Here is a 57,671-nt window from a genome sequence, read left to right as displayed (position 1 = left end):
AATGACAGTAAAACCAATAATGGCGATGCGGTTATAAGGCAGTACTAAACTTGATGACACTTGATATGCGCCGCTGAGCCATGCCACGTTACTGACTTCAACGTTCTGAGCACCGAAAATCATCCGTACTAATTGCATCAAAATCAGGCTAACCCCAAAGGTCGCCAATAATGTCTCTAGCTCACGACCATATAATGGGCGAATCACGATACGTTCAATAATCATGCCGATGACAGCGCTGACTAAAAATGCAGCTGGAATAGCAGCAAGCAAATACCAACCTGCCATATTCGGTATATAAGCTTGAAAGAAATTTTGAACCATATAAGTGGTATACGCGCCAATCATAATCAGTTCGCCGTGTGCCATATTAATCACGCCAAGCAAACCAAAGGTAATGGCAAGACCAAGCGCGGCGAGCAGTAAAATACTGGCGGTACTCATACCGGTGAAAATATGACCCGTCCATGTGCTTATCTCAATACGGCGTGACACACTAGACTCAGCATCGATAAGTGCCGCTTTGAGCGAGGCGTCTAAGCTATCAGCCGCGAGGGCAGACTCGATATCGACTAATACTTGTGGGCTATCACTATCAGCAAGTAGCTTTACGGCTGCGATTTGAGTGGGTAGGTCGCCGTTTTTGAAATCTATACGAGCCTGTAGGGCGGTTAGCGCTTTTTTGACTTTAGCACTGTCTTCATTTGCCGCTGCTGCCGTAATAATGGCTGGATCTACTTGGTCAATATTATTCGCTAAAATATCGACGGCTTGTAGTCGCTGAGCGGGCTTGTCAGAATCTAGCTTTACCTTAGCCTGTCCAAAAATGAGCGCTGAGCGTAGCGCATTGGTTAAGGTGATTTGTGATAAATCACTAGGCCAGTCAGCTGTCTCTTCTTTATTAGGATAGGTAAATAGCTGATCATCTTTATTAAGCAAATAAGTTTGCCCACCGTTACCTTGATATAGTTCATCATTTGCAATGAACTCAACCAAGCTATCTAGACTCTCAACCGATCCAGGCCAGTCACTTAACATGGTTTGGCGCTTACTAAAATCGCCAGCTACAAATTGTTGAATGGCATCGCCTGAGTTTATAGCTGTTGTCGAGGTATCGGAGATGATGGCTTGAGTAGAAGTGGATATGTTCTCAGGCGTGACCAGTGATGGCTCACTATGAGTAGTATTCATATCATGGTCATGTGGTTGACCGTCATGGTCAGCATGCGCAGAGGTGGTGAAAATTGTTATAAATAATGCAGTCAGAGCAAGTAGCCGCATAGGTATAGATATTGAAAAAATCGCAGCGTGCCTCATTAACCCGCTCGTTGATGCTTGCTGATCATTACCATTCTTAGATGATATTTGCCCTGCAAAGGGGCATAAAATGTGACGCTGCATGTGCGGCTCCCTGTTTTCCACGGTCAACGAATTCTTGGCTCTACTGCTTAGCGTACTAAGCAATAGAGATATGGATAAGGCATTTAGGTATATAGCGTGTTGAAAATAAATGTGGAGAGTGGGCGTTGATTAACGCGGTATCATCACCAATTTATTTAGGGAATAGCCTATTTAGGAATGTACTCGCTCCATGGCTGCGCTTGAATAACCTCTGGGGTTTTAAAAATCGTATCAAACTGTCCGTCGGCACGAATTTGACCAATCATCACAGGCTTCCATAAATGATGGTTTGTGTCATCCATTTTTAATGTGTAACCAGAAGGCGCATCGAACGTCTGACCAGCCATACTAATACGTACTTTATCAACATCAGTGGTGCCTGCTTTTTCAACAGCTTGCTTCCACATATTGATACCGACATAGGTAGCTTCCATTGGATCATTGGTCACGACTTTTTCAGCGTTCGGTAGTTTTTGGTCTAATGCATATTGCTTATAGCGTTTGGTAAATTCACTGTTAGTTGGGTTTTTGATTGACATAAAGTAGTTCCATGCCGCCAAATGACCTTGCAATAGGCTGGTGTCGATACCGCGCAATTCTTCTTCACCGACTGAGAATGCCATGACTGGAATATCTGACGCTTTGATGCCTTGGTTGGCAAGCTCACGATAGAACGGAACGTTTGAATCGCCGTTGATGGTAGAAATTACTGCTGTTTTCTTGCCCGTTGAGAATTTTTTGACATTAGATACGATGGTTTGATAATTGCTGAAACCAAATGGTGTGTATTCTTCCATGATGTCTGCATCAGCCACGCCTTTTGATTTCAAAAATGCCTTTAAAATCTGATTGGTGGTACGTGGATAGACGTAATCAGTGCCTAGCAATACGAATCGCTCTGCACCGCCGCCTTCTTCACTCATCAAGTATTCTACTGCTGGAATAGCTTGCTGATTTGGCGCCGCACCCGTGTAAAAGATATTTTCTGACTGCTCTTGTCCTTCGTACTGCACTGGATAGAACATCAGGCCATTTAACTCTTCAACTACTGGCAGTACTGATTTGCGTGATACCGATGTCCAACCACCAAAAATAACATCCACTTTATCTTGAGTTAATAACTGACGTGCTTTTTCAGCAAATAATGGCCAATCAGAGGCAGGGTCAACGACTACAGGTTCTAGCTGCTTACCCAGTACGCCGCCATTGGCATTGATTTCATCAATGGTCATTAATGCGGTATCTTTTAGAGAGGTTTCGGAGATGGCCATGGTGCCAGACAATGAGTGCAATATACCCACTTTGATGGTCTCGCCATCAGCAGCAGGCTCAGTCGTTGTTTCTGTGGTGGTTTCAGCTGTTGTCTCTGTCGATGTTGCGGTTTCTGCAGGTTTTTGACAGGCAGCGAGACTCAAACTACTAATGACGGCTATCGCCAATAATGAAACGCGTGATTTGATTTTGCTGTGAATATTCGACTCAACAAACTGAGGGTTGGCTAAAATTGGTAACGAAAACATGGACATCTCCTAAGTAAATACAAAAGATAAAATACTGTTACTTAACAGTAATTAATAATTCAAGTTCCGTGCCAAGTTAAAAAGGCCATTATTCGGGAAATAACAGCACAATAACTAAAAATGGTAGCGTTTTTTCATTAATCTAGTGCATAGACTTTGATAATTTGCACCATAAAAGGGAATAGATAGAGAAACTGTGCAGAATGTAAGAATATGACGTTAGCTCTAACAGAGACGTTTGTTGCTAAAAAGTCTCAAAAACGCTACGGTTATATCTTTGAAAGATATTATTTTTGATAGAAATTGTCTTGTGTACTTATATGATGGCAAGTCTGATAGTAAAAGTACGCTGCTGCCATAATGGATTTTACTTCTAAGGAATGATGTATGAATGCACATGTAATACAGGCGTCTGTTTCAACAGACCATGGCAGCGCATTACCGCCGCTTAATAAAATGACTAGATGTTTGGTTTTGCCGCTTATGTTTGGTGGTAGTGCCGTATTGGGATTGTCTTCGGCGCAAGCGGCCACGAGCAACGTTGAACAAGTTACTATTTATCAAGGGTTGGCAAGCGTGACACGGGCGTTGCCCATCATAGGTAACGGTGAGCAAACCGTTGTATTTTCGTGCTTGTCACCTCAAATGGACAAAGAGAGCTTGAGTGTACAAGCGGTGGGTAACGTCAACGTCGGTGAAATCAGTATTGAAGAATTGACTGGAGAGCAAGCAGCGCAATGCCAATATCAAGGTGATGCTAAGGTGCAGACGCAGCAAAGTACTTTAGCCAATATCAATGCTGAGTTAGAGGCCGCACGCTTAGCAAAAGCATACTTGCAGAATTTGACCAAAGCCACGCAGGTCAATACGGATAGTACAATTGCCAATAATGCGCGCGACATAGAGACTCAAGCGACTAGTATTAACCAAAGAATTTTAGAGATTCAACAGCGTCAGGCGCGTGCTCAAGATGCACTTAATCATCTTATGTCAGGCAGCGCGATATCAACCTTTAATAATGTGACACAGGTGAGTGTACGCACGGCCAGTCGCTCGCCAAGTAGCGTTAAGTTGCACTACCAAGTGCGCGGCGCAGGTTGGGAGCCTGCGTATCAAGCCCGCCTAAATACGACTAGTGAGCAGTTAAGTATCACCGCCTCTGCGATTATCGCTCAGCAGACGGGTGAGAATTGGACCAATGTACCTGTGACACTCAGTACCGTTAATCCCAATCAGAGTACGACAGGGCAACTGCCGTATGTGCAGCGTCTGTCATTATATGAAGAGAATCAAGATGCGAATGTTAGGCGTGAGTCACCTATGATGGATGCTGCTCCTGTGATGATGGCAGAAGCGGCTTACATCAAAAGATCAGGAGTCAGTATGGCACCGCTACCGAATTTCAGCGTCAGTAGTCAAAATAAAAACGGCATCATTGAGTATCGCTTACCGCAGCTGGTTAGTATTCCAAGTGATGGCAGACGGGTGCGTACAGTGATTGGAGAGCAATCTGGTAGCAGTAAGCTATGGATTCGCAGCACACCAAGCGTCGAGACGGCCGCCTATTGGTATGCATCAGCGCCATTTCTAACACCAGATTGGGTTGATGGGTCATTACAGCTATACCGTGATGACAACTATGTAGGTCAATCACGTTATAGTTACCAAATGCTAAAAGAGCAAGGCATCGGTTTTGGTAGTGATCCAAATATGCTTGTGAAAGAGTTGACCAATGAAGACAAGCAAGGTGAGAAAGGTGTGCTAAACCGTACGCAAACCATAACAACCACCAACGCCTATCAGTTTACCAATCAGCATAATCGCAGTGTACGCTTGCAGGTACTAGGCAGTGAGCCTATCAGTCGCGATGACAGTCTGAAGGTTACGGTCACTCATACGCCGCCTGTAACCGAACGAGATTGGAATGACAATCAAGGCATAGTGGCATGGGAGTTTGACTTACCAAGCAAGCAGTCACAAGTGATACGCTCGACGTCTCAGGTTAGCTATCCTGCTAATAAGCTGTTAGCTGGCAATCGATAAATGCTACTTGATTAGTAAGTAAAACCTCAAATGATGCTCTTTATTTTTGCTAAAAAGCATTGGTATAACAGATTATTATAAAAGGAATACTATGTGTATCGTCGCCATTGCTTGGCAGTTGTTTGATGAGCTGCCATTGGTATTATTGTCCAATCGTGATGAGTTTCTGGAGCGTCCAACTGAGTCGCTACATCAATGGTCTGATCAACCTATTTATGCTGGACGTGATAAGCAAAGCGGTGGCACGTGGTTAGGCATTCATCAAGAAAAAAAGACAGGTTTTTTTGAGCAGAATGGTCGTTGGGCTGCGGTACTAAACTTTCGTGATGGCGTGCAGGCAGGAACAGACGAACGTTCGCGCGGTGCGCTCGTGACTGACTTTTTGACAAGTATTATTAGCCCGATGGATTTTGCCCGAAATATTACTTTGCAAGATTACGCTGGATTCAATCTTATTATTGGTGATACAGCACAAGCCGTCATTGTCAATAATCGCGGTCATGCGCCAACGCCATTGTATGCAGGTTTGCATGTGCTCTCTAACGGTCAGCCAGAGGACAGTTGGTTTAAGACAGAACGTTTACGTGGCAGGCTGCGTCAAGAAGTATTGCCACTGATTGCTGAGGACAGCTCGCCTGAGTACTGGCAAGAGGCAGCTCTCGATGTATTATCTGATAATACGCCCGCACCAGCAAATAAGCTGCCTGATACTGGCGTGGCGTTTGAGGTGGAGCAGATGCTGTCTTCTGTTTATATTGAACCAGTGGCTTTTGGCAATACAGAAAACAATGTACCCACTTATGGGACTCGTACCCAAAGTATTTTGACGTTGCGCAAAGAGGGCGCTACGGGCGAAAAATTCACGGCCAATATTACCAGTCGAGAGTTTGATCATCACTCAAAGTAACTGAAAACAATAGCTGGAAACCAATAAAAAACACCCTCGGTAATGGCTAAAATTCTAGCAATTACCGAGGGTGTTTTTTATTACATTATAAATTGAGCGATTTATTACACTATCAAATGATTTTCTTGCTCAGGGATAATCAGTTCTTGCTTTAAGGGGAGTTCGCGTACCAGTTCTTGCAAGGCACGGCGGTAAACTCCTCGTTTAAAATGAATCACTTGTCCGAGTGGATACCAGTAACTGACCCATTGCCAATGGTCAAATTCCGGCTTCCCTTCATCGAAGCGGATATGTTGAGTATTTGCCTCATCTAAGCGCAGCAAAAACCATTTTTGTTTTTGCCCAATACACAAAGGGTGTTGTCCATGCCGCACATAGCGTTTTGGCAGACGATAACGCAACCAATCTTGCGTCACTGCCAACAAGTCTACATGACGCGGATGTAGGCCGACCTCTTCCCAGAGCTCGCGATACATCGCATCCATCGGCGTCTCTCCGCGGTCGATACCGCCTTGCGGAAACTGCCAAGCGTTGTGACCAATACGTTTTGCCCACAGAACCTGCCCTTGTGTATTTGCCAAGATGATGCCGACATTGGCGCGAAAGCCGTCTGCATCTATCATGACTAAACCTTTTTAATTTATTTAAAATAGCTTATTTCAATCTAAAACCATGACAATAATCATAATTATTATAAGGTGATTGTTGTCGATATTCGGTCAAAATAAGATTCATTACCGTTATTAAACCAAGAAACAAGCAAAATGTGTAACAGTATTTTGCTATAAAATGTTTCACGAGTTTAGCTGTTTAAAATCAAGTAGTTATAAATAGACTTTTGTAAGTCTATTTAAAGGGTATTACGGCAAGGGTAAGTTTCAGTAATGACGGTAATATAAGTGTATTGGGATTAATTTACGACTTAAAAAATATCGTTGTCAATAAACCATGCAGTAAAGCAGCTAGACTAGCTACACATGACTAAGGTCATGGCAATAGCCAACGACAGTTAACGACAATGGGGATATAAAATCTCGCTTTGGCTTATGCTACACTAGCAACGTGATATAACTACCCATACAGTATTAAGGCAACGGGTATTATTAAAAATAAAAAGCAGAGAACCTGCTAATTGAAATCTAATAATTGAAATAAGGAAAAGGCAAAATGTCAGAGTCAAAAGCAAGTGTTACGTGGCAAGAAAACAAAGCATTTATGGGCGTGTCACCGTCAGGACATAATGTACAAATCGATGCAGACAAAGAAAAAGGCGCCAGTCCAATGGAGCTGATTTTATTAGGGCTTGGTGGTTGTGCTAGCTATGATGTGGTAGAGATTTTACAAAAATCACGCCAAGCAGTGACAGATGTACGTTGTGAGCTAACCGCCCAGCGCGCTGAAACCGTACCAGCGGTATATACCGATATTCATATGCATTTCGTGGTGATGGGTCAAGATGTCAAAGAAAAACAAGTCGAAAAAGCCATCCATTTATCAGCAGAAAAATACTGCTCAGCCAGTAGAATGTTGGTACAGGGCGGCGTGAACGTCACTCATGATTTTGAAGTTATAGCAGGGTAGAGGCGAATATATTAATGAATGCACTTTTGGAGTTGGTCTCTAATACCGCAGCATCTGCCATTTCGGCAATGGTGGTGGCAAGCTTACTACCATGGTTAGTATCAATCGTTGCAAAAGCGTCTGGCGGTTTTAAGCTCAGAAATAATGCGCATCCTCGCGATTTTTTTCAGCATGGGACAGGGGTTGTAGCACGTGCTAATGCGGCACAGCAAAACAGTTATGAGACGTTGCCTATATTTTTGGCGGCTGTCTTAACAGCGATGCTATTCTTCGTTCCGCAGGCGATTATCAATGTATTGGCTTGGCTATATGTGCTGATTCGTATTGGTTTTTGTGTGGCTTATATCACCAATTTGTCGGCTTTTCGCTCGATACTTTGGGCGTTATCGATGGCTTGTTCTTTGATGCTGTTCTATTTAGCGATTCGAGTGAGTGTATAACACTTGAGAGTTAATTTTTATAGGGTCTAGGGCGTATCATCAATCAGCACATTAATACATTTAGTGGTCTTAAAATGGCTAAATTTTGCTAAACATCGTCAGTAATTTTGTCAATATGTTCATATTAACGGCAATTTCTTCCTTGTTTATCTATAATTTTTCTCATTTTAAGCCTCACAATCTAATTGATGACACGCCCTAGATCAACCAAATATGAGTAGGTGATTATTGTTGTATGCTAGATTGTAGCGCACTGATAATCACTGCTTTATTTTTTTCTCGTTTGATACTTTCCCATAATACCTGCGCCTCAGCATAGCCTTTGGTGAGCATCGCGAGCCATTGCTTATAACGACCGACCAATATCACTTCAGTTTTAGCCCGACCTTCCAAGAACTTTATCTGATGGGTGACCATCGCTTTCCACGACAACGTTGCCGCACTTAGCATGGCATCATCTGAACCGCAATCCACACGAGCAACTAAATCTGGACGGGTAACCGCACCGCGACCTAACATTAAATGTTCTGTAGCAGCTTGCGTCATGCAGTTCTGTGCATGTTCTGAATTCCATATTTCACCGTTGGCAATGACTGGAATATCGAGCGCGTTAAAACTTTGAATCTTATCCCAATAGGCGGGTGGCTTATAGCCTTGGGTTTTGGTCCGTGCATGAATGGTCAACCAATCAGTACCACTGTCGTTAATCGCGCCACGAATATCATCCATTCTACTGGTATCGGTATATCCCAAACGAATCTTGGCCGAGACTGGAATGTCAGCAGGTACCGCTTTCCGCACTGCACTGATAATCTGATACATGGTTTCAGGTTCATCCAATAATACGGAACCACCACGATGGCTGTTTACTGTCTTGGCAGGGCAACCAAAATTGATGTCAATAGCAGGTGCACCAAGCTCGGCAGCATAAGCAGCATTGTCTGCCATAAGTTGCGCTTCGCTGCCTAAAAGTTGCAAATGAATTGGTGTGCCACAGGTAGTCTTGGCATCATGACGCAATTCTGGAACGTATTTATAAAACACATGCGCGGGTAAAACGTGCTGAGTCACACGAATAAACTCGCTCACCGACCAATCATAGGGACGACCTAAATCTGCCGCAATCTGCGTGAGAATTTGCCGCATCAACGGATCGGTTAGCCCTTCCATTGGTGCAAGGAGGCGGACAGGATTGGCAAATAACTGACGGATGGTGTTTTGACGTGCTTGAAGTTGCTGACTATTATTCATGCTTATTGTTCACTGCTAAAGGTCGTTATAAAAAAGATAGAATGAAGCTTGAGGTTGGCAGAGATGGAGGATAATTAAGTCTTACCAAAAATCACTTTTTTACCTGTCTGCAATCCTGATATTAGATCTTTAATATTATGAATGTCTAAGTTGGTCTGGGCACGCGTACAGGCGACATAGAGTAAACGCAATTCTTCTGGGCTTATCTTGACGGCGTTGGTGGTGACATCATAATAAAAATCATCGTCCAACTGCACCCTTCCCCATTCGAGCCCTTTGGCTTTGTGAGCAGTTGAGATGACATAGTCAGCATTTTCGATACTGGTCAAGCTATTGACCGCTTGGCTCAGGACATTGGTGCCATGGTCATCGACCAACTTCACCAGAGTTTTGAGATCGCTGCCTTCATTGGTTTCGGCGTATTCTTGTACATCGCCCCAATTATAAAAATATGCCAGCTCGGGCACACCATAAGCAGACTTGCCATTTTTTAAGTTTTCGGCGGCCTGACAGAATTTGAGCATGCGATCTGTATCGGCTTGCAGCGCCACTCTATGACCGAGTTTAAGTCCAGTCAATAATTGCGACATCGCAGCGGCATTTGTACGGCATAGAATGGCATCTTTTTTACTGTGTACCATGCCTTTTTCGGTAGAGGATTGTTTATTAGGATTGCCCTTGAGCGGCACGTCTTCTTGCAATGCCTTCAACAATGTATTGGCAACTTCGGCAATTGGCTCGCCAAAGCGAAAAGACTGCGTCAATAAGGTTTGCGGCAGCGGCAGTTTTTTCATTGCATTGACCGCACCGCGCCACTCGTAAATCTGCTGATGCGCATCGCCTACATAGATGACCTGTCTCGGTTGTTGAGTCAAAATCCCCATCATCAATGGATCTGCATCTTGTGCTTCATCAAATAAGATAAAATCCGCTGGAATGCTTGGCTTAGACAGTGCCCAAAGCTTCAGATAAATATCATGCCCGATGCCAGCAGGATGACGCGCATCAATCGACTGTAACCAACGATGCTCTACGGCAGGGTAGAGCATCTCACGCAATTGCTCTGCATCTGACTCATCGAGCCAACTTGGAAACAATATATGTCTGGGTGCAGGGTAGCTGGCATGCGTACTACAAAAATTGCTCACGGCGTCACTGACGAAGCGCGATAATCGAGCTGGCGTGAGCGTAATATATTTGTTTATGCCATCCATTTGCCGACGCACTTGGACGGGTTGCAAGCCCAAATCATCGCCAAGCCGCTTGGGTGAAAAGCGCGGCAAGGATAGTTTGGCCGTGATATCACGTGCGACATGACGATAGGCAAGTGAGTGAAAAGTACGACATTCCACATGTGGTGGAAACTTTGAACGAGCATCATTGGCAATCGTTTTGTTAAAGGCTAAATATAAGCCGCGTCCGCGCAGGCGCTCACCGATTAGCTTTAATGTCGTGGTTTTACCAGCACCCGCATAAGCCACCACTTTGAATGACTTGTGATCCATCGCCATATTGAGCGCATTTAATTGCTCGTCAGTGGGATCGCTCATATAAGCTGGCATAGATGCGGACATAACAAAGTTACCTAAAAGAGTAAAACATGGTCAAAAATGATGGGGGTAAAAAAAGCCACTGCATAGACAATGGCTGATTAGTGATAATATAGTCAAAAGATGTATCGACGATTACTTGAGGCTGAAGTAACCATATTAACAGATTAGCGCGTTGGCCTGTTTTGAATTAACTGGTAAGTTCATTCTTTGTGCGAGGCCGTATTAGCAGCTAGAGCAGCGCTAGGCTCTTCTTTGATTAAGATTTTGGCTAAAAACAAACCAAGCTCAAACAACAACCACATCGGAATGGCAAGCATAAGCATCGATACCCCATCGGGCGGTGTGACAACTGCTGCCACGGCAAAACAGCCGACAATGATATAGCGGCGTTTGTCTTCTAAGCTCTGAATGGAGACAATGCCAGTCAATATCAATAGCAAAGTGACGACTGGAATCTCAAAGGTCAGTCCAAATACCATAAACAGTTTGAGTGCAAAGCTTAGATAACTGTCAATATCTGTCATTGGTAGGACGTTTTGCGGGGCAAACATGATAAAGAACTTTAGCACCCCTTTGAGTACGATAAAGTAAGCAAACGCCACACCAGAATAAAATAAAAATATAGAGGATAGCAGTACAGGAATAGCAATTTTCTTTTCTTTTTTATATAAGCCTGGTGCGACAAATGACCAAATTTGATACAAAATATAAGGCATGGCAAAGAATGCAGCGACAAAGACAGTCAGACGTATCGGAGCCATAAAATTGGAGGTGATGTCTGTCGCAATCATGGTTGAATTGGCTGGCAGTTGTGCAACCAGTGGGTCAGACAACAAGTTATATAGCTCGCGCGAATAGCCTACCAAAGCCAAAAATATGACCAGTACCGCAACACATATTTTGATCAAGTGTCTACGTAACTCAATCAAATGCTCTGTAATGGGCATGTCAGCTACAGCGCTTAACGCATCTGTAGACTCATTTTTATCCATTGTATCGGTAGTTGCTTCTTTATCTGAACTAGCGGCTTTTTCTTGACGGCTTTTTTTGCGTTTGAATAATCCCATCAATCAGACTCCTGTTTATTGTCAGAAGTTTGGGTACTTACAGGACTATTTAATAAAACATCAGCTTTATAATTTGGTAAGTAGGGAGGCATAGGCAGACGGCGAGCTTTGTCATACGCACCAAGACGGAACCACATATTTTCCCAAGGTTTGGTCGTGATGTTTTGAACCACTTGATGAGTATTATCTAGGGGTGTCCTACCTGTGGGAAAGCCGTGCAAACTGTCGTCTGCTTCTAATGGCTGCTTAGTATCTGCTAGTGTCGTATCTTGCCCATAGGCGTAATCGAATTCTTTAGGCGTGCCTGACTGACTTTTTTGTTCACTACTATTTTGCTCACCATTATTTTCATCAGCTCTGCCATGTGTAGCCTTACCGACAGTATCATGTGCTGCATTGAATTGTTGGTTTTGAGCATTTTCAAACTCTTTCATATTGCCACGCATTTCTGCTAGCTCGCGTTTCATATCCGACTCAGTTTGACGAATTTTGGCCAGCTCTTTTTGCATTTGCTGGCGTGTTTCAGCCAAATCTAATTCAGCCTCTATTTCAGACTGTAAGGTAGAAACCGTGCGGCGAATTTTGGCATACCATTGCCCAGCCGTCCGTGCTGCCTGAGGCAGTTTTTCTGGACCTAGGACTATCAAGGCGATTATGCCAAAAAGGAGTAATTCGGAAAACCCAATATCAAACATAATGGTTGAGTGTCACTATCTAGGAACTACAGGCTGGCGAAGTGCTATAGGCATTATACGTTGTGCTTATCGTCAGTTGGGGCTGCGTTGATATCGCTATTATTGACGTTGTCAGTAGCTGAGCGCTCTGTGGTACGGGTATTGTTATCATGATCAAGGACGGCGTGCTTTTTAGCATGCTCTGTATTTTCGTCTTTGACCGCTTCTTTAAAGCCCTTAACTGCGCCGCCTAAATCTTTGCCAGCATTTCTCAGTTTAGAGGTGCCAAATACGACGACCACCACAACCAATAGTATCAGCCAATGCGTAATAGAAAAACTGCCCATAAAGCTATCCTTATGTCTTGGTTTTCAGTCTATATATGAATACTTTACGTTTATAGCTTTGCATTTATTACATAGCAATATAGTAAAAAAAAGTATCGACATATAATGCGACGTTAAAAGAGCTATATTATAACCTGCAGTTGTGACAAAAGGGTGAAATCGCAAAATATTCAAACAGAGTAGCTGATTATTTTACGATTTCACAAGCTGTCTTCATTAGACTGATTTTACAACATCACAAGTTATCGTGACGCCTTTTCATCGATGCCCGAGAGTCCAAAGCGACGTCCTAGCTCGTTTAATACAGCGTCCGACTCAATATCGAACCATGCCAGTCCAACCAACGTATGAAACCAGACATCAGCTACTTCATAAATGAGCTCATGACGTGCCTCATCATATTGCGCTTTGTCTATGTTTTCGTCGCAATGGGCAAAGTCTTTGGCAGCGATGATGCTTTCAGTACTTTCTTCACCGACTTTTTCTAATATTTTATTCAACCCTTTGGCGTATAGGCTTGCCACATAAGAGCTATCAGCATCTGCTTGCTTACGCTCAGCCAATACATTATCAAGCTGCTGCAAAATAGATGCACTTTCTGTTTGGCTCTCATTATTCGCGACTGTGCCAACTGCATTAGCTTCATTATCTTGATGAGGAGCACTCGTTGCATCTGAATGGTAGATATCAGCAGGATCTTTTAGCACCTTATCAACGGTTTCCCACTCAGGCGTTTGTCCAGATAAATCTAAACGCTGATAAAAACAAGACTCTCGGCCAGTGTGGCAAGCAATACCGCCAGCTTGGGTGACGTTCAGTACAATCACATCTGCATCACAGTCCAAGCGAATATCGTGGACAGTTTGAGTATGACCTGACGACTCGCCTTTGTGCCACAGCTTATTGCGTGAGCGCGAAAAATAAACCGCCGTCTGCGTTTGTGCAGTCAGTTGGAGCGCTTCCGCATTCATCCATGCCATCATCAAAATACGCCCAGACTTATGGTCTTGAGCAATTGCAGGAATCAAACCATCATCATTAAATTTTATGGCAGCCAGCCAAGCAGGTAAAGTCATAATATATCTGTCATCTTATAAGTATGAAGTAAGGAATGGTCAATGCATCAAGCGTACTCACTCTCTTGACATGGTGAGCGAAGAAGCTGCTTAAGCAAAGACAGTATTTTAAGAAAAACAATGTTAAAGATTAACTAAGTGTGGGTATAGCGCTTCTTTTAAAGTGTTATTGAGCGCAGTCACTTTATTTAGCCGGAAGTCGTAACTGAGAAAATGCAGTCGTGCTTTAGCCACTGTTTCACCCGTATGCATACGCGTGACTTTTATCACCATATTTCCGCCGTCATCATACAACGGCTCGACGCCTATCTCAAACAGGAGTTGGTCACGCAATCGTACACGACTATCAATGTTTAACTGTAACTCATCAATAATTAAGCCTTGATAGTCGGTATTGATCTCTTTAATACCTTTGGAGTGCAAGAATCGCGCGCGTGCTTCAGTCACCAATGCTGTCAATGACTCGAGTGTCAGATGCTGGCCTATATCTACTTCAGTATGACGTACACGCATGACTGTTTCAAAGACAAATAAATCGTTATCAAAATCCAACTCTTTTCTTGACACATTATTTCCTAGTTTGACGGCAGGCGATGAGTTCTGCTGATCTTGATATAGATTGGTAACATCGTAACGATGACGACCGCATGATATATGGCTAATAAGTGTGATAAGCAGTCTTGTATTATTAGCGCCCAAACTATACCAATATCCACTCTCTACTTAAGCACAGCTTAAGCTGACATTCAATCTATTTGCAGAGGATTTTCCTGTTTTATTGGTGTTTTTATGAGAAAGGCTAGCAGTCGGTTCATACTCGTTATCTACTATGATGGTTTACTGGGGCAAGATTAAAACTTTCCTTGGCAAAACAGCGTGCTATCTGCTAAAATACGGCCTCCCACCTCGAGGCAAATAGAGGTTTAGTGGTTGTTTTTAAAGCCACTATTCGTATGTACTATTTGACGACCAGGTTCTATCAAAGACAAAGAGGCAAATCATCATGAAAGTTAAGATGAAAACCAGAAGCGGTGCAGCTAAACGCTTCAAAAAAACAGCAAACGGCTTCAAGCGTAAGCAAGCAAACAAAAGCCATATCTTGACCAAGAAATCAGCTAAGCGTATTCGCCAGTTGCGCGGTCTTAAGATGGTGGACAAGTCTGACGAAGCAGCAGTTCGTCGTATGTGCCCATACATCTAATAGCCTATCGTCATATACATTTAATCAAGCGCTATTCAATTAATAGCCACTTAATTAAAAATATTTGACCTTGCAATCTGATAACGATGTCTACTATTTGATGACATCGTGATTCGTTTAATAATGATTAAAAATATCTTGGAGTAATTTATGGCCCGTGTAAAACGTGGTGTACAGGCGAATCGTCGTCACAAAAAAATCCTAAAACGCGCAAAAGGCTACTACGGTGCCCGTTCACGTGTTTATCGTGTAGCGGTACAAGCAGTGACCAAAGCTGGTCAATATGCTTATCGTGACCGTCGCAACAAAAAACGTACCTTCCGTCGTCTTTGGATTGCACGTATCAATGCTGGTGCACGCTTAAACGGTTTGAGCTATAGCCGCTTTATCAATGGCATGAAAAAAGCTAACATCGCAATCGATCGTCGCGTACTTGCTGACATCGCTATGCATGATGCAGCGACTTTCACTGCATTGGTTGAAAAAGCAAAAGCGGAACTAGCATAAATATTAGCCTATTTAAATAAATAGAACTAATATTGATTAATAGTACGATATTAATAAAAGCTACCGCTGGTCGGTGGCTTTTTTTATATTAAAATATTTTAGAGCTGACTGTATTTGCACTATCCGAATTCAGAAAAATTTCGTTTGATGTGCAATTAAATTTTTCGTTGTCTAAATATTCAAGCCATTCATATTATTAGCCTTTATTTTAAAATGAATGGGTAAATGGTTTGCAATATTTGGTCAAACCCCTACAATTACCAATCACTATTATTAATAGTCCGTTTAAATCAGGAATAATGCGTCTTATGACTACCCCTGCTGCTATCAACGATTTGTCGGCGCTACCGACCTTATCCTCAGAGCTCAGTGAGCTGAATGAAGCTCAACTGACTGAGTTTGCGAGTGCTGCTGAAGCATTGGTTTTACAGATTACTGATGCGCGTGAGTTGCAAGATTTGCGTGTACAATTGACAGGTAAAAAGAGCCCATTAACTGGCTGGTCAAAGCAAATGGGCAAACTCAGTGCTGATGACAAAAAAACCTACGGTGGCTGGTTACATCAAGTTCGTAGCCGTATTCAGCAAGCATTGACTGACCAGCAACAACAGTTGGAAGTGGCCGCATTAAATGCCAAGCTTGAAGCAGAAAGTATCGATATTACGTTGCCTGCTCGCGGTGGTCAAAAAGGTCATTTGCATCCAGTAACGATGATTACTCAGCGCATGCAGCAGTATTTTATTCAAGCAGGCTTCAATGTCGCGACTGGCCCTGAAGTTGAGAGTGATTATTATAATTTTGAAGCACTCAATATTCCGTCGCACCATCCAGCACGTGCGATGCATGATACCTTCTATTTTGATGCGCATTACCTACTGCGTACGCATACCAGTCCTGTTCAGATCCGCACGATGGAAAAGAACGAACCACCCATTCGCATTATTTGTCCAGGTCGCGTCTATCGCAATGATTCAGATCAAACCCACTCACCGATGTTTCATCAGTTAGAAGGGCTTATGGTTACTGAGTCGAGCACCTTTGCTGAGCTAAAAGGCTTGATTAGTGAGTTTTTAGAAGCATTTTTTGCCAAAGAACTGACCGTTCGTTTCCGCCCATCATTTTTCCCGTTTACTGAGCCTTCTGCAGAAGTAGATATCTTAGATGATAATGGCAAGTGGCTTGAGGTCATGGGCTGCGGTATGGTACATCCACAAGTACTAACCAACTGCGGCATTGATGCTGAAAAGTATACTGGCTTTGCATTTGGCATGGGTATCGAGCGCTTTGCGATGCTGTATTACGGTATTGACGATTTACGTCTGTTTTTCCAAAATGACGTGCGCTTCTTAAAGCAATTTGGCTAGAGTTTTCCTTATTCATATATAGTCAGTTCAAGATAATTTAGATTCAAGGAAGGTGAGTGAAAGTGCTACAAATTGTAGACTGAGCGCGCCTGACGCTGTATCTAGTTTATATAGGATTTACTATAGCAAGTTAATTCGCCAAGCTTTACTCCAACACTTTATTATAAAATTCTGATCCGAGATATTTATGAAAATTAGCGAACAGTGGCTACGTCAATGGGTGAATCCCACGAATACCAGCGAACAGTTGGCCGAACAGTTAACGATGGCAGGACTAGAGATTGATGATCGCTATGCGGTTGCTCGTGCTTTTAGTGGTGTGGTCATCGGAGAAGTCGTCAGCGTTGAGCAACATCCAGACGCTGATAAACTGCGAGTCACGCAGGTAAATATTGGTGAAGCTGAGCTGCTACAAATTGTATGCGGCGCACCTAATGTCACCGTTGGTATGAAAGCACCTGTTGCCACCGTTGGGGCAGTACTCCCAAGCGATGACAAGAAAGGCTTCAAAATTAAAAACGGTAACCTACGCGGCGTGGCCTCTAACGGTATGCTTTGCGGTGCTTCCGAAATTGATTTAACAGATAGCATAGACGGTTTGCTTGAATTACCTGCAGATGCGCCGATCGGTATAGATATCCGTGAATATCTAGGCTTAGACAATCAGATATTGGATATCTCTATCACACCAAACCGTGGTGATTGCTTTAGTGTACGTGGTATTGCACGTGAAATATCAGTCATCAACGACTTACCAATGCAAATGCCAACCATCGCTGAAAACATCACCATTACTGAAAATGGTGCAACGCCAAGCGTTACAGTAAATGCAGTTGAAGCATGTCCACGCTACTTATTACAATCGATTAGCAATATTGATCGTAGTATTGAGACACCAAAGTGGATGCAAGATGCCCTCGTTCAATCAGGACTACGCTCACACAACTTCTTGGTTGATGTGACCAACTATGTATTGATGGAGTTGGGTCAGCCGCTACATGCTTTTGATGCAGATACCATCGTTGGTGATATCGTTGTTCGTTTGGCAGAGCCTGCAGAAACCATTACTTTACTCAATGAGCAGACGGTTACTCTAACGGGTGATGAGCTCGTGATTGCCGATGATAAAGGCGCATTGGCACTTGCTGGTATTATGGGTGGCCAGCGTAGTAGCGTTACGGATAGTACGACCAATATTGTTGTAGAAAGTGCTTTCTTTGGTCAGCTTGCTATCGCCGCTCGCGCACGTCGCTTTGGTTTACATACTGATGCGTCGCAACGTTTTGAGCGTGGGGTGGATTTTGAGTTACCAGAGCTCGCATTGGCACGCGCTTGTGATTTGATTATTAGCGTCACTGGTGGCCAAGCGGGCCCTATCGTAAAAGCTGAGAGTAGTGAGCATTTACCAGCACGTGCGCCAATTACTTTGCCAATCGCGAAAGTACGTGATGTTATTGGGATCGATATTGATTCAACAGAGATGGTGCGTATCTTAACTCAATTGGGTTTTGACGTAGAGCAGCAAACAGATGCTTTAGTCTGTAAGCCGCCATCTTATCGTTTTGATATGAGTATTAAAGAAGACTTGATCGAAGAGATTGCCCGTATTTATGGTTATGACAATATCCCAAGCATCTTGCCACATTTGCAAGTCAGCATGGATTATGATGATACCGCAGACTTGACTCATGAGATGAAGCTGGCGTTGGTTGATACCGGTTATATGGAAGCTATTAGCTTTAGCTTTAGTGATGCAAAAATAGAAGCGTTACTTGATGATGAAGCGCTAGGAGAGGTATTAGCACTGGCTAATCCTATCTCTAGTGATTTAGCCGTTATGCGCCGTACCTTACTGTCAAGTCTATTGCCATGTGTGCAATATAACTTGAACCGTCAACAGCCACGTGTACGTTTCTTTGAAACAGGTCTTAGCTTTGTCGGCCAGAGTATCAGCGAATTAGTACAGACCCCAAGTATTGCTTTGGTCGCAGTCGGTAATGTGTGGGATGAGCAAGCCTATCAAAATCGTGCTTTAGACTTTTATGACCTCAAACATGATATCGAGCAGTTATTACCTGCGCAAATAGAGGGTGCTCGTATCCGTTATGAGCGCAGTGGACTAAACTTTTTACATCCTGGCCAAAGCGCTAAATTATATATTGATGATCAGTACGTTGGTTGGCTTGGTCAATTGCATCCTAATACCGCAAAACAGTTAGACCTACCAGCTACTTGGGTTGCGCAGTTGTCACTTGCACCCTTATTAGATGTCGCTCGTGAGCAGCATGCCATCAGCACGCCTAGCAAGTTCCCACAAGTACGCCGCGATATTGCCATCCTAGTCGATAGCGATATTAGTTTGCAGACACTAGAAACCACGATTCGTGCTGCTGCAGGTGAGCTATTGACGGATCTTTGGTTATTTGATGTTTATCAAGGCGATAAAGTACCGACGGGTCAGCGCTCACTGGCATTTGCACTAGTATGGCAAGACAGCAGCCAGACTTTGTCTGATGACGTGATAAAAACGGCTACTGATAAGGTTGTGCAAGCGCTAACAGCACAGCACTCTGCGCAGTTACGCGATAGCTAATATTTAATATAGACAATAAACAATGCTCTGTAGCTTTTCTACTTATAAGGCTACGGGGCATTGCTATTAATAGAAAGCCCTAAAATACGTTAAGTAGTTATTAATAAAGGACTTTCATGCGCTTTTTATTAAAAAAACGTCCAAAAACCTTTATAATAGCTAACATTAACCCTCATACCGCTAAACCATGATATTCGACATCACGACATAGCATAGGAGTTGTACTGTGAGCACCTTAACCAAATCTGACATGATCGAGCACTTGATGAGTCACCTTAACCTAACACGCCAAGAAGGTCGCTGTTTGGTTGAGAACTTTTTTGATGAGTTGTCAGAGAGTTTGATTGATGGCAAAGAGGTCAAGCTTTCAGGCTTTGGCAATTTTGAGCTTAAAGATAAAAACAGCCGACCAGGCCGTAATCCAAAAACAGGGGAGCCCGTTGCGGTATCAGCACGCCGTGTGGTTACCTTTAAAACAGGACAGAAATTTCGCCAACAGGTTGATGAGCGTCTATTTGATGCCTAATCTAGATGGTTGTATTGATGATGACGGCTTAAGTTTTGGTATTTAGGTCGTCGATTGATACTCACTATATAGTCTAGGTGTGCAAGCTAAGCATGTTGATATGCTTAAACGATGTATGAATAGCAATATCAGTAAACATTACAGTATTAGTTTGTTATGTATCATAAATAACAGGCACAAAAAAAGAGAGCTAAAGCTCTCTTTTTTTACTACAGTATATTCATCGTATAAACGATAAAATTACTGAGCAGCTGGCTCTTCAACAACAACTTCGTCAGCAGCGTCAACAGCTGGAGTTTCGCTAGCTACATCCATGCTAGTAGTTGCTTCGCCGTCTACAGGAACTTCAGCGTCCATTTCGTCAGTAGCAGTTGCAGCTTGAGCATCAGCGATGTCAGCTTCAGCGCCAGCAACAGCAGCGTCAGCATCAGCAGTTACTTCGCCTTCAGCAGCAGCTTCGTCTAGTTCTGCAGAAGCGTCTTGCACTTCTTCTTGCGCGTCAGATAAATCTTCAGCAGCGTTTTCTTTGCTGCTGTCACAGGCAGTTAGGCCCATAGTTGCAGTCATGATACCAGCTAGAGCAAGTAATTTAAGTTTCATAGTGTTTTCTCCGGAAAAATGAAATGATCAATAGCAGCAACATGGGTTGAAATCCGAGATTTCTCAGTATTCAACGACTTCCAGTTACAGCTACTCAGCTTGCACGCATTCTATATGTTTTCTATCTAAATGGAAATAGTCCGTACAATTAAGTAACAATAAAATTGTAAGTTTAATTTTACTTCGTATATTGATTATAATTTTTAATACCCTTCGTGATATCAAAAAAAACATAATCAATGACATCAGATTGTTTTTAAAGAAGTTTTTTTAGTATTAACTTCTAATTTAACTTGCAATAATTTACTGCTTTCACGATGATTAATCAGTAAATAAATGTAACGTTTGATGTAATGTGAGTAAACTAAAGAGGTGTTATCTATCGAAAGGCCTATACAGCCTATTATTTTTAATATAATAAGTTAAAGTATCAAGATAAAAAGCAGTATTGGATGTAACATTACATGAATAACTATCAATACGAGCAGCAGTACCTATCGTATGTTTGAGGAGTAGAATTATGAAATGGCAAGGTCGACGTGGTAGTTCGAACGTACGCACCAGCAGTGGTGGTGGAAAGATGGTTGGTGGTGGTATCGGTGGTATTATCATTGCTGGTATCTTATGGCTAGTATTTGGGGTAAATCCAATGACAGCTTTGCAGACAGGTCAAGCCGTTACAGGCGGTGGAAGTAGTGATGCCTCTACTGAAGCTGCAACCAGTACGGATCGGGATACGCAGTTTGTAAAAGTGGTATTGGCTGATACAGAAGAGGTCTGGCATCAAATATTCAATGAAGCAGGTAGTACCTATAAAGAGCCTTCATTGATTTTGTTTAATGGTCAAGTGAGTTCAGCTTGCGGTAGCGCTAGCGCTGCGACAGGTCCGTTTTATTGCCCAGCAGATCAGACTGTTTATTTAGATAAATCATTTTTTGTAGAAATGAGTCAAAACCTTGGTATCACAGGTGATAAACAAGGCTCTGGTGATGAAGGCAACGAAGGCAAGGCGGGTGATTTTGCTCAGGCCTATGTCATCGCGCATGAAGTGGGTCACCATGTGCAGACGCTGCTGGGTATTAGCCAACAAGTCAATGAGGCCCGTCAGCAAGTGACACAAGCAGAATCTAATAAGCTGTCAGTATTGCAAGAGTTACAGGCGGACTGCTTTGCAGGGGTTTGGGCACAGCGTAACCAAGAGCGTGTGCAGTTCTTGGAAGCGGGCGATATCGATGAAGCCATCAATGCAGCCAGTCAAATCGGTGATGATCGTTTAGCGAAGGCCAGTGGCGGAGCAGTTGTACCTGATAACTTTACTCATGGTACCAGTCAGCAGCGCGTGCAATGGTTTACTCGTGGTTTAGAGAGTGGTAGCGTACAGTCTTGTGATACGTTTAGCGGAGCGCTATAAGTGTATTAGGTATCACTATAAGCGTATCGTAGATCATGATAAGCGGATTTACTTTCAACTTATGAGTTAGAAACAAAAAAGCCTACAATTGATTGCAGGCTTTTTTGTTTCAGCTAAGATTCTATCAAGGTAATATTAATATTCAGCCTTGATAAGATCAATTAACGAGTTTGGTCAAGAATATAAGCACCAGCACCACCTACAGCAGCACCACCAAGTGCGCCACGAGCGATATCTTTGCTGTCGCCGTTACTTTTAAGAACAGCACCTGCAGCAGCGCCCACAGCAGCACCTTTAGCAGTGTTGCTCAAGCCACTGCTATATCCGTTAGTTGCACAGCCGCCCATGATAAGAGCAGAGCTAGTAAGGGCAGTCATCGCAATAGTTTTAGCAAATTTCATAATATCACCTGTTAAGTTATCAAGTTGGTTGATCATAATCAAAACACGATATTTGCATTGTCCAAGTATTTTGGTACTGATATAAAGTATCAAGATACTTGGGCAATAGTCTCAAGATAACCTATTGTGTTACCGCAAGACATATCGTGGTCTGTATTAATAAAGACTGCATTGAATGTATCAAAAATTGATACTGCTGTCGATTTGTGTAGCAGAGTATGCCTATACTAACTCAACTAATAATTTTTGCGCGTAGTAAAAGCGCTATTCTTTGCAAATATCCTGTAAAGGATGTTTCTCCACTGTGTCCTTGATGAATATTTTTCTAGAAGTTATTGCACTTGCATAGATAGTAGGTAGGTAGTAGGTCGGTTGAGACTGCTGATTGCAGTCTTCAGTCTTAAAAATAGAAAAGACCGCTCGAAAGCGGTCTTTTTTATTTAAGCTAAATGTTTGCCTATTATACTAAAGCAACTCAGCGCTAGCATTAGTTTTGTGATTTACGCTTCATTTGGTCAAAGAATTCATCATTGGTCTTCGCTTCTTTTAGGCGATCCAACAAGAACTCCGTTGCTTGTACGCCATCCATCGGCTGTAGTAACTTACGTAAAATCCAAACTTTGCGCAATTTATCTTCATCAAGCAGGCGCTCTTCGCGGCGAGTACCAGATTTTTTGATATTAATCGCAGGGAAGACACGTTTTTCAGCCAAATCACGCTCAAGCGTAATCTCTTGGTTACCTGTACCTTTGAATTCTTCAAAGATAACGCTATCCATCTTACTACCAGTATCGATAAGAGCACTGGCAATAATTGTCAAGCTGCCACCTTCTTCGACGTTACGTGCAGCACCAAAGAAGCGTTTTGGACGCTCTAGCGCATTGGCATCCAGACCACCTGTCAACACTTTGCCTGACGATGGTATGACCGTGTTATACGCACGCGCTAGACGGGTAATTGAGTCAAGTAAGATAACCACATCTTGCTTATGCTCGACCAAACGCTTGGCTTTTTCGATGACCATTTCGGCCACTTGAACATGGCGCTGTGGTGGCTCATCAAAAGTAGAGGCAACCACTTCGCCGCGTACCGTACGTACCATCTCAGTGACTTCTTCTGGGCGCTCATCGATCAATAGTACGATGAGATAACACTCAGGATTATTACGGGTAATTGACTGCGCGATAGTTTGTAGCAGCATCGTTTTACCAGCTTTTGGCGGTGCAACGATAATAGAGCGCTGACCTTTACCGATCGGTGCGATTAGGTCGATGATACGACCCGTCAAATCTTCGGTGGTACCATTACCCAGCTCGAGCTTTAATTGTTCAGTTGGGAATAGTGGGGTTAAGTTCTCAAAGATAAGCTTATGACGTGAGCGATCTGGCGTATCAAAGTTGATTTCGCCGACCTTTAGTAGCGCAAAATAACGCTCAGAATCTTTTGGTGGACGAATCGTACCAGCGATACTGTCACCCGTCTTTAGGCTAAAGCGGCGAATTTGGCTAGGGCTGACGTAGATATCATCAGGACCCGCTAAATAAGAGCCTTCTGATGAGCGTAAAAAGCCAAAACCATCAGGAAGAACCTCAAGAACGCCGTCACCATAAATGGCTTCACCGTTACGGGCATGGGTTTTGAGGATAGCAAAGATGATGTCTTGTTTACGGCTACGTGCCATATTATCAAGACCCATTTCTTTTGCGATAGCCAATAGCTCAGCGATTGATTTTTTCTTTAATTCAGTAAGATTCATAGATAGGTCATTAGCAAGTGATCAGATGAGAGATGCCATTAGCAGCACAAGTCACGACATTGATTAAAACAACGATAATATGGCGATAGAGGGTGCGTGCACAGAGCTAGGATTTATGTAGTTTGGGTATTACGTGTCAGCTTATGTACGAATTGCAGTCGTTTGGTGCAAGGTAATAAGAAATAAATATAAAGAAGGCTACATAAGAGTCTGCGTCAAAAACTCAATATCAGTAATTGTGTTTAGTCATTTCGTTCAGCAATGGTGTTTATAACGACGATTGTGTTTTTGTTGATAAACACGAGGAGAATAGCGATAAGACACTTATGAAAACAATTAGTTTTCTGTTGTCAGCAGACTATACGGTCTTCACAATGGCATTGTCAATAAATTTTGCCAAAAAAGTCATATAATCGAGTCTTTTGCATAAAAAATAAGCAAAAAAGCCACTATCTTAGTCAGATAATGGCTTCTTCTATTACATTGCAGTTTTTGACATATGCTTGGCTAGCACAAGCTTATAGATGCTTGTCTAGTACTTTTGCCAATTCAGCTTTTGGCTGTAGACCCATGACTGAATCAACTTTTTCGCCACCTTTGAATACAAATAGGGTTGGGATGTTGCGAATACCGAAACGGCTAGCCGCTTGTGGGTTGCTATCAACATCTACCTTAACAATTTTGATTTTGCCTTGGTAGTCAGCAGCTAAATCTTCTAAAATAGGAGCGATGGCTTTACAAGGACCACACCAAGCGGCCCAAAAGTCTACCAATACTGGTACGTCTGACTCTAGTACGTCTTTATCAAAGTCGGCATCGGTGGTGTGGAAAATAAGATCTGACATAGTTTTCTCTCTTGTTTTATTATTTCTATCGTCATACATTACAGAATATCTTGGTTAGATAGTAGCGTGATGAGTGACCAAAGAATCGTTTAGAAGTGGTGAAAATGTGCCATTATATTAACATGTTTGCTCAAACTTGACAGATGCAGGCTGGTTAAATTGTTTAACAATTGCGATTAGCACAATAAATCGACACACAATCATATAGATTATATTTTGCTTGCCAGTTAATTCTGCCATTTGTATTTTTGATTGAATGATTGCCACTATTTAACATGTCTGACGTATCTCCTTTATACTTGAAATCGCTATCAGTCTCACATTTCAGTCCATAAATAAGTCTGTTTTTTACCTTTACGCCCTAATATAAGTAGCCCATTTTTATGCTTTTTACTGATGAAGAAGTCAACGCTCTTAATGCTCAAGAAAATGCCCGTCCGCTTGAGTTTTTTCAAGCATTTGCACGAGATATTACTGTCTATGAAGACGATGATATTTGGATAGTGGATAAACCTGTAGGGCTATTAAGTGTTAATGGTAAAACGCTGAATGTGAGCTTGCTGGCAAGGCTTGAGCGCGTTAATCCAGCAGTTAAGTTGATTCATCGTCTGGATATGGACACCTCAGGCTTGCTCATTTTTGCAAAAAATGCGGCAGCACAGACCCATATCAGTAAGCAGTTTATTGAACGTTTGCCACAGAAAAAGTATCAAGCCCGTGTCTTTGGACAGTGGGAAAGTGTTGGCGCAACTGGCAAGATATCAGTGCCAGTACGCTACGAGCCTGCGACCAAACCACGCCACATCGTCGACCACGATTGGTCAAAGCATGCGTTAACTATGTATGAAATATTGGCTCATGAAGAGTGTAATGGTCATGCAGTGACACGAGTGATGCTAAAGCCGGTTACCGGTCGTAGCCATCAACTACGTGTCCATATGGTGCATGTTGATCACGTGATGATTGGCGACCCTATTTATGCTGAAGGGACTGCGTTAGAGATTGCTCCAAGGCTCAATCTGCATGCACAACACTTACGTCTAAAGCATCCCGTATTGGGTGCATGGATGGACTGGGAAAGCCCAAGCCCTTTTTAACCAAGTTTTTTAGATAAATCATGCAAAAACAAGGACGGTATTATGCTTGATATCATAGCAGCAAAGCAGGCGGCAAAGCGGGCAGTGAAGAGACGCTTTCAATCTAAAAAGGCGCGCTTAGACACGCCAGTAGATTATGAAGTGCTTATCATCGGCGCAGGAATTGCTGGTATAGGTATGGCTTGTCGATTGCAGCAGCAAAAACACAAAGGGCTGTTTGGTCATAAAAGCCCAAATCAATGTAAACGTCAAACATCAAAACAGCAGCAGAAAAGCTCGCAGCGGTTTGCGATTTTAGAAAAGCGTACAGATTTGGGTGGTACATGGGATTTATTTACTTACCCCGGCATTCGCTCCGACTCTGATGCATTGACGTTTGGCTACAGTTTTAGGCCGTGGTTGAACCACAGGATTTTGGCAAAAGGTGGGGACATTAAGCGTTATATTGCTGATACGGCGCAGGAGTTTGGTATCACTGAGCATATTCGTTATCAGCATGAGGTACAGCAGCTTTCTTGGTCAAGTAGCAGCCAACGATGGACAGCCATGGTAAAAAACCACGTTAGCGGTGAAGTGTTTACTCTAACAGCCAAGTTCGTCGTCGGTGCCACTGGTTATTACGATTATGAGCAAGGTTATAAGCCTCATTTTGATCAAGAAGAAACGTTTGAAGGCCGTATAGTCCATCCGCAGCATTGGCATAATGTGGACTATCAAGATAAAAAGGTAGTCATCATCGGGAGCGGTGCGACGGCGATGACGTTGCTGCCAGCGTTAGTAGATGAGGAAGCTGAGCAATGCGCACAACACGTCACTATGCTGCAGCGTTCACCCACTTATGTGGCGAGCGTGCCAGGCGATGATTATGCACTGGATTGGCTGTCAGGCAAGTTTTCACCTTTATCAAAAGAGCAGGCCTATACGGTATTACGTACCCGCAATGTCTTAATACAACAAGGTACTTACCGAGCGGCTATAGTTGCCCCTAAATTTATGAAAGCGCTATTAAAGCGCGGCGTCAAAACAGAACTAAAAGGCAGTGATGTCGATGTGGCGCATTTTGTACCCGATTATAATCCTTGGGACCAACGGATATGCGCAGTACCAGACAGTGATTTATTTAAAGCATTACAGGGTAAGCGCGCAGTAGTAGTGACTGACCAAATAAGCCATTTCACGAAGACAGGTATTATGCTTAACTCTGGCAACCATCTCGATGCAGATATCATCGTGACAGCGACAGGGCTAAAGATACAAATGCTGGGTGGTGCAAAAGTATATATCGATGGACAGGCAGTAGATATCGGTACACGCATGACTTATAAAGCAGTCATGGTTGAAAATGTGCCCAATATGGCAGTGCTGTTCGGTTATACCAATGCTTCATGGACGCTAAAGATTGATTTAGCCTGTCAGTATGTGATGCGACTACTTGGCTATATGGATAAGCATGGTTATCAAGCGGTATTAGCAACAGCGCAGAGTGAGCATGGCACTGCCCATAGCCAACCAGAGACTGTGATGGGCGCGCTATCATCAGGATATGTTAAGCGCGCTCAACACGAGCTACCCAAGCAAGGAGATATCTATCCTTGGCGGGTCACAAACAACTATCTCAGCGACCGAATAGTGCTCAAATACCGTAAGATAAAAGATGATTGGCTACGATTCAGTCGTTAGCTTTGATGAGTGGCTGTCCTTTAATGCGTACTGATAAAATCCGCGACTTGTTTGCTTAGCATCTGCCACAGCGTCTCTTGCGCGCTTTTACTGCCCCAAGCGTTATGCGGGCTAAAGATAACACGCGGATGATTCTTTAAGCTCAATAGCGGATCATTATTAGCAATAGGTTCTTGTTCAAACACATCACTGGCATAACCAATGATTTGCTCGTCATTAATTGCATCAGTCAGCGCTTGGCTATCGACGATACCACCACGAGCGACATTGACGATGAGCGGCTGTTTGGTCATTTTTGCTAAAGTATCTGCATTAATAAGGTGCTGAGTTTGCGCATTTAATGGGCAATGCAAGCTTAGAACATCGGACTGAGCAAGTACGTCTTCAAAGGCCGTATAGTCATCATTACGTGGCGTACGTCCTTGTTGCTCCGCCCACAATACATTCATACCAAAGGCACGAGCGATTTCGGTGACGCGTTTACCGATAGTGCCAACCCCAATAATACCTAACGTTTTATCTTCCAAATCTATCAGCGGAATATCAAGCAGGCAAAAATCCCCCTTTGCTTGCCACGTACCATCAGAGACTTTTTGATGATAATGAATGCCTGCGCGCATTGCATTTAGCATGAGCATAAATGTGTGTTCGGGCACGCTTTTGACCGCATAACCAGCGACGTTATAAAGAGTAATACCATGCTTTTTACAGGCTTCTTGGTCAACGTTATTCATACCCGTAGCAGTCAGTTGAATGAGTTTAAGCTTGGGCAGCTTGCTTATTACTTCAGCGTTAATCTGAACTTTATTAGTAATGATAATATCGGCGTCTTTACAGCGCTCTAAAATAACGGCAGTATCTTTTGGAGTGTCGTTATAAGTGACGTAGTCGCTGATGCCTGTTGGGGCAGGTAAGTCGATGCCCTCAGAAAAAGTGCCTTTGTCTAAAAAAACCGCTTGCATGGTTATTCCTTATCGAATGTGTATTTTAAAGTTTGTTTTAATGATTATCGAGATAATGTAGCATGTTGTTGAATGGTTTTTAATGATGAGTCGTTATCTTATTGTTTTATATGACCAACTTATGCTTAGCATTGACATAATCTTGCATGAATCTGCTCTTGAAAAGTCAACTTAACGCACTCATCTACCCGCTAACGTTATATAATGGTCGGCTAAACGGCTGGCTTGATTAATGTTGTGGCACTTTGTTTATGTCTTTTTGACATTTTACGGTGTGAACAACCTTATTTAGCGGTTGTTAGCCGCCATTGCTGTTTTCTAAGCTATCTATCTAATTTCTTACTACCTGACTGAGTACAAAAGACATCGCCCTATGACTATCTCTATCGCTTCATTGCACAGTACTGAATTCGCCGTTGGTCAACGTTATTTATCTGATACGGAGTCTGAGCTTGGCTTGGGTGTGGTCATCGATGTTGACGACCGATGTGTGCATATCTTATTCCCGCAAAGCGAAGAGACGCGCGTCTATGCCAAAAACTCTGCGCCACTATCGCGCGTGGTGTTCAAAGCTGGTGACAGCATTTATGACCAAGACGGCAAATGCTATACGGTCAATGCTGTCGATGAAGTGATGGGCGTGCTCAAATATAGTGTCGATGAACACGAGCGCGGCATCATGGAGACTCGTCTCGCTGCCAACATCACGCTTGCCAAGCCGCTTGAGCGCCTGCTAGCTGGACGCATTGAACGTGGTGATTGGTATGAGCTGCGTCAAGATATCTTGCGTATGCAATCAGCGTTGGCTGGTCATCCACTCAAAGGTTTGATGGGTGCGCGAGTCGATATCATTGAGCATCAACTCTATATCGCTCACGAAGTTGGTAAACGTATTGCACCGCGTGTCTTACTCGCTGACGAAGTTGGCCTAGGTAAAACTATTGAAGCTGGATTGATTATTCATCAGCAGCTATTGACTGGCAAGGCTGAGCGCGTGCTCATTCTTGTTCCAGATAGTCTGCAATACCAATGGATGATTGAGCTGCGCCGCCGTTTTAATCTAAACTTTGCCTTGTTTGACTTGGTACGTACGGCAGCGATTAAAGAGCATGATCCTGAACAGAACGTCTTTGCGACCGAGCAGTGTATCATCGCTGGTATGGATCTATTGCTTGACCATCCTGACTTGTATGACCAAGCGATGGACGCAGGGTTTGATTTATTGGTCGTCGATGAGGCGCATCATCTGCATTGGGATGAAGCACAAGGCGGCAACGATAAATATGACTTGATTGCTGACTTTGCAGAAGAGACGGCAGGCGTCATGCTATTGACAGCGACACCTGAGCAGCTTGGTGCACAGAGTCATTTTGCTCGTTTGCGCTTGCTCGATCCGGATCGTTTCGATGATTTAGATGAGTTTATCGATGGTCAAGCCGCTTTTGCTGAGACGGCAACGGTTGCTGGTGTATTGATAGAAGACAAGCCATTGAGTGAAGGGCAAATCGCTGCGTTAAGTAGCTTGCTTACGCTCGGTGCTGATGAGTTGGCAGGGATTAATGACGATGAAAAACTGCGTACCTATGCACTTAACGAGCTGCTAGATCGTCATGGTACTGGTCGTATCTTGTTCCGTAATACCCGTGAGAGTGTCAAAGGGTTTTATGGTCGTAGTAGTCAGCCTTATCCGCTGCCATTACCTGATGCATGGGTAAACAGCTATCAAACCACGGGTAAGTTGCGTGAGCAGCTATGGGGCGAAGAGAACCAACCTGATGGTGGCTGGCTAGAAGATGACCCACGTGTGTCTTGGTTGGTTGATATCCTGCGCGGCGAACTTAAACATCAAAAAGTACTGTTGATTGCCCGTAGTGGCGCGACAGTAGAGAGCTTGGAAGCGGTATTGCGTCTGCATGCAGGCATTAAAACAGCTATCTTTACCGAGCAGATGACGCTACTTGAGCGTGACCAAGCGGCAGCATTCTTCGCAGACAGTGAAGGCGCACAAATATTACTATGCTCAGAGATTGGTTCAGAAGGCCGTAACTTCCAGTTTGCCAGTCAGTTGATATTGTGGGATTTGCCTGCGAATCCAGATACTTTAGAGCAGCGTATTGGTCGCCTAGATCGTATCGGTCAGACGCAACAAATCATGCTGCATGTGCCTTATGTACAGGGCACGGCGCAAGAGCGTCTGTATCAGTGGTATAACGATGCGCTCAATATGTTCAATCAGATTTCACCGACAGCGCAGAGCGTGCAAGAGCAGTACATTCAAGATCTAAAGCCAATGCTTGAAGGTGCAGATACGGCCGAAAACAAGGTTACTCTACAAGGTGTTATCGCAGAAGCGCTACAGACACGATTGGGACTAGAAGCACAGCTACAAGCTGGTCGCGATCGTCTGCTAGAGTATAACTCGTGCCGTCCACGTGTCGCTGGGCGTATCGCTGACGCCATGCGTGACTTTGATAGTCACAACCTATTGCCACAATTCATTGAGCGTTTCTTTGCTTCGGCCAATATCGATCATAATATTCAGCGTGATGGCTCATGGGTTATCGCACCGATTGATAGCACTGAAATTAGTGACTATATCGATGGTTTGCCACTTGGTGACGAAGACGGCATGACGTTGACGTTTGAGCGTGACCAAGCGCTACAGCGTGAAGATATCGAATTCATCACTCATGAGCATCCATTGATGCGTGCTATCTATGAGCTGGCGAGTACCAGTACCTTTGGCAATACCACAGTTGCAATGCTCAAAAGTGCTGCCGTACCACAAGGCATGGTACTGTTAGAAGTGAATTTCCGTGTAGAAGCGATAGCACCAAAACTGCTGAATTTACCAGCGACATTGACCACGCAAAATATCCGTGTCTTTATCAGTGAGCAGGGCAGTGATTTGTCAGCACGTATCAGCGCTGAGATGATCATGCCGCACATTGAGCGTTTGGATAAAAACCGTGCACGCCAAGTGATTAAAGTACGTGGTGATGTGATTGAGCAGCGTTATTATGAAGCTGAAGACATCGCGCGTCAGCAGTTGGCTGAGATTGGTGAGCAAGCAAGCGCGCGCTTTAGCCAGCAGTGGTCGCGTGAAATCAAACGTCTACAACATCTACAAACCATCAACCCTAACGTGCGCCCTACAGAGATTGAGCGTTTAGAGCAACTAAAAGCGCAAGGCGAGCAAGCACTAAGCAACTTGTCATTAGTACCTGATTCTATCCGTGTGCTAGTAGCTGTGAAGCCATAAGTTTAAAATAAACATAAAGAACGAGGCGTTATAAAGTGCCTCGTTTTTACTGTTTGAGTTAAATAAACGAATGGATACTCGCGAGTGGGCTGTCAGTCGCTAGCCAAAGCCACTGATATTGGTTAAGATGTTTATCGCTTTCTATTTATAATAAATACTAGTGCTGCTATGGCCGTATTTTCGTTCTAAAATTTCTCTTGTTTACATTCAGCAAGTGATTTCATATTATTTTAACTTCAAGTACAAATACAAAGGACCTGTCGATATAGCCTATTGATATCGTGAGGTGCTGTGCGTTTTTGATGAAAATAAGGAAACATATTGTCATGCCCGATTATTTGCAACTGATTGATGAGTTACTGGCTACTGTGGCACTTATCGAAGTTACCCCCGATGTCTTTGAGGGTAAGAGCCATGACTATGTGGGCAGTCGTATTTTTGGTGGGCAAGTACTGGCACAAGCCATCATGGCGGCAGCACATACGCTCGAACAAGACAAACCTTGTCATTCATTGCATGGGTACTTTTTGCGCGGCGGGGATATCAACCAGCCAGTGATTTATCAGGTGCGTCGATTGCGCGATGGTCGTAGTCTGTCTGCACGTGAAGTGACCGCGATTCAGTACAAAGAAGTACGCGGGAAGCCACCTGTTGAGCAAGTGATATTTTCGATGATTGCCTCGTTTTCACCGATGGAGGAGGGGCTTGAATATCAAGAAGATATGCCGGTCTATCCGCCACCAGAGGATCTGCTGACTGAGCAAGATTTAAAAGAAGAAAATGTTGGCAAAGTACCCGAAGCACTAAAATCAAGGTTTATGCGTCGCCGTCATGTAGAGATTAAACCGGTCAAACCACGTAACCCAATCAGCCCAGAACCCATGAAGCCTAAGCAGGCAAACTGGCTACGTATTCGTGAATTGGGCAATCAGCCAGTGGCGATTCAGCAAGCACTATTGGCATTCTCGTCTGACTTTTACTTGGTTGGCACAGGGCTTATGTCGCATGGCGTCAGCTTTATGACCAGTGGTCTACAAGCGGCGAGTATCGATCATTCAATGCATTTTCACCGTGATTTTGATTTGAACGACTGGATGCTGTACGACATGTGGAGTGACACTACATCCAATGCGAAAGGCCTAAACCACGGCCAGTTTTGGCAAGATGGTAAGCTGGTTGCCACGGTGCAACAAGAAGGCCTGATGCGCTTACGTGTGCCGAAGTCTTAGCCTGCTATATTTTAGTTATAATCATAAAAAAAGCGATTCACTATCAACAGTGAATCGCTTTTTTTATGGCATGCGAGATGGTTGTTTAATCAGCTGGTTTGAGCACGATAGGTGTGGAGATATAGCTTATAAGATTACTCTAAAATCTTAACCATCGCTCGTGGTAATCCAAGCGTTGCCTGAGCATCATCAGCGTTCAACCAGTTGATATTAATGTCGGCAGCCTGTAACGCTTTGGTTATTTCGGCGGTTTGCTTAGCATTTAGAGTTACTGATTGCGGGGTCAAATACCAGTGGAAGTGCGTCAGTGAATGTTTGATTGGCGCATCATCAAGCAAGGTCTTGCTGATAGGCGCTGCTACTAATTTATTCTTTATCAGCCACTCATTGATAATCTGCTCAGCAGTGGTAAATTCTGCCTCATATACTTTTTCATTGCTACGTACGTCATTTGGCACATCTGACGGTTTATCATCGCTAGCGTTTGCTTTTTTCGCAATGCTGCCACTCGCTTTACCCTCAATTTTCTTTACGAACTGCAAAGGTAAGCTCCAGAGTCCACCCCAAATACCATTATCAGGGCGCTGTAGCCATAAAATATCGCCACTATTATCTTTAATCAATAACGCATTACTAAACTTACTGGGTTTGGGCTGCTTTTTTGCCTTGACCGGATAATCAGTCTCGCGCCCTTGCGCATGGGCTAGGCAGTCCTCCTTTAATGGACATAATAGACAGGCAGGTTTGCTACGGGTACATAATGTCGCACCCATATCCATCATCGCTTGCGCAAATAGTCCTGAGTTCTCTGTAGGTGTCAGGCGCTCTGCCAATGCCCACAGCTCTTTAGTCGTAGCAGACTTGGTGATATCACCATCAATCGCTGCCCAACGCGTGATTACTCGTTTGACGTTACCATCGCAGATGACGCCATAATGGTGCAAGCCCATTGCCATGATTGCGCCAGCAGTCGACGGCCCGACCCCTGAAATCGCTTCCCATCCTGCTAATGTCTGCGGAAACTCGCCCGTTTCATCGATGACTTCAACCAACTGCTTAGCGCCTTTATGCAAATTACGCGCGCGCGCATAGTAGCCAAGTCCCGCCCAATGCTCTGCTACGGTATCCCAGTCCGCTGCGGCCAAATCCGGTACGGTAGGAAACGAAGTCATAAAACGCGCAAAGTAGGGAAGGACAGTGGTCACCTGCGTTTGCTGGAGCATGACTTCGGACAACCAAACAATATAAGGATTGGGCGTATCGGTCTGGTGCTGTTGCCAAGGTAAGTCATGGCGACCGTTCTCAGCAAACCAATCAAGTAGGCGTGGGGCGAAGGAGTTTAGAGAGCTTGTAGAGTGGCTGGCTGTGTTATCTGATAATGTGAGGTCTGAGTTGGCAGTTAGCTGGGTCATAGGCTCTATTATTTAGTTTTCTAAAGGTAATCAATTATACCTGATATACGTATTTGCTACGACCTAGCTTTGACGTAATGCTATTAAATAATGTAATAAAAATAACTACTTAACGATGTCAAAAAGTAAGAGGTTATTGATTGTGTGATCAACATAATCATAGATATAGCTATCTTCCGATATATAACTAGAAAAACGGTCTTTTTCTGACTCTAAATTAAATTTATTTAGAATTTGCTCTAGTATAAATTCGCCCTGGCTACCTGTTCGATGATCTTCTCTAGGAATATAAATATTGCTATTACTATTTAACTTATTAAATACCATCAAAATTAAACTTCTTACATAGTTCTGTTCTACGATAAGACGGTTTTCAGGTAAAACTAAGCGAGTACACTGCATAAAATCGAAAAAATCTTTGCTAACAATACCTCTGTTTGAGATTTGATTCAGTAGCTGTTTATTCATCATATAAACAAATGATAGGAAGACCATCAAAATCTGCTCAACAATCGGTGACTTACTTTGCTCTTCATTTTCAAAAATGGTTAGCGTTTCTATACAACGAACAGTCTGTTCAATTTTACGAAGTGATAATCTCCCTACATCAAGAAAGGTTGGAATCTCGTAGATAAATTCGTTGTCTTTAAATTCTTGTCGGATGACTTTGCTGGCTTGTACTACCGTTCTAAAGTAAGTGACATTATTTTCGACTGATCTACCCTCAGTATCTTTGGCAGCAGTTGGTAAATTGATCTGATACTTAAAAAATTTATATAAATAATCATGAGAATTGGTTTCGCTACCATAGCTGTGTTTAATGGTTGCTTTTAATTGCTCCGCATTGGTAATCAAGATAATCTGCACGTTTTCAACGTCAAAAACGTGTTTAATAGTCTCTAACATCATCACTGCAAAATCTGGACGGCAGCGGTCTAGCTCGTCAATCAGTAAAATAACAGGATTGTCTGTTGCAACATTATTCAATGCATTTTTTAGGGTGTTTAGGCTTCTATCAGCCTCAGCTTGGTCTTCAATAAGAGATTCTAAAGAAAGGTCTATTAACTCTTTTGAACCTTCTTCTATGTTTTCCAGACCCTTAGAAAAATCTTCAGGTACATCCGCAGCGTAGCGCCCAAAAGCAAAGCCTAATCCTGCCTTCAAACCTATACCACCAATCAAGCGTAAATAAGGAAGAGCATTTTTTATCAACTTTTTTCGCTGATAGCTTTTTTTAGGGTAAAAACTTACGATCTCTGAAATTAAAGTCAATAACGGCTCGTTGGCATGATCAGCTTGAAAGGCGTTTACGTAACCAACTTTATAATTATTGGAATCATCGTTTTCAATTAGATTTTTAAGTTTGAAGCAAAACTCGGTTTTACCTGTACCCCATTTACCGTCGATGATAAGTGGTGAAACATCAATATCTGAATCTAATAACTTAATGATTTTTTCAGCGATAGGCTTACGTATGAACTCATCTCTACTACCGAAAGTAAAATCTTTCATTAGGCTGTAATCTGTCATTAAGCACTCTCTATATTTATAATTTTGATATACGATACTGATGTTATACAGATAATACAGACATAAAAAAAGCCCATAAGGGCTTTTATATAGGTAGTAGCTTTTTGAATGAGCTTTTAAACAAATTTATTTACGATTCTTCCGTGTTTTCAAACGACGTAAGCGTTTTTCTTCTTCTTTGGCCTTTTTCTTTTCTTCAGCTGTGACACGCTGTTTAGCGACCACTATTTCTTCAGCTTCCGTCATGGCCGGTGTCTCAAGCGTAATACGTCCAAGTTTCGCACTACGTAGCTCGTTAACTAGAATCTCAGACATGCGGTACGTATCGACTTGATTGCCCGAACGTACACAGCCGCGATTGCGTCCAGCGACTTCAAAAAACTGCCAATCGGTCTTTGGTAGTTCTTCAATTTTATAACGGGTTTTTAGCAGCTCAGGATAAGCATGCATTAAGTACTCCGCGGTGTAACTAGCGACATCAGCGAAGTCAAACGCCGTATCACGAATACCGCCAGTCGCTGCTAGACGATAGCCAGAGTTTTCGTTTTCAACTTTTGGCCATAGCATACCAGGCGTGTCATAGAGCATGATGTCATCGTCCAGCTTAATCAGCTGCTGCGATTTGGTCACGGCAGGTTCATCACCAGTTCTTGCGACAGCGCGCCCTGCTAAGGTGTTAATCAACGTTGATTTGCCAACGTTTGGAATACCCATAATCATGGCTTTGATTTGACGACCCGTACCGACTTTATTAGGAACAAGTTGTTTACATATGGCGATGATGCGTTTTACATCGTTGGCCTTCTCGGTATCGCAAGCAATGGCTCTGACACCGCTTTGTTGCTCGAGATAATCCATCCATATTTGGGTCAACTCTGGATCGGCAAGATCAGCTTTGTTCAGGATTTTGATGACTGGTTTTTCACCGCGTAGTGCCGCGACCATTGGGTTTTCACTACTATAAGGGATACGCGCATCGATGACCTCGATGACCAAATCCATCTGCGGCATGATTTCTTTGATTTCGTTACGGGCTTTGTTCATATGCCCAGGGAACCACTGAATACTTGCTCTCTTATCCATCTGCTTTCATAACCTTTTATAAAAAATGCTAAAAGTAAAACTATCAACGTTTACTTTCTAATGGTGCTCAGTTTACTACAGAACCACATTGCTCACGCCACAATTTCACTTAACCCTCATGTGAGGTCGTGATCAGGTTATGGTTACGTCTTGTCCGTGATCTCATCTTGTGTGGGTGGTAGTGGTGCCAAATAACCAATGAGTAGAATCAAACTACCCGCGCCAAGGAAGGATATCACCCGCCAAATCGCTTCAGTCTGTGACAAATCGACTAAGACCAGTTTGAGGACGACGACGCCTAACAGCCCAATGCCCATAAACCACAGCGCACGTTGCCAGTAGCGGCTAGCGATGATAGTGGCGACCAAGGCAAGGAGTGTCCACAACATGGTTAGTCCAGTCTGCACTTGCTCACTTTGCCAAGCACCTGCATACCATAATGGTGTGTCAATAAAGGCATGAAGCGTTCTGATGAGGATGCTAGATATCAGCCAAAAGCCAACAAGTCCTAAAATAATCAGTAAATTATGAGCGGTAAATACTTTCTGAATATTCTTTTGGATGACTGCGTTTTCTTGGTTTGGCTGTTCGTTATTATACTGCTGATTCAGGTAATAAACACCAAAGCCAACCAATAGCGCTAGCCCTGAGGTCATGTCATATAAATTCAGTATTGGGAAGTAGGATATACCCCAGATCACACCATCATATGACCAGTTGGTAATGATGACCCAACTTAAAGCAATCGGCGCAAAGATAGCGGCACAGCTCAATAACGCCTGCTGCCAATCAAACCAGTACAGCAATCCAGACGTTGAAGTTTCACTGATTGATGGGTCTGTCTGACGATAGTCACCATAACGATAACCACACCACAATCCTGCTAGTATTAAAATGGTTGGTATTAAAATAGCCATCACGCCAGCGGAGGCGGGCAGACCATAATGTGCCGCCGCTGCGATGACTAAGACACCAGCACCGAGCCAACTCGTACCATCATAGCGTGATAGACTGGCATCGTCGTGCCAGACCTTTAACCACAGTTGTCCAATAGTGAGCCAACCAACGAGTAAACTGGCAAACACGAGCCATTCTGCTGATGACCATAATAGATTTAGCTCAAACTTCTGCGGTAACTGTAGTACTAGCATGAGGTAAAACAATAATAGCAACCCATGACTCAGCTGTTGGGCTTCTGCCCATGGCTGATAGCGGTTGATACTCCAATAGATAGCAAGACTCACCAGTGCCGCCAATGCAATCGTCATCGTATCGAGCTGCCAAATATCAAACCAATGACTCAAATCAAGTACTAGGACTTGCAGCATCCATATCACAGCCGTCAAGGTCAGACACCATATCACTCTAGGACTGCGCCAAACGAGGCCAAACACTTTACTTTGGCTATTGACCGAAGTCAGCCACTGCTGCGCGGCGTGGTCACTGATACCCAATGCACTGGCGTATGTCGTGATTGAGTCTGGTGTGGTATTTTTTTCTTTAGCATGTGTTAAATGACTGTCTGGACGGGTATTTAAGTTGGCAACCAAGCGGTCGTTTAATATGGCTGGCGAGTTGCTGGCACGTAAGATAAATACGGTGGCTAGATAAGCAATCGCTGAAATACTCAATGCTAAAATCGGATAATCATTGTTAGAGAATACGATGGTAGCCATCAACATGACGACACTAATGAGCTGTAATAGCATACCGAATAATACCGACCATGCGCGCAGTGAGCGTCGTCCAAACCACGCCAAAGCCAATCCTTGTACTGACCAGCCAAAGGCAATCCACTCTGCATCGAGTGCCAACGGAATCACTAAGGCCAAAAATCCAAACCCTAACGCTAGCATGCCTTCAGTGATTAATGCATATCGCTGGCTGCGCTGGATAAATAGCCAGCCTAAGCCAAGATAAACCGCGCCTAAAACGGCACTGACAATAGTCAAAGCATGAGGAATATCTTCTAATAAAGCAGAAAATAAGCCAAAGGCCAGTAGCGGTACTGAAAACAGTAAGCCGGTATCAATAGGGAATAAATACGTGCTATTGCGTACATGGACTTCATTTAAATGCTCTATATTATCTGCGCTATCGGTATGGCCGAGGTCTTTTTCATTGAGCGTGTTATAGGCAATGATTTGTTGCGCATAGCGAATCACGACAAAGAGATACAACATTAAATGTAGGGCAACCAGCAACATCAATGACCAGCGCTGTGTCTCAATGATGGTGGTTAAGTTCTCACTTATGCCCCAGTAGTAGGCCAAGCCAAAGGTTACCGTCACACCGAATAAGTTCAATATTTTCCATGGTCGATAATGAGCGATGACGGCAATCGTGACGTTCAATAATAGATAATAGCTGAACAAGGCCACCAAGCTGCCAGTATCATCACTGGTCAAAATAGGCGCAAAGAAACCACCAGATAATGACAGTAAGGCTAAAGGAAAAGCGTTCTGACGGACGGCGAGCGCAATGGTGATAGCGGACAATAACCCAAGTCCGATAAAGCTCGGTAAACTCGGAATGATTTCATAAACGCTGTATGCAAAAAAGGTGCTTAAATATGCAATGGCTAAACCTGCGCCTTGTAAAGTAATACCATAAGAAAAGCGTTTGGCGGTTAATTTCAGCCCCAATCCCGCCAATCCTAACCCTACGCCACCGATTGCCATCAGCTTGAAGGCAATCGGAATCTCAATATAATCACTCAGTAAGCGCAGTAATAGTACGACGCCCACCAGTAGTACCAATACACCGACCCGCACCACTAAATTGCCACCAAAAAACCAGTTTTTAACAGAGTGGAATAGCGAGGTGACGATAGGTAGCGAGCGCTCATCCGGTTGAATAGATGTGATGGGCGTTTTGTTTTTGATTAAATTTGGGTTTTCTACAAGTTTATTATTAGAAGTGTTGGATACAGGGGTTACTGTCAGGTCTGAGGTAGAAGAAACCGTTGGCGGTAATGATGGCCACGTAGATGTCGGGGTATCGGTTGCTGATTCTTTTGTATTAACGGATGTATTTTCAGTAATATGCTCTGAAATAGTATCGTCGTTAGTATAAAAGTTCTTGTTAGCTAAGTGACGGTTACTATCTTTTTGCTGCTCAAGCTCGGCTTGTAGCTTGGTGACATCACGGTGCAGTTGTCCAATATGCCGATTTATCCTGACATATAGGGCGACCACCACAATTAATAGTGCGGTAAAAGCCATCCAGCCTAATTGGGCTATTAATAGATAGAACATCCTCATTACTCAATACAGCTTATAATGCAGTGATAATGACGCTATTTTCCTAGAAGTACAACACTGTCCTTGCGACTTATAGTCAAAGAACGACTAAACTGCTACTGCGTTACCCTCCTTAAATTTACTACTTGTACAATTTGCAGTCGGCTGTCTTGTATCTGTTTTAGACTTTTTTGACCATATTTGAAAAGTAACTTATGAAAAGCTATTCAAAAAGAAGGGCCGCTTAAATATTAAGCGGCCCTTCTTTTTCTTTTATTTGCTATTTAAGCTTTACGATATACAGAGAGCATTTAGGCTTCTCTGCTGTTGCAACTTATGCCAAGTTAGCTTTCATAAACTCAAGCATGTTTTCCCAGCTCTGCTTTGCAGCGGCTTCATTGTAGCCAAGATCCACTTCATTTTTGGCAGCACGCTCATCAGCATGCGGGTTGGTAAACCCATGCTTAGCATTGTCATAGACATCGATAGTGTAGTCAACATCGGCGGCATCTAGCTCTGATTTTAGACCTTCGATGGCATCCATTGAGACCATTGAGTCATCGCGGCCATGGGCGACCAATACTTTGGCAGTGAAGTTTTTGTCTGCTGGTTGTTTTGGTGATGGGTTACCATGGAACGTGGCAACTGCTTTTAACGGCATACCTTCGCGTGCCATGTCCAATACAATTTTTCCGCCGAAGCAATAGCCAATCGCTGCTAAGTTGTCACCATCAACGGCTAGTTGGTCACTGAAGTCATTAAGAATTAGACGGCAGCGTGCCATCAGCATGTCTTGATCAGCAAGTACTTGCTCCATCCACATATTGGCTTGCGCTGCATCGGTGGTCAATTTACCTTCGCCATAGACATCCATTGCTACTGCTGCATAACCTGCTTCTGCCAAGCGCTCGACCACTGATTTTGGATGCTCGACCACGCCCCACCATTCTGGTGCGACTAAAATACCTGGCACTGAGTTATCGTCTGATGCGTTTTCTGGCAATGCGACATAGCTAATAAGTTCGATGCCATTTTCGGTCGTGCTGATTAATTCAAATGTTTTAATTGACATATTATTGTCCTTTTTTATGTTGTGAGTTTTATTTATTTGTCATTGTAATAGTTCGTTTTTCTAACTTGTACTACCTTAACGCCCATAATCAGCAAAAACAGCTATAATAGTGTAACGCTCTTTATCAAAATGCTACTGCGACGCTATGACTATAAATTTGTTGAACAAATCCGCTGATAATTTACCTGATATTGCTGTTTCGCAGGTGCAATCAGAACCAAAACCAATCGTGAGCCTGTTTTCTGACAGCGAATCAAATGAAGCGTCTGAGACATTGCGCCCACAGTTTTGGGAACGTTTTAAGCTAGATGAATTGAACCATAGCGAATGGGAAGCGTTATGTGATGGTTGTGGCAGTTGCTGTTTAATTAAGTACATCGATGAAGATGAGAATGGCGATGTGGACGAAGAGCTGGTCGAGTACACCGATGTCACTTGTCAGCTGATGGATTGTGCGACGGGATACTGTGGTCACTATGCGACACGTCAAGAGCATGTCCCTGACTGTATTCAATTGACCATGGACAACCTGCCGCAAATGATGTGGCTACCATCGCACTGTGCCTATAAACGTTTGTACAAAGGACAAAGCTTACCAAGCTGGCATTTATTATTGACTCAAGATGCGGTGGTCACACAACAACAAATGCGCGCTGTTAATGTCGGTGTGGCAGGGCGCTGTGTCTCCGAGACGGGCATGTCTGATGAAGAAATGGAAGATCGTGTGGTTCATTGGGTAAACCCTTAGCCAACCTTCGTCAACCCTGTATAAATGCCAGATTATTTTTAGTCAGAAGCCTGAGCCGCAGATTTGGCTTTGGCTTCCGCGCTATCTTGTGAATCAGCCAGTGGCGGGATAGGGATGTCTTGACGAATCTGCTCGGAGAAATCACTGCCATTGATGCCAGACGCTAGGTTCACTTTATTATCAAACCCTTTAACCTTTGGGTTGATATGGGTATGCTCGTACCACGTATCCATTGACCACGGCTGACCATGGCTTTCTGGGTCGGCATCTAACATGCCGACATTATATAGATAGTTCGGTAGCCAGCCAGAGACCCAAATGCGGTAATCCCATGGCAGACGATCGCCACTGACGATACGCGCCATATAAAAAATAATATTGGTACAGTTACTGACCAGCGTATTGTACCAAGCAGGCTTTGCATTCAGCTCATCGGCAGCCGTCAAGTAAGACTCAAATAGTGATTTGACCTCGTGTTGCTGCAAGTTGCTAACAGGAAATAGATAAACTTGCTCGCCGCGCGCGTTACTACGTGTGTAGATAATATCGCGCTCTTCTGCCGCTATCAGGCTGAGCTCATAACGTCTAAAAAACCCAGCGAGGGCAGAAAATGACTCACCCTTTTCTTTACGAATCTCAAATGAAAAGGAGAGTGGTCGATCATCTTCGAAGCGAAAGCTGACTAAGGTATGGGCAATCAGTGGCCCCATCCAATAAGAGTTGATGACATCGACACCAGAGAGCTTGGACATATCGATCATACGAGTATCCCAATGCGCGGTGGCATCCTCGGCAGTATGCCAGTCAAAGTTGCGAATATTGGTCAGGGTAATCAAATCAGGGTTGGTTGCATCACGCTCATAAGAGACACGCTGGCTGACTTCACTCATCCAGTCATGCTCTTGCTGCGGTTCAATAGAAAAAAACCAACCAACGCCACAAAACCAAATCGCAGCATATAAAGCCGTTAACCACTTAGTTCTGGTTTTGCCGCTGGTTTTTGCTTGACTCGTCAAGGGTTGGCTATCTGGTTGCTTAGCACCTTTTGGCCAATAGCGGCTTTTGAGCAATGCTGTCAGTACACCAACAATCATGATCCCCGCTAACCAAGTGATCGCTGAACGCTCGCCAAATTGATACCAAATGGCAAGCAGTAACCAAATGGCTGATAGTAATAAAGTGATGATGATTAGACACTGTACAATATAATGTCGCCACGTAGGCTTTGATGAAGTGTCATTCACAGAGTTATTTTTCACAGAGTTGCTTTCTACGTTATGGTTATTTACGTTGCTGTTATCTACATTAGGATCATCTAGGCCGCTATGATTTACGCTACCAAGAGCCAAGTCATTATCTGAACGACGATGATTTGAGCGCGGCGAAAGCAGGCGAGAAAAAACAGAACGTAGCGACATAGCGTTTTTCCTAATGAATTGAGGCTTTGACCATAGCAAAATTCATAACACACTGACAATACAATTTGAGTGAATTTGTCGTTGAATGTCGGTGAGTCATAAGATAAAGTGAAGCTAATTTGTCGTGGTTTGTTTATGATTTAATAAGCAATTAATGATACGCGACCTATTTTGTTTACAGTTTTTATCCCCATCTACGTCTTACCTGTTGTTTGTTCTTACTTTGATTTTTATTAACTAAATTTTTATTAACTAAAGAGGTTAAATCACACCACCATGTCTGACGACACTCCCAGCCCGAGTAGTTGGTCGATGCGCGGCTTAAAACGCTGGCTATCGACCGCCCCTGAAACCCGTGATGAATTGATTCGTTTGGTACAAGACTCGCGTCAGTTCTTAGAGCCTGATACTGTCGATATGCTAGAAGGCGTGCTCGATTTGCCTGCGACACAAGTGCGTGAAATCATGACACCACGTCCGCAAGTGGTTGGTCTGCATGAGAGCACCAGTCTGGCCGAAGTGATGGATATCATTCTTGAGACCACACACTCGCGCTATCCTGTTTTTGACAGTCAAGATGACGATGCCGTCATTGGTATCCTATTGGCAAAAGATTTGATCCCTATTCTCGTCCATATGGTGCGTAACCAAGAAGATAAAATAGACAGCAAACGTCTCAGAGATTTGGTGCGTCAGCCGCTATATATTAGTGAGACTGCGCGTTCTGATACCTTGTTACGTTCACTACAGCGCACGCAAGTGCATATGGCCATTGTCGTCGATGAGTTTGGTAACTTTGGCGGTGTGGTCACCATGGAAGATTTGCTCGAGGAAATCGTTGGTGATATCGTCGATGAGCATGATGACTTTGATGAAGACAGTGATATTAATAATATTATCGCCGATCCTGAAAAGCCAAACACGTGGCGTGTGCAGGCGTCTACAGTGATAGAAGACTGTAATGATGAGCTTGGCTGTCATTTTGATGATACCGATGTCGATACGATGGGCGGTCTGGTCATGCAAGCACTTGGCTTCGTGGGTGATCTAGAAGGTGAGAGCGTTATAATAGATGATTGGAAAATCACCATTACTGATGTCGAAGGACGTTTTATCCAAAATTTAGAGTTGACCAAAACAGATGTTAATCAGCAAGTTTTGATAGGCAGTCATTGATCTGGTGCTAGGGCGTGTCCTCAATTCAATCGATAGCCCTCTAAATGGGTTAAAAATGGCTAAATCTTGCCAAATGGCGTCAAATAGCTGACTAATATCTCGATATTATCTGCGCTACTTTCCTTGTTTGACTGCGATTTATCTCATTTTTATCACCATTTTTAAAATGAGGACACGCCCTAGTCATCTAAAAGCTTATCGAGAAATATAAGAAAAACACGATTGCGGTCGTGTTTTTTTTGGTCTGCTATTAGGGTTTGCTACGCAATGTTACCTATTAATGGGTTGAGACTGGTATCATGGGCAGGTTTAATTTTTAGATACGGTATGGAATATTATACGGTCAGTTTCAGCCTAGTTTTTACCTGAATACTGACGCTTAAAATTTTGAAAAATATGGTTTTGGATACCTGCTATGCGTCTGTCTACTGTTGATTTGCAAAAACGCCTGAACCCCGAGAAGCCAAAGGGCTTACCTCTAGCATTGACCGTGCTAATTGCCTTGCTGGCAGGTGCGGTGTTTATCTTTGCACTCGCGCCCTATGGCGTGTGGCCTGTAGCATTGGTATCGCCTGCTATTTTATATGCATTATTGATGCCTGATATGAGCGGTAAACGTGCTTTTCTTATCGGTCAAGCCTATGGCACAGGGCTTTTTTGTGTAGGCGCGTTTTGGCTTTACACTTCCATTCATACGTATGGTGCCATTCCAGTATGGCTTGCGCTACTTATGATTGCCATTATGGGGCTAGGCATGGGCTTGTTCCATGGATTTTTGGCACTGGCTTTCAATCGGATGGTTGGCCGTCAGCCGTTATCCTTTGCCGCGCTTTGGATATTACAAGAGTGGATGAAGACGTGGTTACTCACTGGATTTCCGTGGTTGTTTGTTGGCTACGCCTTTACAGAGCAAGCTTGGCTGTCATCGCTCGCACCAGTCGCTGGGGTGTTTGCTATCTCGTTCGTTGCCGTATTATTGGCAGCCAGCGTGGTCGAGCTGTTGCGTCGCCGTGGCGGTTATATGATTCCTTCGATCGCTTTGTTAGTAATTAGCAGCGCTTTATGGCTGATAAATCCGCAATGGACCAAGCCAAAAGGTACACCTGATCTATCTGTATCGTTGATTCAAGGCAATATCCCTCAAGACCTAAAATGGTTGAATGAATATCAACTCGAAACTCTAAATATCTATGCAACGCTAACGAGTACAGAATGGGGAAGTGATCTTGTGTTATGGCCTGAATCGTCCATTCCTATGTCTCAGCTCGCTGCAGCTGACTTTATCAATGAAATGGCAAAATTGGCCAATGAGACTGATACGACATGGGTGACGGGCATACCTTATGTGGATGAAGCCGCCTACGATGCCAGTACCGATAAATATGCACCGTTTTATAATAGTGTGATTGCATTGGGCGCAGAGGGAGAAGGGTTGTATAAAAAGCAGCGTCTGGTACCGTTTGGTGAGTACATTCCGTTTCAGGGATTGCTAGATGTTTTGCCTGATCTGGCTGGCAGTCAAGATATCATGAGCTATAGCCGTGGCAGTGACGAGCAGTCACCACTGCGTGTACGTGGTCATAATTTAGGTACGGCAATATGTTATGAAGTGGCCTATCCTGATACCACCCGTAGGAATGCGGTCGGTACGGACTTTTTATTGACGATCTCAAACGATGCATGGTTTGGTAAGTCGGCAGGTCCATTGCAACATTTACAGATGGTACAGATGCGTGCGTTAGAGAATGGTCGTTGGTTTATGCGTGCGACCAACACGGGGGTCACGGCTATTATCGATCACAAAGGCCATATCGTTGAGCGTGCCCCGCAGTTTGAGCGCACTGTATTACGAGGTAATGTCCAAGCACGCGTTGGCAGTACGCCTTATATGCGCTTCGGTAATTATCCTATTTTGTTCATTATGGCGCTGCTATTGCTATTAAGCTATTTTGGCAAGCGTGGGGTCGCTCAACTGCGTTTGGGTGCGTCACGCAAATAAGAGATGGTGCTCGACTATAAAAGAGACTGGCAAAATTTGTCGATAATAAATCCTTTAAATACTTAAGGGTTTTAACAAATCGGTACAAATTGCGATATAATAGGCCAATATTTCAAATATTTTGTGCAAGGTGGATCAGGTATGTCAGAAGGTATCGTCAATAACAATCCAAAAAAAGAGCTGTTATACACTTTAGGTGGCATTGCCTTGTTTTTAGGTATTGTCTTACTTATTGGTGTTTCTGGATTTTTACGTCCAGCAGGACAGCACATTACTGTTCAGACTGCTGATGAAACAGCACCAGCAGAAACTGACACTGCAGCAGATGCAACTGTCACGCCAGCCACAGATGCTGGAGATTCTACTGCTGAAGGTTCTACTGACAGCGCAGTAGTAACTGCCGAAGCAGGTACCGCGACTGCATCGGGCACCGTAAGCCAAGCCGCTGTTGCTGATGCCGATTTGACCGCAGAGCAAGCAGATGGTGATTTAGAAGCTGGCGACGCAGCTGATGATACGGCAGTGGCACAGTAGTCTGTAGTATGGTCATTTTGATCTAATAGTGCTACTTAGCTATCAAGTGATAGGTATTCAAGTAACAGATATTCAAGTGACAGCATTATGAAGTCTCTATCAACAGTGCTATAAGTATAATAGTAGTGTCTTCGAGACTCATAAAAAAAGCCCGTTCTCAACTATTGAGAACGGGCTTTTTTTTGTGAGTATTTGTGTAATTTTTAACCAATTTTTTCTTTACTTGAATATAACCAAGTGCAACAATACTTCGCCTATATGACCGCCCATCGGAATAAATAGGGGCTTGGTCATTACCAATATGATCTTTAAAGGAATAAAGTTATGGGCACAGAAACAGGATCGGGGGCTCATGCTGCTGAATTAGACGCACTAGATACTGGCTTTATGGGGCATCCAACGCCGCTACGTCCATTGTTTTTCACTGAGATGTGGGAGCGTTTTTCTTATTATAGTATTCGCCCGCTACTGGTCTTATTTATGGTGGCGACGGTAGGTAGTGGTGGTTTTGGCTTTGATGAGGTCACGGCTTCTGCTATCTACGGTATTTTCGCGGGTTCATTGTACTTGGCAGCTGTACCTGGGGGCTGGCTAGCAGATAACTGGCTAGGTCAGGAGAGAGCACTGTGGTGGGGCAGTATTATCATTGCCCTTGGCCATTTGTGTATTGCACTCTCTGCTATGTTTGGCATGACACTGTTCTTTGTCGGTTTAATCTGTATTGTCTTGGGCTCAGGGTTATTTAAGACCTGTATCTCAGTGATGGTTGGAGCCCTATACCCGAAAGGTGACTCTCGCCGTGATGGCGGTTTTACCTTGTTCTATATGGGTATTAACATCGGCGCGTTATTGGCTGCGCTGATCGTTGGTGTATTCAAAGAAAAAGGTATGTGGCATGTCGGCTTTGGCGTTGGTGGCTTGGGTATGCTGGTCTCATTACTCATATATCGCTTTGTGGCACAAAAGAATTTAACAAAATATGCTCGAGCTAAAGGTATCTCTGCCGAGTGGGAAAAATCCAATGATCAATACAAAAATGTCGGTCGCTGGGTTGGTGGTTTTGTAGCATTATTAGTAGCTGTAGTGCTATTGGTTTCTACAGGAATGATATCGTTCAATCCTGAGATGGTTGCAGAGTATATGACTTATATCATCGCTGCGGTGGTCATCCTATACTTCGCTATTATGTTCATTTCACCTAAGCTAGATAAAACAGACAAGCTGCGTTTGTTAATTTGCTTTATCTTAATCATTGGTTCGACGCTGTTTTGGTCGAGCTTTGAGCAGCAGCCAACGTCTTTTAACTTGTTTGCTGATCGTTATACCGATCTTAACGTTTTAGGCTTTGAAGTCCCTAGTATTTGGTTCCAGTCATTGAACCCTTTATTTATTTTAATATTGGCACCTATCATCAGTATCATCTGGGTCAAGCTTGGGAACCGAGGACTTGAGCCGAGCAGTATGGCTAAGTTTGCACTGGGTATGCTACTGGCTGCTGCTGGTTTTGCATTGATGATTTTTGCTTCAAAAAGCATCTTAGCGCCTGGTGCTGGCTTGGCATCGCCACTATGGTTAGTAGGTAGTTTATTATTATTGACGCTAGGTGAGTTAGCACTAAGTCCCGTTGGTTTATCTGCAATGACGAAGCTGGCGCCAGAGGGTATGCAAGGTCAAATGATGGGTCTGTTCTTTGCTTCTATTGCCATGGGTAACTTGGTTGCGGCTTTCTTTGGTGGTCATGTATCTGCTGACAAAATCGAAGGGTTGCCAGGTCTATTTACAACCATGACAATATTCTTGGTGGTTACGGCTATATTCTTGCTGATATTAGCAAAACCTATCAATAAAATGCTCAAAGATAGTGAGCGTGAGAAACAGCTAGCCAAGCAATAAGGTATAGTTTATTCACTATAAAACCGCTACAGCGTCAACCTCGCTAACCATACGAATGTATAGCTTGCACTCGGTTTTCTTGTATCGATATTATTTTGGATTAACTATAGGCTGATATACATTTGTGAATAACAACAGTACAAGTGACGTATGATGAGACGTGTTACCATTATTGGTAGCACGTTTTATTGTTTCAATTGGTGAGATATTTCTCTTGCGCCATTGAAACCCTGCTATCTGCCCAAACATCTAATGGTGTTCTGCTGTCATACGATTCTGCTTTAATCCTAGGTAGTTCTGTTTGCTTGGTTATTTGCAAACCTTTAACTCCTAAACGATTGAATGTAACTAACTCTAATTCTAATAATAATCGGTCAATGAATGCTTAAACTGTTTCCGCTCGAATAAGACGACTATCTATAGTCGCCTCACAGCAATAATTTGCTAAATCTAATTTCTTTCGAATTAATTGCTCTATCTCTAATAAGGACACTTTTAATGAATAAACAAACCATCCACGATCGTATCGATAGTCTGCGTCAGACAATCGCTGCACAAGACCTGACGGCAATTATCGTACCATCTGCCGATCCACATTTATCTGAGTACTTGCCTGAATATTGGCAAGCACGCTTATGGCTGTCAGGATTCACAGGTTCGGTCGGTACGCTCGTTGTGACTGCTGACTTTGCTGGTCTGTGGACAGACAGTCGCTATTGGGTACACGCCGCTGATCAGTTAGACGGCACAGGTATTACTTTAGAGAAGCTGGCTCCAGGTCAGCCGAATCATATCGATTGGCTAGCTGAGCATTTACAGGAAGGTGATAGTGTAGCAGTCGATGGCAATGTGTTGTCTATCGCTGAGCAGGATCGATTGTTGAATGCATTTGATGCTAATGACATTACCTTAATCACTGAGCGTGACGTGTTGACAGAAATATGGACAGACCGTCCAGCGCTACCAGCTGCCAAGTTATATGCTCACGATGAACAGTTTCTTGCTCAGTCTGCCACCTCAAAACTTGCCGCTGTGCGTGCAGGTATGGCAGAGGCAGGAGCGACGCATCATTTACTTTCAAGTTTAGATGACATCGCATGGTTGACCAACTTACGCGGTGCGGATGTTGATTATAACCCTGTGTTTTTGTCACACATGCTCATCAGTGAAAACGACGCGACGTTGTTTATTGATAACAATAAAGTCAGTGCTGATATCGCCACGGCCCTAAAAGATAGTGGTATCACGATTGCTGATTATGATGCAGTACAAGAGGCATTGAGCGCGTTGACGCCAGAAGACTTATTGTTATTAGATCCAAGTAAAGTTGCAGTCGGTACGCTATCGAAGATGGCAGACGGTATCGGCTTTATTGAGCAAATGGCGCCAAGTACGTTACTTAAATCTGTTAAAGCTGATGCTGATATCGATCATGTGCGTGAGGCAATGCGTCAAGATGGTGCTGCCTTAGCTGAGTTTTTTGCGACATTTGAGCAGCGCCTAGCAAACGGTGAGCGTTTAAGTGAGTTAGACGTGGATAGCATGCTAATCGACGTACGTAGTCAGCAGCCACACTATGTATCGCCAAGCTTTCCAACGATTGCAGGTTTTAATGAAAACGGTGCGTTGCCACATTACCGCGCAACACCAGAAAAATACAGCTACCTTGATGTGGCCGAGGGCGAGGGTGGGCTACTACTGATTGATTCAGGCGCGCAATATCAAAACGGCACGACTGATATCACTCGTGTGGTCGGTATCGGGCAAGTCAATTCTGAGCATAAACGTGACTTTACCACAGTGCTAAAAGCCCATATTGCATTGGCAAAAGCACATTTTCCTGACGGTATCGCTTCACCTTTAATCGATGCTATTTGCCGTGCACCTCTATGGCAGGCACAGATGGACTATGGTCATGGTACCGGTCATGGGGTTGGTTACTTCTTAAACGTTCATGAAGGCCCACAAGTCATTGCTTATAGTGCCAGTACGCCAAAAGAGCGTGCGATGAAAGAAGGTATGATTTCAAGTAATGAGCCAGGTCTGTACCGTGAAGGCAAGTGGGGCATCCGCATCGAAAACCTAATGGTTAACACGCGCGTGGCAAGCCCAACCGAAACGGAATTTGGTGATTTCCTGCATTTTGAAACCGTTACCTACTGTCCGATAGATACTCGTTTGATTGAGCCGTCATTATTAAATCAAGTAGAGATTGACTGGCTTAACGACTATCACAGCCAAGTGTATGCAGAGCTAAAAGACCGTGTTGACGGTGCAGCACTTGAATGGCTCACTGAGCGTACGCAGGCTATTTAATACCAATGCCAAAGATTAGGGTTGGTTGTAGCAAGCTTGTTTAGCTCGTAATGCATAAAATAGAAAAAGCCCTGTAAATCATTTACAGGGCTTTTTCGTTATCGGAACGCAGCATTTAGCTTCGTTATGATTCTTTATTGGTCTGTGAATTATCTTGATCACTTAGATTTTGAATGACTTCAGCACGTAACCAAGATTTTAGGTTTTCAGACATTAGCATCATTTGCTCACTGAGGTAATCATCAATTTGCACCTCAAGTTCACGGATCAGTTCTTGATGCGTGGTACTCAGTTTGGCATCTTTCAATGCTAACTTGATGGCAGTACTGGCTTTATCGTTGATGGCTTTAATAGCGCTATCATTTTTAACGCTGCTATCATTATCAACCGTATTGTCTTCAACAGCGTTTGCATGTTCGCTGATGGTTTTGTGGTTCGGCGTAGGGTTTTCAGTAGCCACGCTTTGGGTATTATTTTTTTCAAAGTTACCAGCGATATTGCTATTACTGTTTGCTTTATAAGTAGCATGTATATCGATCGCTACTACTGACTTGTCATTATTTCTCTTATCAGCTGCTAGTGCTGCCTTCTTTTCTTGTTCTTTTTGTGCAGCCTCTGCTTCTTCACGTAGCTGGGCCTCTTCTTTTAACCTAGCCCCTTCTTTAAGCTTGGCGTCCTCTGCTGCTTTTGTTTTTTGCGCTTCTTCGACACGTTGTTGTTCAGCAGCTGCACGCGATTGCTCTTGCTTATCGGCAATGGCCTTCGCAATGGCTTGCTCGGCTTCATGGTTTTCGTAGAGCTCATCGATATGAGCATCTAAATCATGGGTTTGAAATTCAAAGCTCTCAAAGGGTGTATCGCTTTGCAGTAAATTGGTGATGTCTTTTAGCTCTTGAGTAATAGCTGCGCGGATGGGTTCAGGCGCACACGTCCAGCGTTGGTAAAACTGATGGGAAAATGAGTAGCTTGACATGGTATCTTCCATAAATGTTCCAAAAATTACCCCTTATCATACGCAAGTATGATAAGGGGCTGCAAGTGGACAAACGTAGTCAGTCTGACGGTATCGTTACATTTTCGCTCTTAAGACGTTATGATCGGCTGCTTTTATGACCATTTTGCAAAAATCAATGAACCGTTAGTGCCACCAAAGCCAAAGCTATTAGATACCGCATATTGTAAGTTTTCGACTTTACGTGATTGGTTGGCCACATAGTCGAGGTTGCAATTGTCTTCGAGATTATCCAAGTTAATGGTAGGTGGTACATGCTGATGCTGAAGCGCCATCACAGTGAAAATAGCTTCAATACCGCCCGCAGCGCCAAGCAAATGGCCTGTCATAGACTTGGTGGAGCTGACCAATATGGTGTCTTTAACTGCTGAAAAAACGGTTTCGATAGCTAGTGATTCGGCGACATCGCCAGCGGGTGTGCTGGTACCATGTGCATTGACATAACCCACGCAAGACGCCTCGATACCCGCATCATGAATTGCATTTTGCATGGCTCGTGCAGCACCGCTACCGTCTTCTGGTGGCGAGGTAATGTGGCTGGCATCATCACTCATGCCAAACCCAACCAGTTCTGCCAATATCGTCGCACCACGTGCTTTAGCATGAGCAAGGCTTTCTAATACCATTACACCAGCACCATCACCGAGTACAAAACCATCACGGTCTTTATCAAAAGGACGAGAGGCTTTGGTTGGCTCATCATTGCGTGTTGATAATGCATGCATCGCGGCAAAACCAGACATACCTAAAGGACTTGAGCCTTTTTCACTACCACCTGCCAGCATGACATCGGCATCACCATGCGCAATCAATCGCGCCGCTAAACCAATGGCGTGCGTTGAGGTTGTACAGGCTGTTGATGTAGCAAGGTTAGGGCCTTTTAGCTTATGTTTGATGGCTACAAGACCGGCTGCCATATTTACAATAGAGCCAGGAATAATAAAAGGCGATACTTTTTTTGGCCCGTGAGCATTGAGCGTCGCACAGCTGTTTTCGATGGTTTGAATACCACCAATACCTGACCCAATAATCACGCCAAAACGTTCTTGATCGACATTCTTAACGGGCGCATCAGCGGCACCAATCTCATCGATGAAGCCAGCATCATGTAAGGCCATGGTAGTTGCACCGATGGCATAATGCATAAACTCATCATAGCGGCGCGCATCTTTTGCATTCATATATTGCTTGGCATCGAAGTCTTTGACCACACCGGCAATTTGAGCGCGGTATTCTGTGGCATCAAAATGAGTGATAGGTACGATACCACTTACGCCATCCAGCAGGTTTGCCCATGTACTATCGAGATCTAGACCCAGTGGTGTGATGGCTCCCATACCGGTAACGACTACTCGAGAGTAATCATCGCGCTCATAGTGAGGCTTTTTTGGACGGCGCTTTGTGCCAGTAGTCGTAGATGGTGTGGCTGTATTGATGTCTTGGCTCATGCTATATATCCTGTACTTGCGTTCCTAGAAGGATGGGTTCTTCTGATATTAAGTGATTGTGCTGTCGTCATATCGTTTGTTACTGTCGCGTTATACTCTTTATAGCGTTATACATGCATTTTTACAACCATTATAAAACACTTAAGTTTACATGTGTAAACTTAAGTGAGCTTATGAAGACTAATGAGTGTGTCAAAGGTTACTTGCTGCTTTAAGGGTTTGTTGTTTGAATAGTATAAAGGTATTGCTGATGACTGCCTACACTTTGACTATACAGTCTATCCACGATAATGCCGCTACTATCCACGGTAAAGACATTGTATTGTCGTCTCGCTAAATATACTCATATATAACTTATACTCGGTTTATTTATATCAATGTACCGAGAATATAAATATAACCATGTTTTGTGGGGCAGGTAATAGCAACACGTGCTAGTGAGACCAGCGATATGGTAATGAGAGCTGCTAAGCAAAACACACTTGCCCCAACACCACGTTTTTACTCGCACCTGTCACTGCTGGCAAATTACCTGTTTCACCCATCAACGTCTGTCTCGCTAGCCATGCAAAAGCAACGGCTTCTACCCATGTTGGATCCAGCCCTAAGCTCGCAGTCGTTTCTACTGTGCAATGAGGAAGGTTTGCCTGCAAGCGCGTCATTAAATAGCTATTCAATGCACCGCCACCGCAGACGTATACTGCAGTATTTTTATTAGCGTCGATACATTGATTAATTTGCGCACTCGCGCTGATGGCCGTCAGCTCAGTGATTGTGGCCTGTACATCTGCTGAGGAATAACGAATGATAGCAGATGCTTGTTCGAATTTTTGTAGCTCGTCTTGCAGCCATGCTAAGTTAAAGTCTTCACGGCCAGTACTTTTGGGATAAGGTTTTGCAAAAAACGGATGTTCCAACAGCTGGTAGAGCAGCGGCTCAATGATCTGACCAGACTGCGCCCATGCACCACCAGCATCATAATCTTTATCCGTATGCAACGCTGTCCACGCATCCAATAATAAATTGGCAGGGCCAGTGTCGTAACCCACAACGCCATAGCCTACGACACTATCTACAACATTACCTATGACATTGTCTGGTTGATTTGATGAGTTATTAGAAGTCGCTGGCAAGACAGTGATATTAGCAATACCGCCCAAGTTCAATAACACACGAGTGCTGTCAGGCGTGGCAAACAGCGCTTGATGAAAGGCTGGAACCAGCGGTGCACCTTGACCACCAACGGCCATATCACGGCGCCTGAAATCGCTAACCACACTGATACCTGTGCGCTCCGCGATGATATTGGCATCGAGCAACTGCAAGCTAAATCCCATTTGCGGACGATGGCGCACAGTCTGTCCATGACAGCCAATGGCTAGCACCAACTCTACATCGGTATCAGCTTGTTTTAATAGAGTATTGACCACCTCACTTGCAAACTCACCATACTCGCGGCTCGCCCAGCCGAACCAGTCCAGCTCGCTGTTTGGTTCGTCAGCTGTGGGTGTCAATGTCTGAACACCGTTGGGCTGACATAATGCCAATAATACTTCACGTAGTCGCGGTGGGAAGTCTTGGCTATAAGAAGCTAACAAACGCATGGGCTGCTGAGCCTCGTCTCCATTACCAGTATCTGTACCGAATTGACAAAGAACGGCATCCATACCGTCCAAACTGGTGCCCGACATCATGCCGATATATAAGCCATCATCGAAGTTTTCAAACACAGTCTGCTCAAGTGCCTCAGTAAGTGTGGCATAATTTAAATCGTCAATATTTTCCAAGCTATTACCCAAATCACTGTTCATCTCTGAATCTGGATGAATATTGTGTTGAGTATCAGCAATCGATGCGGGGTTGGTCATGGCAATTTACCTTAAAAAACGCTAGTATATCCGTCAAATTCTAACATCTTTTGCGGTCTACGAGACCTTAATACCATTCCCAAAATCAGAGCAGCAAGGAAAACGAGTGTAAGTCCTGCATTTATTACGCTAAACGCGTTTATCATCGCTCATCGTATTTTTTGGTTTGGTATGATTTAGTATACATAGCCCAAACGTTTAACCCTCAATAAAGACAATAAAGAGATCATCATGACCACGCAAACTTACACCCTAGAAGAACAACTAGCCCTTATCCAGCGCGGAACACAAGAAATCCTATCTGAAGAGGATTTAGTGGCGAAGCTTAAGCTAAACCGTCCATTGCGTATCAAGGCAGGCTTTGATCCTACCGCACCTGACTTGCATTTCGGTCATACCGTACTAATCAATAAGCTTAAGCACTTTCAAGACTTGGGTCATGAGATTTATTTCTTAATCGGTGATTATACTGCCAAGATTGGCGATCCTTCTGGCAAAAACAGCACGCGTCCACCATTGACTGATGAGCAAATCAAAGCCAATGCCAGGACCTATGCTGAGCAAGTATTTAAAATTTTGGACAAAGAAAAAACCCGTGTGGTCTTTAACTCAGAATGGTTCAATGACATGAGCGCCGCTGATATGATTCAGCTTGCCAGTCAGCAAACCGTTTCGCGTATGTTAGAGCGTGATGACTTCTCTAAGCGCTATGCCTCACAGACCCCAATCTCTATCCATGAGTTTTTGTATCCGCTCGTGCAAGGCTATGATTCTATCGCGTTAAAAGCTGATGTTGAGCTTGGCGGTACCGATCAAACCTTTAACCTATTAATGGGTCGCACGTTGCAAGGTCGTTATGGTCAAGAGCAGCAAGTATGTATCACCGTACCAATTTTGGAAGGGTTAGACGGCGTTAATAAAATGTCTAAGTCTCTAAATAACTACGTGGCCATTTATGATGCACCGGGTACGATGTACCAAAAAATCTTATCTATGCCAGATACGCTAATTCGCCGCTACTTTGAATTTTTAAGCTTTAAACCAATGGATGAAGTTGAAGGCTTACTAGCAGAAATGGAAAATGGTCGCAATCCACAAGAAATCAAACGTATTTTAGCCGAAGAGTTGATTGAGCGTTTCCATGATGCTGATGCTGCTGCCAATGCACACAAATCAGCCGGTAATGTCTTAGCTGATGGTGAGTTACCAATCGATTTGCCAGAAGTAACGTTAGATCTAGAAGGTCAGGATGCACTATTTATCACTCAAGTACTTAACCAATCTGGGCTTGCGAAAAACAGCTCATCTGCCAAAGACATGGTAAAACGCGGCGCGGTAAAAGTAGATGGGTACGTGGTTGACGCGGGCTTTAGCTTAACGTCTGGTCAGACAGTTGTTATCCAAGCAGGCAAAAAGGCTTATGCGAAAGTGACAGTTGGTTAATTTAACTATGAACAAACTAGAGAAGCTTGAAGACCTGAAGGCAGAGGTAGATACTCTACAGCGTGGTGATTCTACAGAATGGCAAAACCTTCTTCTTAAGGTAGGAGTCATCATTGATATCTTTTTTGAGAGTAAAAAGAAGTATCATGACGTATTATCTTCTATAAATTTTTACTTTAGGGG

Annotated in this window: 45 protein-coding genes (1 of these 45 running past the window's edge); 21 read left to right on the top strand and 24 right to left on the bottom strand. The window is 43.6% G+C overall.

Going from position 1 to position 57,671, the window contains the following annotated elements:
• Together urtB and urtA are read right to left on the bottom strand one after the other, a co-directional pair.
• Window positions 1-1,191, bottom strand: partial view of an urea ABC transporter permease subunit UrtB gene (gene urtB / locus ACZW67_RS01155; RefSeq protein WP_465181917.1) — the 5' portion only. The gene continues 426 nt to the left of window position 1, outside the view; the window shows 1,191 of its 1,617 coding nt (coding positions 1-1,191); it begins with the start codon at window positions 1,189-1,191; its stop codon lies beyond the left edge, outside the window.
• A 377-nt stretch (window positions 1,192-1,568) separates the two neighbouring features.
• A complete protein-coding gene (gene urtA, locus ACZW67_RS01150) occupies window positions 1,569-2,927 on the bottom strand; it encodes an urea ABC transporter substrate-binding protein (RefSeq protein ID WP_465181848.1) in 1,359 nt (452 codons plus the stop codon).
• A gap of 381 nt (window positions 2,928-3,308) precedes the next feature.
• On the opposite strand from urtA, the gene ACZW67_RS01145 reads away from it, so the two are divergent.
• Both ACZW67_RS01145 and ACZW67_RS01140 read left to right on the top strand, forming a co-directional pair.
• Entirely contained in the window at window positions 3,309-4,964 is a 1,656-nt protein-coding gene (locus ACZW67_RS01145) for a DUF4139 domain-containing protein (RefSeq protein WP_465181847.1), read from the top strand.
• Window positions 4,965-5,055: 91 nt separating this feature from the next.
• Window positions 5,056-5,871, top strand: a complete 816-nt coding sequence (locus tag ACZW67_RS01140) for an NRDE family protein (protein ID WP_465181846.1) — start codon at window positions 5,056-5,058, stop codon at window positions 5,869-5,871.
• A 104-nt stretch (window positions 5,872-5,975) separates the two neighbouring features.
• Here ACZW67_RS01140 and ACZW67_RS01135 read toward each other — a convergent pair whose 3' ends face one another.
• Window positions 5,976-6,494 (bottom strand): RNA pyrophosphohydrolase, encoded by a 519-nt coding sequence (locus ACZW67_RS01135; RefSeq protein WP_110923585.1) that lies wholly within the window; start codon window positions 6,492-6,494, stop codon window positions 5,976-5,978.
• Window positions 6,495-7,038: 544 nt separating this feature from the next.
• Here ACZW67_RS01135 and ACZW67_RS01130 point away from each other — a divergent pair.
• Complete coding sequence (locus tag ACZW67_RS01130) at window positions 7,039-7,452, top strand: OsmC family protein (RefSeq protein WP_465181845.1); 414 nt, start codon at window positions 7,039-7,041, stop codon at window positions 7,450-7,452.
• A 14-nt stretch (window positions 7,453-7,466) separates the two neighbouring features.
• Window positions 7,467-7,892, top strand: a complete 426-nt coding sequence (locus tag ACZW67_RS01125; protein ID WP_465181844.1) for an MAPEG family protein — start codon at window positions 7,467-7,469, stop codon at window positions 7,890-7,892.
• A 225-nt stretch (window positions 7,893-8,117) separates the two neighbouring features.
• Here ACZW67_RS01125 and ACZW67_RS01120 read toward each other — a convergent pair whose 3' ends face one another.
• From ACZW67_RS01120 to ACZW67_RS01090, 7 genes are all read right to left on the bottom strand, one after another.
• Entirely contained in the window at window positions 8,118-9,143 is a 1,026-nt protein-coding gene (locus ACZW67_RS01120; RefSeq protein ID WP_465181843.1) for a tRNA dihydrouridine synthase, read from the bottom strand.
• A 74-nt stretch (window positions 9,144-9,217) separates the two neighbouring features.
• Entirely contained in the window at window positions 9,218-10,717 is a 1,500-nt protein-coding gene (locus ACZW67_RS01115; RefSeq protein WP_465181842.1) for a UvrD-helicase domain-containing protein, read from the bottom strand.
• A 179-nt stretch (window positions 10,718-10,896) separates the two neighbouring features.
• On the bottom strand, window positions 10,897-11,763 hold the full coding sequence (tatC, locus tag ACZW67_RS01110) for a twin-arginine translocase subunit TatC (protein WP_465181841.1): 867 nt from the start codon (window positions 11,761-11,763) through the stop codon (window positions 10,897-10,899).
• Window positions 11,763-12,458: a Sec-independent protein translocase protein TatB gene (gene tatB / locus ACZW67_RS01105; protein ID WP_465181840.1), complete on the bottom strand. Its 696-nt coding sequence runs from the start codon at window positions 12,456-12,458 to the stop codon at window positions 11,763-11,765. Before tatB ends, tatC begins: the two co-directional genes overlap by 1 nt.
• A gap of 53 nt (window positions 12,459-12,511) precedes the next feature.
• Entirely contained in the window at window positions 12,512-12,784 is a 273-nt protein-coding gene (gene tatA, locus ACZW67_RS01100) for a Sec-independent protein translocase subunit TatA (RefSeq protein ID WP_197102025.1), read from the bottom strand.
• 242 nt (window positions 12,785-13,026) lie between these two features.
• Entirely contained in the window at window positions 13,027-13,860 is an 834-nt protein-coding gene (gene hisIE / locus ACZW67_RS01095) for a bifunctional phosphoribosyl-AMP cyclohydrolase/phosphoribosyl-ATP diphosphatase HisIE (RefSeq protein WP_465181839.1), read from the bottom strand.
• Between the two features lie 123 nt (window positions 13,861-13,983).
• Window positions 13,984-14,427, bottom strand: a complete 444-nt coding sequence (locus ACZW67_RS01090) for an acyl-CoA thioesterase family protein (RefSeq protein WP_465181838.1) — start codon at window positions 14,425-14,427, stop codon at window positions 13,984-13,986.
• A 436-nt stretch (window positions 14,428-14,863) separates the two neighbouring features.
• Here ACZW67_RS01090 and rpmI point away from each other — a divergent pair, with 436 nt between their 5' ends.
• The 5 genes from rpmI (at window position 14,864) to ACZW67_RS01065 (ending at window position 20,051) form a co-directional block, all read left to right on the top strand.
• Window positions 14,864-15,061, top strand: a complete 198-nt coding sequence (gene rpmI / locus ACZW67_RS01085; protein WP_010197866.1) for a 50S ribosomal protein L35 — start codon at window positions 14,864-14,866, stop codon at window positions 15,059-15,061.
• Between the two features lie 150 nt (window positions 15,062-15,211).
• A complete protein-coding gene (gene rplT, locus ACZW67_RS01080; RefSeq protein ID WP_011281252.1) occupies window positions 15,212-15,568 on the top strand; it encodes a 50S ribosomal protein L20 in 357 nt (118 codons plus the stop codon).
• A 308-nt stretch (window positions 15,569-15,876) separates the two neighbouring features.
• Window positions 15,877-16,932, top strand: a complete 1,056-nt coding sequence (gene pheS, locus ACZW67_RS01075; RefSeq protein ID WP_110923575.1) for a phenylalanine--tRNA ligase subunit alpha — start codon at window positions 15,877-15,879, stop codon at window positions 16,930-16,932.
• Window positions 16,933-17,119: 187 nt separating this feature from the next.
• Complete coding sequence (gene pheT, locus ACZW67_RS01070; RefSeq protein ID WP_465181837.1) at window positions 17,120-19,525, top strand: phenylalanine--tRNA ligase subunit beta; 2,406 nt, start codon at window positions 17,120-17,122, stop codon at window positions 19,523-19,525.
• A gap of 226 nt (window positions 19,526-19,751) precedes the next feature.
• Complete coding sequence (locus ACZW67_RS01065; RefSeq protein ID WP_110923573.1) at window positions 19,752-20,051, top strand: integration host factor subunit alpha; 300 nt, start codon at window positions 19,752-19,754, stop codon at window positions 20,049-20,051.
• A gap of 240 nt (window positions 20,052-20,291) precedes the next feature.
• On the opposite strand, the gene ACZW67_RS01060 is transcribed toward ACZW67_RS01065, so the two are convergent.
• A complete protein-coding gene (locus tag ACZW67_RS01060) occupies window positions 20,292-20,651 on the bottom strand; it encodes a hypothetical protein (protein ID WP_465181836.1) in 360 nt (119 codons plus the stop codon).
• Window positions 20,652-21,171: 520 nt separating this feature from the next.
• Between ACZW67_RS01060 and ypfJ the strand changes: the two genes are divergently transcribed.
• Window positions 21,172-22,062, top strand: coding sequence for a KPN_02809 family neutral zinc metallopeptidase (ypfJ, locus tag ACZW67_RS01055; protein ID WP_465181835.1), 891 nt, complete (start codon window positions 21,172-21,174; stop codon window positions 22,060-22,062).
• A 161-nt stretch (window positions 22,063-22,223) separates the two neighbouring features.
• On the opposite strand, the gene ACZW67_RS01050 is transcribed toward ypfJ, so the two are convergent.
• From ACZW67_RS01050 to trxA, 3 genes are all read right to left on the bottom strand, one after another.
• Complete coding sequence (locus tag ACZW67_RS01050) at window positions 22,224-22,463, bottom strand: hypothetical protein (RefSeq protein ID WP_110923570.1); 240 nt, start codon at window positions 22,461-22,463, stop codon at window positions 22,224-22,226.
• Between the two features lie 487 nt (window positions 22,464-22,950).
• Window positions 22,951-24,219 carry a transcription termination factor Rho gene (rho, locus tag ACZW67_RS01045; RefSeq protein WP_465181834.1) on the bottom strand — a complete coding sequence of 423 codons (1,269 nt, stop codon included), beginning with the start codon at window positions 24,217-24,219 and terminating at the stop codon, window positions 22,951-22,953.
• Window positions 24,220-24,737: 518 nt separating this feature from the next.
• Window positions 24,738-25,064, bottom strand: a complete 327-nt coding sequence (trxA, locus tag ACZW67_RS01040) for a thioredoxin (protein WP_194197946.1) — start codon at window positions 25,062-25,064, stop codon at window positions 24,738-24,740.
• A gap of 383 nt (window positions 25,065-25,447) precedes the next feature.
• Here trxA and ACZW67_RS01035 point away from each other — a divergent pair, with 383 nt between their 5' ends.
• Together ACZW67_RS01035 and ACZW67_RS01030 are read left to right on the top strand one after the other, a co-directional pair.
• Window positions 25,448-26,161, top strand: coding sequence for an RluA family pseudouridine synthase (locus tag ACZW67_RS01035; protein WP_197102038.1), 714 nt, complete (start codon window positions 25,448-25,450; stop codon window positions 26,159-26,161).
• A 42-nt stretch (window positions 26,162-26,203) separates the two neighbouring features.
• Window positions 26,204-27,841 (top strand): flavin-containing monooxygenase, encoded by a 1,638-nt coding sequence (locus ACZW67_RS01030; protein WP_465181833.1) that lies wholly within the window; start codon window positions 26,204-26,206, stop codon window positions 27,839-27,841.
• Between the two features lie 20 nt (window positions 27,842-27,861).
• On the opposite strand, the gene ACZW67_RS01025 is transcribed toward ACZW67_RS01030, so the two are convergent.
• Window positions 27,862-28,803 carry a D-2-hydroxyacid dehydrogenase gene (locus ACZW67_RS01025; protein ID WP_465181832.1) on the bottom strand — a complete coding sequence of 314 codons (942 nt, stop codon included), beginning with the start codon at window positions 28,801-28,803 and terminating at the stop codon, window positions 27,862-27,864.
• 373 nt (window positions 28,804-29,176) lie between these two features.
• Between ACZW67_RS01025 and rapA the strand changes: the two genes are divergently transcribed.
• Together rapA and ACZW67_RS01015 are read left to right on the top strand one after the other, a co-directional pair.
• Window positions 29,177-32,065 (top strand): RNA polymerase-associated protein RapA, encoded by a 2,889-nt coding sequence (gene rapA / locus ACZW67_RS01020; RefSeq protein ID WP_465181831.1) that lies wholly within the window; start codon window positions 29,177-29,179, stop codon window positions 32,063-32,065.
• A gap of 326 nt (window positions 32,066-32,391) precedes the next feature.
• Entirely contained in the window at window positions 32,392-33,294 is a 903-nt protein-coding gene (locus ACZW67_RS01015; protein ID WP_197218095.1) for an acyl-CoA thioesterase, read from the top strand.
• Between the two features lie 134 nt (window positions 33,295-33,428).
• Here the strand turns inward: ACZW67_RS01015 and mutY are convergent, their stop codons facing one another.
• The 5 genes from mutY to ACZW67_RS00990 form a co-directional block, all read right to left on the bottom strand.
• Entirely contained in the window at window positions 33,429-34,706 is a 1,278-nt protein-coding gene (gene mutY / locus ACZW67_RS01010; RefSeq protein ID WP_465181830.1) for an A/G-specific adenine glycosylase, read from the bottom strand.
• 105 nt (window positions 34,707-34,811) lie between these two features.
• Window positions 34,812-36,236, bottom strand: coding sequence for a KAP family P-loop NTPase fold protein (locus tag ACZW67_RS01005; protein WP_465181829.1), 1,425 nt, complete (start codon window positions 36,234-36,236; stop codon window positions 34,812-34,814).
• A 126-nt stretch (window positions 36,237-36,362) separates the two neighbouring features.
• The gene (gene ylqF / locus ACZW67_RS01000) at window positions 36,363-37,319 is read right to left on the bottom strand and encodes a ribosome biogenesis GTPase YlqF (RefSeq protein WP_197102049.1); all 957 of its coding nucleotides are present in this window, start codon (window positions 37,317-37,319) and stop codon (window positions 36,363-36,365) included.
• Between the two features lie 143 nt (window positions 37,320-37,462).
• A complete protein-coding gene (locus tag ACZW67_RS00995) occupies window positions 37,463-40,576 on the bottom strand; it encodes a DUF2339 domain-containing protein (protein ID WP_465181828.1) in 3,114 nt (1,037 codons plus the stop codon).
• 319 nt (window positions 40,577-40,895) lie between these two features.
• The gene (locus ACZW67_RS00990; RefSeq protein WP_465181827.1) at window positions 40,896-41,633 is read right to left on the bottom strand and encodes a dienelactone hydrolase family protein; all 738 of its coding nucleotides are present in this window, start codon (window positions 41,631-41,633) and stop codon (window positions 40,896-40,898) included.
• A gap of 145 nt (window positions 41,634-41,778) precedes the next feature.
• On the opposite strand from ACZW67_RS00990, the gene ACZW67_RS00985 reads away from it, so the two are divergent.
• Entirely contained in the window at window positions 41,779-42,381 is a 603-nt protein-coding gene (locus ACZW67_RS00985; protein WP_465181826.1) for a YcgN family cysteine cluster protein, read from the top strand.
• Between the two features lie 38 nt (window positions 42,382-42,419).
• Here the strand turns inward: ACZW67_RS00985 and ACZW67_RS00980 are convergent, their stop codons facing one another.
• Window positions 42,420-43,799, bottom strand: coding sequence for an Lnb N-terminal periplasmic domain-containing protein (locus tag ACZW67_RS00980; RefSeq protein ID WP_465181825.1), 1,380 nt, complete (start codon window positions 43,797-43,799; stop codon window positions 42,420-42,422).
• 276 nt (window positions 43,800-44,075) lie between these two features.
• Here ACZW67_RS00980 and ACZW67_RS00975 point away from each other — a divergent pair, with 276 nt between their 5' ends.
• The 5 genes from ACZW67_RS00975 (at window position 44,076) to ACZW67_RS00955 (ending at window position 51,717) form a co-directional block, all read left to right on the top strand.
• Window positions 44,076-44,975 (top strand): CBS domain-containing protein, encoded by a 900-nt coding sequence (locus ACZW67_RS00975; RefSeq protein ID WP_197102059.1) that lies wholly within the window; start codon window positions 44,076-44,078, stop codon window positions 44,973-44,975.
• Window positions 44,976-45,390: 415 nt separating this feature from the next.
• The gene (gene lnt / locus ACZW67_RS00970; protein ID WP_465181824.1) at window positions 45,391-46,974 is read left to right on the top strand and encodes an apolipoprotein N-acyltransferase; all 1,584 of its coding nucleotides are present in this window, start codon (window positions 45,391-45,393) and stop codon (window positions 46,972-46,974) included.
• 141 nt (window positions 46,975-47,115) lie between these two features.
• Window positions 47,116-47,508 carry a hypothetical protein gene (locus tag ACZW67_RS00965; RefSeq protein WP_465181823.1) on the top strand — a complete coding sequence of 131 codons (393 nt, stop codon included), beginning with the start codon at window positions 47,116-47,118 and terminating at the stop codon, window positions 47,506-47,508.
• 324 nt (window positions 47,509-47,832) lie between these two features.
• Window positions 47,833-49,401 (top strand): peptide MFS transporter, encoded by a 1,569-nt coding sequence (locus ACZW67_RS00960; RefSeq protein ID WP_465181822.1) that lies wholly within the window; start codon window positions 47,833-47,835, stop codon window positions 49,399-49,401.
• 498 nt (window positions 49,402-49,899) lie between these two features.
• Window positions 49,900-51,717: an aminopeptidase P family protein gene (locus ACZW67_RS00955; RefSeq protein ID WP_465181821.1), complete on the top strand. Its 1,818-nt coding sequence runs from the start codon at window positions 49,900-49,902 to the stop codon at window positions 51,715-51,717.
• Window positions 51,718-51,841: 124 nt separating this feature from the next.
• Here the strand turns inward: ACZW67_RS00955 and ACZW67_RS00950 are convergent, their stop codons facing one another.
• The 3 genes from ACZW67_RS00950 to ACZW67_RS00940 all read right to left on the bottom strand — a co-directional run bounded on the left by ACZW67_RS00950 (window position 51,842) and on the right by ACZW67_RS00940 (window position 56,045).
• A complete protein-coding gene (locus ACZW67_RS00950) occupies window positions 51,842-52,702 on the bottom strand; it encodes a hypothetical protein (protein ID WP_465181820.1) in 861 nt (286 codons plus the stop codon).
• Between the two features lie 122 nt (window positions 52,703-52,824).
• Window positions 52,825-54,177: a beta-ketoacyl-ACP synthase II gene (fabF, locus tag ACZW67_RS00945; RefSeq protein WP_465181819.1), complete on the bottom strand. Its 1,353-nt coding sequence runs from the start codon at window positions 54,175-54,177 to the stop codon at window positions 52,825-52,827.
• Between the two features lie 467 nt (window positions 54,178-54,644).
• Window positions 54,645-56,045 (bottom strand): anhydro-N-acetylmuramic acid kinase, encoded by a 1,401-nt coding sequence (locus ACZW67_RS00940; RefSeq protein ID WP_465181818.1) that lies wholly within the window; start codon window positions 56,043-56,045, stop codon window positions 54,645-54,647.
• A gap of 231 nt (window positions 56,046-56,276) precedes the next feature.
• Between ACZW67_RS00940 and tyrS the strand changes: the two genes are divergently transcribed.
• Window positions 56,277-57,488, top strand: a complete 1,212-nt coding sequence (gene tyrS / locus ACZW67_RS00935) for a tyrosine--tRNA ligase (RefSeq protein WP_465181817.1) — start codon at window positions 56,277-56,279, stop codon at window positions 57,486-57,488.
• Window positions 57,489-57,671 lie beyond the last annotated feature (183 nt).

Source organism: Psychrobacter sp. TPE 89C, assembly GCF_055522395.1.
This window is presented reverse-complemented; position numbering and strand designations above follow the sequence as displayed.

What these genes read in the sequence shown, in the direction of transcription:
- urtA (WP_465181848.1), bottom strand. Translation starts at nt 2,927, where the DNA reads ATGTCCATGTTTTCGTTACCAATTTTAGCCAACCCTCAGTTTGTTGAG.
- ACZW67_RS01145 (WP_465181847.1), top strand. Translation starts at nt 3,309, where the DNA reads ATGAATGCACATGTAATACAGGCGTCTGTTTCAACAGACCATGGCAGC.
- ACZW67_RS01140 (WP_465181846.1), top strand. Translation starts at nt 5,056, where the DNA reads ATGTGTATCGTCGCCATTGCTTGGCAGTTGTTTGATGAGCTGCCATTG.
- ACZW67_RS01135 (WP_110923585.1), bottom strand. Translation starts at nt 6,494, where the DNA reads ATGATAGATGCAGACGGCTTTCGCGCCAATGTCGGCATCATCTTGGCA.
- ACZW67_RS01130 (WP_465181845.1), top strand. Translation starts at nt 7,039, where the DNA reads ATGTCAGAGTCAAAAGCAAGTGTTACGTGGCAAGAAAACAAAGCATTT.
- ACZW67_RS01125 (WP_465181844.1), top strand. Translation starts at nt 7,467, where the DNA reads ATGAATGCACTTTTGGAGTTGGTCTCTAATACCGCAGCATCTGCCATT.
- ACZW67_RS01120 (WP_465181843.1), bottom strand. Translation starts at nt 9,143, where the DNA reads ATGAATAATAGTCAGCAACTTCAAGCACGTCAAAACACCATCCGTCAG.
- ACZW67_RS01115 (WP_465181842.1), bottom strand. Translation starts at nt 10,717, where the DNA reads ATGTCCGCATCTATGCCAGCTTATATGAGCGATCCCACTGACGAGCAA.
- tatC (WP_465181841.1), bottom strand. Translation starts at nt 11,763, where the DNA reads ATGGGATTATTCAAACGCAAAAAAAGCCGTCAAGAAAAAGCCGCTAGT.
- tatB (WP_465181840.1), bottom strand. Translation starts at nt 12,458, where the DNA reads ATGTTTGATATTGGGTTTTCCGAATTACTCCTTTTTGGCATAATCGCC.
- tatA (WP_197102025.1), bottom strand. Translation starts at nt 12,784, where the DNA reads ATGGGCAGTTTTTCTATTACGCATTGGCTGATACTATTGGTTGTGGTG.
- hisIE (WP_465181839.1), bottom strand. Translation starts at nt 13,860, where the DNA reads ATGACTTTACCTGCTTGGCTGGCTGCCATAAAATTTAATGATGATGGT.
- rpmI (WP_010197866.1), top strand. Translation starts at nt 14,864, where the DNA reads ATGAAAGTTAAGATGAAAACCAGAAGCGGTGCAGCTAAACGCTTCAAA.
- rplT (WP_011281252.1), top strand. Translation starts at nt 15,212, where the DNA reads ATGGCCCGTGTAAAACGTGGTGTACAGGCGAATCGTCGTCACAAAAAA.
- pheS (WP_110923575.1), top strand. Translation starts at nt 15,877, where the DNA reads ATGACTACCCCTGCTGCTATCAACGATTTGTCGGCGCTACCGACCTTA.
- pheT (WP_465181837.1), top strand. Translation starts at nt 17,120, where the DNA reads ATGAAAATTAGCGAACAGTGGCTACGTCAATGGGTGAATCCCACGAAT.
- ACZW67_RS01060 (WP_465181836.1), bottom strand. Translation starts at nt 20,651, where the DNA reads ATGAAACTTAAATTACTTGCTCTAGCTGGTATCATGACTGCAACTATG.
- ypfJ (WP_465181835.1), top strand. Translation starts at nt 21,172, where the DNA reads ATGAAATGGCAAGGTCGACGTGGTAGTTCGAACGTACGCACCAGCAGT.
- ACZW67_RS01050 (WP_110923570.1), bottom strand. Translation starts at nt 22,463, where the DNA reads ATGAAATTTGCTAAAACTATTGCGATGACTGCCCTTACTAGCTCTGCT.
- rho (WP_465181834.1), bottom strand. Translation starts at nt 24,219, where the DNA reads ATGAATCTTACTGAATTAAAGAAAAAATCAATCGCTGAGCTATTGGCT.
- trxA (WP_194197946.1), bottom strand. Translation starts at nt 25,064, where the DNA reads ATGTCAGATCTTATTTTCCACACCACCGATGCCGACTTTGATAAAGAC.
- ACZW67_RS01035 (WP_197102038.1), top strand. Translation starts at nt 25,448, where the DNA reads ATGCTTTTTACTGATGAAGAAGTCAACGCTCTTAATGCTCAAGAAAAT.
- ACZW67_RS01030 (WP_465181833.1), top strand. Translation starts at nt 26,204, where the DNA reads ATGCTTGATATCATAGCAGCAAAGCAGGCGGCAAAGCGGGCAGTGAAG.
- ACZW67_RS01025 (WP_465181832.1), bottom strand. Translation starts at nt 28,803, where the DNA reads ATGCAAGCGGTTTTTTTAGACAAAGGCACTTTTTCTGAGGGCATCGAC.
- rapA (WP_465181831.1), top strand. Translation starts at nt 29,177, where the DNA reads ATGACTATCTCTATCGCTTCATTGCACAGTACTGAATTCGCCGTTGGT.
- ACZW67_RS01015 (WP_197218095.1), top strand. Translation starts at nt 32,392, where the DNA reads ATGCCCGATTATTTGCAACTGATTGATGAGTTACTGGCTACTGTGGCA.
- mutY (WP_465181830.1), bottom strand. Translation starts at nt 34,706, where the DNA reads ATGACCCAGCTAACTGCCAACTCAGACCTCACATTATCAGATAACACA.
- ACZW67_RS01005 (WP_465181829.1), bottom strand. Translation starts at nt 36,236, where the DNA reads ATGACAGATTACAGCCTAATGAAAGATTTTACTTTCGGTAGTAGAGAT.
- ylqF (WP_197102049.1), bottom strand. Translation starts at nt 37,319, where the DNA reads ATGGATAAGAGAGCAAGTATTCAGTGGTTCCCTGGGCATATGAACAAA.
- ACZW67_RS00995 (WP_465181828.1), bottom strand. Translation starts at nt 40,576, where the DNA reads ATGTTCTATCTATTAATAGCCCAATTAGGCTGGATGGCTTTTACCGCA.
- ACZW67_RS00990 (WP_465181827.1), bottom strand. Translation starts at nt 41,633, where the DNA reads ATGTCAATTAAAACATTTGAATTAATCAGCACGACCGAAAATGGCATC.
- ACZW67_RS00985 (WP_465181826.1), top strand. Translation starts at nt 41,779, where the DNA reads ATGACTATAAATTTGTTGAACAAATCCGCTGATAATTTACCTGATATT.
- ACZW67_RS00980 (WP_465181825.1), bottom strand. Translation starts at nt 43,799, where the DNA reads ATGTCGCTACGTTCTGTTTTTTCTCGCCTGCTTTCGCCGCGCTCAAAT.
- ACZW67_RS00975 (WP_197102059.1), top strand. Translation starts at nt 44,076, where the DNA reads ATGTCTGACGACACTCCCAGCCCGAGTAGTTGGTCGATGCGCGGCTTA.
- lnt (WP_465181824.1), top strand. Translation starts at nt 45,391, where the DNA reads ATGCGTCTGTCTACTGTTGATTTGCAAAAACGCCTGAACCCCGAGAAG.
- ACZW67_RS00965 (WP_465181823.1), top strand. Translation starts at nt 47,116, where the DNA reads ATGTCAGAAGGTATCGTCAATAACAATCCAAAAAAAGAGCTGTTATAC.
- ACZW67_RS00960 (WP_465181822.1), top strand. Translation starts at nt 47,833, where the DNA reads ATGGGCACAGAAACAGGATCGGGGGCTCATGCTGCTGAATTAGACGCA.
- ACZW67_RS00955 (WP_465181821.1), top strand. Translation starts at nt 49,900, where the DNA reads ATGAATAAACAAACCATCCACGATCGTATCGATAGTCTGCGTCAGACA.
- ACZW67_RS00950 (WP_465181820.1), bottom strand. Translation starts at nt 52,702, where the DNA reads ATGGAAGATACCATGTCAAGCTACTCATTTTCCCATCAGTTTTACCAA.
- fabF (WP_465181819.1), bottom strand. Translation starts at nt 54,177, where the DNA reads ATGAGCCAAGACATCAATACAGCCACACCATCTACGACTACTGGCACA.
- ACZW67_RS00940 (WP_465181818.1), bottom strand. Translation starts at nt 56,045, where the DNA reads ATGACCAACCCCGCATCGATTGCTGATACTCAACACAATATTCATCCA.
- tyrS (WP_465181817.1), top strand. Translation starts at nt 56,277, where the DNA reads ATGACCACGCAAACTTACACCCTAGAAGAACAACTAGCCCTTATCCAG.